Origin of the sequence: Thioalkalivibrio sp. ALE30 (assembly GCF_000377465.1) — a bacterium.
GTDB lineage: Bacteria > Pseudomonadota > Gammaproteobacteria > Ectothiorhodospirales > Ectothiorhodospiraceae > Thioalkalivibrio.
On the sequence record NZ_KB898169.1, the window covers coordinates 273976 to 329798 of the forward strand.

The 55823-nt window shown below is 67.8% G+C and carries 54 protein-coding genes, 1 tRNA gene and 1 riboswitch (2 of these 56 only partly in view); of the genes, 20 read left to right on the forward strand and 35 right to left on the reverse strand.

Annotation, left to right across the window (positions count from 1 at the left end):
* The 5 genes from D107_RS0104390 to D107_RS0104410 all read right to left on the reverse strand — a co-directional run.
* Positions 1 to 1883, reverse strand: partial view of a hypothetical protein gene (locus D107_RS0104390; RefSeq protein ID WP_018875990.1) — the 5' portion only. 367 nt of this gene lie to the left of the window's left edge; the window shows 1883 of its 2250 coding nt (coding positions 1-1883); it begins with the start codon at positions 1881 to 1883; its stop codon lies beyond the left edge, outside the window.
* A 211-nt stretch (positions 1884 to 2094) separates the two neighbouring features.
* Positions 2095 to 2304, reverse strand: a complete 210-nt coding sequence (locus D107_RS0104395) for a hypothetical protein (RefSeq protein ID WP_018865916.1) — start codon at positions 2302 to 2304, stop codon at positions 2095 to 2097.
* A gap of 167 nt (positions 2305 to 2471) precedes the next feature.
* A tRNA-Met gene (locus D107_RS0104400) sits at positions 2472 to 2548 on the reverse strand.
* Between the two features lie 65 nt (positions 2549 to 2613).
* Positions 2614 to 2919, reverse strand: a complete 306-nt coding sequence (locus D107_RS0104405; RefSeq protein WP_018865917.1) for a ferredoxin — start codon at positions 2917 to 2919, stop codon at positions 2614 to 2616.
* A gap of 97 nt (positions 2920 to 3016) precedes the next feature.
* Entirely contained in the window at positions 3017 to 3754 is a 738-nt protein-coding gene (locus D107_RS0104410; RefSeq protein WP_018875976.1) for a YdiY family protein, read from the reverse strand.
* On the opposite strand from D107_RS0104410, the gene D107_RS0104415 reads away from it, so the two are divergent.
* The gene (locus tag D107_RS0104415) at positions 3753 to 5051 is read left to right on the forward strand and encodes a (Fe-S)-binding protein (protein ID WP_081619356.1); all 1299 of its coding nucleotides are present in this window, start codon (positions 3753 to 3755) and stop codon (positions 5049 to 5051) included. The genes D107_RS0104410 and D107_RS0104415 overlap by 2 nt on opposite strands.
* Positions 5052 to 5114: 63 nt before the next feature.
* On the forward strand, positions 5115 to 5756 hold the full coding sequence (gene coq7, locus D107_RS0104420) for a 2-polyprenyl-3-methyl-6-methoxy-1,4-benzoquinone monooxygenase (RefSeq protein ID WP_018865920.1): 642 nt from the start codon (positions 5115 to 5117) through the stop codon (positions 5754 to 5756).
* 58 nt (positions 5757 to 5814) lie between these two features.
* On the opposite strand, the gene speD is transcribed toward coq7, so the two are convergent.
* The gene (gene speD, locus D107_RS0104425; protein WP_017942843.1) at positions 5815 to 6624 is read right to left on the reverse strand and encodes an adenosylmethionine decarboxylase; all 810 of its coding nucleotides are present in this window, start codon (positions 6622 to 6624) and stop codon (positions 5815 to 5817) included.
* A gap of 86 nt (positions 6625 to 6710) precedes the next feature.
* A complete protein-coding gene (locus D107_RS0104430; protein ID WP_018865921.1) occupies positions 6711 to 7139 on the reverse strand; it encodes an OsmC family protein in 429 nt (142 codons plus the stop codon).
* Between the two features lie 233 nt (positions 7140 to 7372).
* On the opposite strand from D107_RS0104430, the gene crp reads away from it, so the two are divergent.
* Positions 7373 to 8020 carry a cAMP-activated global transcriptional regulator CRP gene (gene crp / locus D107_RS0104435; RefSeq protein ID WP_018865922.1) on the forward strand — a complete coding sequence of 216 codons (648 nt, stop codon included), beginning with the start codon at positions 7373 to 7375 and terminating at the stop codon, positions 8018 to 8020.
* Positions 8021 to 8114: 94 nt separating this feature from the next.
* Here crp and trpC read toward each other — a convergent pair whose 3' ends face one another.
* The 13 genes from trpC to purE all read right to left on the reverse strand — a co-directional run bounded on the left by trpC (position 8115) and on the right by purE (position 19356).
* Complete coding sequence (gene trpC / locus D107_RS0104440; protein WP_018880868.1) at positions 8115 to 8930, reverse strand: indole-3-glycerol phosphate synthase TrpC; 816 nt, start codon at positions 8928 to 8930, stop codon at positions 8115 to 8117.
* A complete protein-coding gene (gene trpD, locus D107_RS0104445) occupies positions 8927 to 9961 on the reverse strand; it encodes an anthranilate phosphoribosyltransferase (RefSeq protein WP_018865924.1) in 1035 nt (344 codons plus the stop codon). Before trpD ends, trpC begins: the two co-directional genes overlap by 4 nt.
* Positions 9962 to 9989: 28 nt before the next feature.
* The gene (locus D107_RS0104450; RefSeq protein ID WP_018875973.1) at positions 9990 to 11168 is read right to left on the reverse strand and encodes a multidrug effflux MFS transporter; all 1179 of its coding nucleotides are present in this window, start codon (positions 11166 to 11168) and stop codon (positions 9990 to 9992) included.
* A gap of 32 nt (positions 11169 to 11200) precedes the next feature.
* Positions 11201 to 11794, reverse strand: a complete 594-nt coding sequence (locus tag D107_RS0104455; RefSeq protein ID WP_018875972.1) for an aminodeoxychorismate/anthranilate synthase component II — start codon at positions 11792 to 11794, stop codon at positions 11201 to 11203.
* Positions 11795 to 11936: 142 nt separating this feature from the next.
* Positions 11937 to 12737 carry a triacylglycerol lipase gene (locus tag D107_RS0104460; protein ID WP_018880869.1) on the reverse strand — a complete coding sequence of 267 codons (801 nt, stop codon included), beginning with the start codon at positions 12735 to 12737 and terminating at the stop codon, positions 11937 to 11939.
* 11 nt (positions 12738 to 12748) lie between these two features.
* Entirely contained in the window at positions 12749 to 14236 is a 1488-nt protein-coding gene (trpE, locus tag D107_RS0104465) for an anthranilate synthase component I (protein WP_018865928.1), read from the reverse strand.
* Positions 14237 to 14338: 102 nt separating this feature from the next.
* A complete protein-coding gene (locus D107_RS0104470) occupies positions 14339 to 15022 on the reverse strand; it encodes a phosphoglycolate phosphatase (RefSeq protein ID WP_018865929.1) in 684 nt (227 codons plus the stop codon).
* A 23-nt stretch (positions 15023 to 15045) separates the two neighbouring features.
* Entirely contained in the window at positions 15046 to 15735 is a 690-nt protein-coding gene (gene rpe / locus D107_RS0104475) for a ribulose-phosphate 3-epimerase (RefSeq protein WP_018865930.1), read from the reverse strand.
* A 190-nt stretch (positions 15736 to 15925) separates the two neighbouring features.
* Positions 15926 to 16249, reverse strand: coding sequence for a c-type cytochrome (locus D107_RS0104480; protein WP_026279172.1), 324 nt, complete (start codon positions 16247 to 16249; stop codon positions 15926 to 15928).
* Positions 16250 to 16392: 143 nt separating this feature from the next.
* Positions 16393 to 17058 carry an energy-coupling factor ABC transporter permease gene (locus D107_RS0104485; RefSeq protein ID WP_018865932.1) on the reverse strand — a complete coding sequence of 222 codons (666 nt, stop codon included), beginning with the start codon at positions 17056 to 17058 and terminating at the stop codon, positions 16393 to 16395.
* 2 nt (positions 17059 to 17060) lie between these two features.
* The gene (locus tag D107_RS0104490; RefSeq protein WP_018865933.1) at positions 17061 to 17678 is read right to left on the reverse strand and encodes a class I SAM-dependent methyltransferase; all 618 of its coding nucleotides are present in this window, start codon (positions 17676 to 17678) and stop codon (positions 17061 to 17063) included.
* Positions 17675 to 18844, reverse strand: a complete 1170-nt coding sequence (locus tag D107_RS0104495; protein WP_018880870.1) for a 5-(carboxyamino)imidazole ribonucleotide synthase — start codon at positions 18842 to 18844, stop codon at positions 17675 to 17677. Before D107_RS0104495 ends, D107_RS0104490 begins: the two co-directional genes overlap by 4 nt.
* On the reverse strand, positions 18841 to 19356 hold the full coding sequence (purE, locus tag D107_RS0104500; RefSeq protein WP_026280743.1) for a 5-(carboxyamino)imidazole ribonucleotide mutase: 516 nt from the start codon (positions 19354 to 19356) through the stop codon (positions 18841 to 18843). The genes D107_RS0104495 and purE overlap by 4 nt, the downstream gene beginning before the upstream one ends.
* Positions 19357 to 19607: 251 nt before the next feature.
* On the opposite strand from purE, the gene D107_RS0104505 reads away from it, so the two are divergent.
* Positions 19608 to 20504: a phosphoribosylaminoimidazolesuccinocarboxamide synthase gene (locus D107_RS0104505; RefSeq protein WP_018877228.1), complete on the forward strand. Its 897-nt coding sequence runs from the start codon at positions 19608 to 19610 to the stop codon at positions 20502 to 20504.
* Entirely contained in the window at positions 20501 to 21205 is a 705-nt protein-coding gene (gene bioD, locus D107_RS0104510) for a dethiobiotin synthase (protein ID WP_018865937.1), read from the forward strand. The genes D107_RS0104505 and bioD overlap by 4 nt, the downstream gene beginning before the upstream one ends.
* Here the strand turns inward: bioD and D107_RS0104515 are convergent.
* The 6 genes from D107_RS0104515 to tkt all read right to left on the reverse strand — a co-directional run bounded on the left by D107_RS0104515 (position 21145) and on the right by tkt (position 28995).
* Entirely contained in the window at positions 21145 to 21921 is a 777-nt protein-coding gene (locus D107_RS0104515) for a lipid-binding SYLF domain-containing protein (protein WP_018865938.1), read from the reverse strand. The two genes, bioD and D107_RS0104515, sit on opposite strands and share 61 nt — an antisense overlap.
* A gap of 104 nt (positions 21922 to 22025) precedes the next feature.
* Positions 22026 to 23090 (reverse strand): class II fructose-bisphosphate aldolase, encoded by a 1065-nt coding sequence (fba, locus tag D107_RS0104520; protein ID WP_018865939.1) that lies wholly within the window; start codon positions 23088 to 23090, stop codon positions 22026 to 22028.
* A 78-nt stretch (positions 23091 to 23168) separates the two neighbouring features.
* Entirely contained in the window at positions 23169 to 24599 is a 1431-nt protein-coding gene (gene pyk / locus D107_RS0104525; protein WP_018865940.1) for a pyruvate kinase, read from the reverse strand.
* Between the two features lie 38 nt (positions 24600 to 24637).
* Positions 24638 to 25816 carry a phosphoglycerate kinase gene (locus tag D107_RS0104530; RefSeq protein WP_018865941.1) on the reverse strand — a complete coding sequence of 393 codons (1179 nt, stop codon included), beginning with the start codon at positions 25814 to 25816 and terminating at the stop codon, positions 24638 to 24640.
* Positions 25817 to 25954: 138 nt separating this feature from the next.
* Positions 25955 to 26953, reverse strand: a complete 999-nt coding sequence (gene gap, locus D107_RS0104535; protein WP_018865942.1) for a type I glyceraldehyde-3-phosphate dehydrogenase — start codon at positions 26951 to 26953, stop codon at positions 25955 to 25957.
* A 41-nt stretch (positions 26954 to 26994) separates the two neighbouring features.
* Positions 26995 to 28995 carry a transketolase gene (gene tkt / locus D107_RS0104540; protein WP_018875963.1) on the reverse strand — a complete coding sequence of 667 codons (2001 nt, stop codon included), beginning with the start codon at positions 28993 to 28995 and terminating at the stop codon, positions 26995 to 26997.
* A gap of 405 nt (positions 28996 to 29400) precedes the next feature.
* On the opposite strand from tkt, the gene metK reads away from it, so the two are divergent.
* The 4 genes from metK to D107_RS0104560 all read left to right on the forward strand — a co-directional run bounded on the left by metK (position 29401) and on the right by D107_RS0104560 (position 33819).
* Positions 29401 to 30573, forward strand: a complete 1173-nt coding sequence (metK, locus tag D107_RS0104545) for a methionine adenosyltransferase (protein WP_018865944.1) — start codon at positions 29401 to 29403, stop codon at positions 30571 to 30573.
* A gap of 33 nt (positions 30574 to 30606) precedes the next feature.
* Positions 30607 to 30688: riboswitch (S-adenosyl-L-homocysteine riboswitch) on the forward strand.
* Between the two features lie 19 nt (positions 30689 to 30707).
* A complete protein-coding gene (gene ahcY / locus D107_RS0104550) occupies positions 30708 to 32120 on the forward strand; it encodes an adenosylhomocysteinase (protein WP_018875962.1) in 1413 nt (470 codons plus the stop codon).
* A gap of 95 nt (positions 32121 to 32215) precedes the next feature.
* Positions 32216 to 33070, forward strand: coding sequence for a methylenetetrahydrofolate reductase [NAD(P)H] (gene metF, locus D107_RS0104555; protein WP_018880872.1), 855 nt, complete (start codon positions 32216 to 32218; stop codon positions 33068 to 33070).
* Positions 33071 to 33075: 5 nt separating this feature from the next.
* A complete protein-coding gene (locus D107_RS0104560; RefSeq protein WP_018880873.1) occupies positions 33076 to 33819 on the forward strand; it encodes a 16S rRNA (uracil(1498)-N(3))-methyltransferase in 744 nt (247 codons plus the stop codon).
* Positions 33820 to 33849: 30 nt separating this feature from the next.
* On the opposite strand, the gene D107_RS0104565 is transcribed toward D107_RS0104560, so the two are convergent.
* The 6 genes from D107_RS0104565 to D107_RS0104590 are packed head-to-tail and all read right to left on the reverse strand — an operon-like array spanning position 33850 to position 43646.
* Positions 33850 to 34341, reverse strand: a complete 492-nt coding sequence (locus D107_RS0104565; RefSeq protein WP_018880874.1) for a hypothetical protein — start codon at positions 34339 to 34341, stop codon at positions 33850 to 33852.
* Positions 34338 to 40106: an Hpt domain-containing protein gene (locus D107_RS0104570; RefSeq protein WP_018880875.1), complete on the reverse strand. Its 5769-nt coding sequence runs from the start codon at positions 40104 to 40106 to the stop codon at positions 34338 to 34340. The genes D107_RS0104565 and D107_RS0104570 overlap by 4 nt, the downstream gene beginning before the upstream one ends.
* 15 nt (positions 40107 to 40121) lie before the next feature.
* Complete coding sequence (locus D107_RS0104575; RefSeq protein WP_018880876.1) at positions 40122 to 42212, reverse strand: methyl-accepting chemotaxis protein; 2091 nt, start codon at positions 42210 to 42212, stop codon at positions 40122 to 40124.
* 36 nt (positions 42213 to 42248) lie between these two features.
* Positions 42249 to 42830, reverse strand: coding sequence for a chemotaxis protein CheW (locus D107_RS0104580; RefSeq protein ID WP_018865951.1), 582 nt, complete (start codon positions 42828 to 42830; stop codon positions 42249 to 42251).
* Positions 42827 to 43192, reverse strand: a complete 366-nt coding sequence (locus D107_RS0104585) for a PleD family two-component system response regulator (RefSeq protein WP_018865952.1) — start codon at positions 43190 to 43192, stop codon at positions 42827 to 42829. Before D107_RS0104585 ends, D107_RS0104580 begins: the two co-directional genes overlap by 4 nt.
* Positions 43193 to 43229: 37 nt before the next feature.
* Positions 43230 to 43646: a PleD family two-component system response regulator gene (locus D107_RS0104590; RefSeq protein WP_026279175.1), complete on the reverse strand. Its 417-nt coding sequence runs from the start codon at positions 43644 to 43646 to the stop codon at positions 43230 to 43232.
* Positions 43647 to 43829: 183 nt separating this feature from the next.
* On the opposite strand from D107_RS0104590, the gene gshB reads away from it, so the two are divergent.
* The 11 genes from gshB (at position 43830) to D107_RS0104645 (ending at position 52540) form a co-directional block, all read left to right on the forward strand.
* Positions 43830 to 44777, forward strand: coding sequence for a glutathione synthase (gshB, locus tag D107_RS0104595; protein ID WP_018880877.1), 948 nt, complete (start codon positions 43830 to 43832; stop codon positions 44775 to 44777).
* Between the two features lie 5 nt (positions 44778 to 44782).
* On the forward strand, positions 44783 to 45820 hold the full coding sequence (locus tag D107_RS0104600) for an FAD:protein FMN transferase (RefSeq protein WP_018880878.1): 1038 nt from the start codon (positions 44783 to 44785) through the stop codon (positions 45818 to 45820).
* Positions 45817 to 46191: a NusG domain II-containing protein gene (locus D107_RS0104605; RefSeq protein ID WP_018865956.1), complete on the forward strand. Its 375-nt coding sequence runs from the start codon at positions 45817 to 45819 to the stop codon at positions 46189 to 46191. Before D107_RS0104600 ends, D107_RS0104605 begins: the two co-directional genes overlap by 4 nt.
* A 5-nt stretch (positions 46192 to 46196) precedes the next feature.
* Positions 46197 to 46748: a Gx transporter family protein gene (locus D107_RS0104610; protein ID WP_018877222.1), complete on the forward strand. Its 552-nt coding sequence runs from the start codon at positions 46197 to 46199 to the stop codon at positions 46746 to 46748.
* Between the two features lie 69 nt (positions 46749 to 46817).
* Positions 46818 to 47759 carry an energy transducer TonB gene (locus D107_RS0104615; protein WP_018877221.1) on the forward strand — a complete coding sequence of 314 codons (942 nt, stop codon included), beginning with the start codon at positions 46818 to 46820 and terminating at the stop codon, positions 47757 to 47759.
* Between the two features lie 62 nt (positions 47760 to 47821).
* Complete coding sequence (locus tag D107_RS0104620) at positions 47822 to 48400, forward strand: YqgE/AlgH family protein (protein ID WP_018865959.1); 579 nt, start codon at positions 47822 to 47824, stop codon at positions 48398 to 48400.
* Positions 48401 to 48402: 2 nt separating this feature from the next.
* Positions 48403 to 48798: a Holliday junction resolvase RuvX gene (gene ruvX / locus D107_RS0104625; RefSeq protein ID WP_018865960.1), complete on the forward strand. Its 396-nt coding sequence runs from the start codon at positions 48403 to 48405 to the stop codon at positions 48796 to 48798.
* Entirely contained in the window at positions 48795 to 49313 is a 519-nt protein-coding gene (pyrR, locus tag D107_RS0104630; RefSeq protein ID WP_018865961.1) for a bifunctional pyr operon transcriptional regulator/uracil phosphoribosyltransferase PyrR, read from the forward strand. Before ruvX ends, pyrR begins: the two co-directional genes overlap by 4 nt.
* A gap of 19 nt (positions 49314 to 49332) precedes the next feature.
* On the forward strand, positions 49333 to 50346 hold the full coding sequence (locus tag D107_RS0104635) for an aspartate carbamoyltransferase catalytic subunit (protein WP_018865962.1): 1014 nt from the start codon (positions 49333 to 49335) through the stop codon (positions 50344 to 50346).
* Positions 50343 to 51635, forward strand: a complete 1293-nt coding sequence (locus tag D107_RS0104640) for a dihydroorotase (RefSeq protein ID WP_018880879.1) — start codon at positions 50343 to 50345, stop codon at positions 51633 to 51635. Before D107_RS0104635 ends, D107_RS0104640 begins: the two co-directional genes overlap by 4 nt.
* The gene (locus D107_RS0104645; RefSeq protein WP_018875957.1) at positions 51632 to 52540 is read left to right on the forward strand and encodes a dihydroorotate dehydrogenase electron transfer subunit; all 909 of its coding nucleotides are present in this window, start codon (positions 51632 to 51634) and stop codon (positions 52538 to 52540) included. The genes D107_RS0104640 and D107_RS0104645 overlap by 4 nt, the downstream gene beginning before the upstream one ends.
* Before the next feature lie 51 nt (positions 52541 to 52591).
* Here D107_RS0104645 and D107_RS0104650 read toward each other — a convergent pair whose 3' ends face one another.
* The 3 genes in view from D107_RS0104650 to D107_RS0104660 are tightly spaced (at most 53 nt apart) and all read right to left on the reverse strand, a layout consistent with a single transcriptional unit that may run on beyond the window.
* Positions 52592 to 53710, reverse strand: coding sequence for a PilT/PilU family type 4a pilus ATPase (locus D107_RS0104650; RefSeq protein WP_018875956.1), 1119 nt, complete (start codon positions 53708 to 53710; stop codon positions 52592 to 52594).
* Between the two features lie 24 nt (positions 53711 to 53734).
* The gene (locus D107_RS0104655; RefSeq protein WP_018865966.1) at positions 53735 to 54907 is read right to left on the reverse strand and encodes a PilT/PilU family type 4a pilus ATPase; all 1173 of its coding nucleotides are present in this window, start codon (positions 54905 to 54907) and stop codon (positions 53735 to 53737) included.
* A 53-nt stretch (positions 54908 to 54960) separates the two neighbouring features.
* Positions 54961 to 55823: the 3' portion of a type IV pilus twitching motility protein PilT gene (locus tag D107_RS0104660; protein ID WP_018865967.1), read on the reverse strand. The gene runs 172 nt beyond the window's last position; only the last 863 of its 1035 coding nucleotides appear in the window; its start codon lies beyond the right edge, outside the window — the gene reads right to left on this strand; it ends in the stop codon at positions 54961 to 54963.

Sequence of the window (55823 nt, forward strand, 5' to 3'; positions counted from 1 at the left end):
TTGGCAAAGCAGCGCTTGATGTAGGCGACGAACAGGGTCAGGAAGTCGTCCGACAGGCACGGGCTCTTCACCACCAGGGTGGTCAGCGACAGATTGGCCGAGGCGCCAATAACCAGGGCGTAGCGCTTGAGTGTGGTATTCGGGAACAGGCCGTTCAGGTGGGACTTCAGGCGATTCAGGTCCATGTAGGACAGCTTGTAGTCCTTCGGCAGGGACAGAATCGTGACAATGGACGAGCAGTTCTTGAAGAAATGCAGATCGCGCAGGTGCGTCGCGTCCATGTCCGATTCCTTGTACCCCTTCAGTGCCTCGCGGTAGCGCGGGGCGTCGATCGGCAGCAGGCTGATCCCTTCGATGGCCTCGGTCTGCTTGTTGAAGTGGGGCAGGTCGATCGAGCGGAAGAACAAGTCGTCGATATCCAGCGCAGAGCTCTTGGAGGAAGCCTCCTCGCCAGTAGTCACCTCCGATTCCGCGTAGGCGACCGCAACCGGACCGGCCAGACTCATGAACAGGTCGTTGGCATCCAGGCGAATGGTTTCGCCGATATCCACCCCGGCACGCCGGAAGTAGTCCTCGTCGTAGTCGGTGGTCACCGCCTGCGCGGTCAGGATGTTGAAGATCTGCTGGGAGATGTACTGGTTGGCGTAACGCTCCATCGCGTTCACGTCGACGTGGCGGATGTTGCCGTCGTCGGTCTCCTCCGCGTAGCGCATGATGTCGTTGGATATCAGCATCATCGCGTTCCACGGCCGGATGCGATGCATCATGTCCTCGTCACGCGTCTCTTCGGCCTCGAAGTTGTAGGAGAAGTCCCATTCCTCCGCCAGGTACTTGCACAGCAGACGCCCCGCGTTGATGTGCAGCGCCTCGGACATCTCGACGCGGTTGTCCTGGATGTTCGGCAGGATGCAGATCCCCGCCGCGAAGATCGGCTCGAACACGAAGGAATGGTCGCGATTCGCGGCCTCGCGCTTCTCCAGCTTGGGATCGAAGGTCTTGCGCATATAGGAGTACTGCTGCGCGAGGCCGAATTCGGAGGCCATCCCGGAGCCGGTGCCGCCGCCGGCACTGAAGATATAGAAGTACAGTCGTGACTGATTCGCCTTGATACCGCAGGAATCGATCAGATAGGAATGGATGAACTTCCAGTCCTCGTTGGCGAACTGGTCGGTGTCCTTGTTCAGAATGATGCGCGCAAGGTACTGGCCCAGGATGGGGGCATTGCCCGCGCCACCCGCGTGCACCTCGGACAGGTCCATGATCTTCATCTTGTTGTAGTTGTCGATGAAGTTGTTCTGCCCCGCCCGGTTGGAGAAGCGGATGCGGCCCTCGATGTCCTTGTCGAGGTCGCCCAGCATCACCATCGGCTCGATCAGGAAGACGGGCTTCACCGCGTTGGCTGGCGGCAGATTCAGGCTCTTGCGAATCCAGCGCAGCGGACGGCCTTCCTTCTCGCGCCCACCGGCCTCCTCGTTATCCAGTTCGCGCAGATAGTTGGAGCGCGCACTGTGCACCAGCGCCGCCACGTCCAGCGCGATGTTCGAACCGCAGCGGCCAACGCCAATAAGACACACCGACGGGAAGAACTGCTGCTTTTGTTCCTCGGTCGGGCTGCCCTTGGTCAGGCGCGGGAAGACCGAATTGCGCAGGTGGTCCAGATTCTCGAGGATCCGGTCCAGATCGCGTTCGGTGAAGTAGTGGGGCTCGCCGCCGCGCTCGACCTGACCCTCCAGGACATTCGACCGCGCCGCGTTGCGCGGCTGGGTCGCCCGGGCCGCCCGCGATGGATTGCGGATCGAGGTCTCGGTATCGGCAGTCCGGGTCGCCTCCGGCTCGGTCTGCACTGCGTGGTCCATGTTCTCGCTGGTGTCTTCTGTCGGCATGGTCAACGACTCCTGCAGTCCGAGCGGCCGGAATAGGCCCCAAAAATGTGATGCAATTCCGTTTGTGCCCCGCACTAAAGCACGCAGGGGGGCATGTTTCAACCACGAGGAGGCACAAAGATGCGAAGGACGCCGTTCGCGGCATCCAGTCGGTCAGGATGACGTGATCATGCGAGCACCGGTCGGGCGACCGGCGGACAGACGGAGGCGGTCAGGCGTCGCGTTCGACGCGCTCGAGGACCTGGGCGACGTGATCACCCTTGCGGTAGTTGGGGAGGTCGCGCTGCATGTCGGCCAGCGCCTTCTCGCGCGCCTGTTCGCTGTCGTACCAGCGATAGGATTCCCAGTCCGGCCCCAGCAGGTGCGGCATGGCCATGGTGCTGCCTTCCGGCAGGCGGATGCGGATTCCGTAGCGTTTCATGGATTCGTCCGAGGTTGCTCCCTTGAGGGGCCGCCCGCGCGCAGGCACGCGACCCGGCGCGCAGTCTATCCGAGCCCCTGCATACCGGCAATACAACACCGCCCCACCCGGGGCCCCAAACAAAACAGGGGCTGCCATATCGCTGACAGCCCCTGTCCGGGATTCGATGGTGGCTACGCCCTGATTCGAACAGGGGACCCCATCATTATGAGTGATGTGCTCTAACCAGCTGAGCTACGTAGCCACGCGGGCTGCGAATTCTCCGGAGGCGGGCGCATAAAGTCAAGCCAGCGGGGCACGGGGCAGGGTTCAGATCTGCAGGCGCTCGACCACGCGTCCGTTCTTGAGGTGCTCTTCCAGGATCTCGTCGATGTCGCGCTCGTCCTGGTAGGTGTACCAGACGCCCTCCGGGTAGACCACCGCGACCGGACCCTCGTTGCAGCGATCCAGGCAACCGGCGGTGTTCACGCGTACCTGGCCCTTGCCGTGGATGCCCATGGCCTTGGCCTGGGTCTTGGCGTAGGCGCGCATCTCGGTCGCCCCGTGGTCCTCGCAGCAGTTGCCGTCCTCGCGGCAGTTGGTGCAGAAGAAGATATGGCGCTGGTAGTAGCCCATGGAAGTCTCCAGTGATCCCTGCGGCTCATGATAACCCTGCCGCCCGCAACACGACGGATGGCAACGTTCGCGTCGGTGCCTTCAGCGCGTCGGCGCTTCAGCGAAAGCGATAGACCAGACTGACGTCCGTGATGGTGTCGGTATTTTCCACGCCGGGCTCGACGTCGGTGTTGTGCTTGACGGTAAAGCTGGTGCGCAGGGACATCCGACTGGTGACGTCAGCGGTCAGGGCGAGGATGTTCTCGATCTCGGTGTTGTCGCTGCCGGTCAGGACCAGCAGCTCGTCGGTAAGACGGGCGTTCTCGCTGATCTCCCAGCGGAAATTGCCGGCCAGGCGACCGACCGGCTCGCTCTCGGTCTCGCCGGTGGTGCGGATGCGCACCTGGCGCATACCGGCACCGATCTCGCCGTCCAGCCGCACGCGTTCGCCGTCGATCAGGCGACGACCGTAACCGGCCGTGGCCGAGCCCTGGTAGTCGTAGTTGCTGAAGCGATCCCGCTCGTAGCGCAGCGCCCCGAACAGATAGTCGTGTTCGCCCAGCTTGCGGTCCGCCTGGTAGCCGGCGACGTAACGCTCGCCGGTAGTCTCGTCATCCTCCTCGTGGAAGTAGGCATCCAGCCGGATGCGATTCCGCCAGTCGATGGTGGTGTGCTCCGCGCGGAAGCGCCCCGAGGCCGTGGTGGATTCGGTATTCCCGGTGGTCATGGAAGCCCCCAGCTCGATCGTCGACTGCCAGCCTTCGGCCTCCCAGGCCAGGCCCTGCGAGACTGGTATGCTCAGCAGGATGAGCGAGGCAAACGCAGACCCGACGGGCCGAAACGAACGCACGAGCATGGGAAACCTCCCGGAATCAAATGAAGGCGAAACCCTAGCAAAGCCGCTGGGGGCATCGGACCAGCCCCTGAGATTCTCGGGGCTTTCCGCCGCCGACCAGTGCGTACACTGCGGGCTGTGCCTGCCGCACTGCCCGACCTATGGCTGGCACGGCGTCGAGGGCGACTCTCCGCGTGGACGACTGACCCTGATGCAGGGTCTGGCGCAGGGCCGGCTTGCGCCCGAATCCGAGCGCCTGCGCGGGCACCTCGAGGGGTGCCTGGGCTGTCGTTCCTGCGAGGCAGTGTGCCCGGCACGGGTGCCCTTCGGGGCGCTGATCGATCGCGCCCGCGAGATCCTCGACGAGCACCCGGCCGCCCCGTCGCGGGCGGACCGCTGGCGGCACAGCGTCCAGCATCGGGCGCTGCTGCATCCAACCCTGCGCAGCCTTGGGGGACTGGTCGCGCGGACCGGTGCACGCCTGGGGGCAGAGCGCCTGCTCCCGCGCGGCGGCTGGGAACGCAGCCTCGCCCATACCCGGGACTCCCTGGTCCCCGCCCCCCGGCTGCGCCCAACCGCGAGGCCGGACGAGGCCGACGTCCTGCTGTTCACCGGCTGTATGGACCGCTTCTTTACCGGGCCCGACCTGGACGCGGCGCTGCACGTCCTCGAGGCCCTCGGTCTGCGCGCGGCGATCCCGCAACGGCAGGTCTGCTGCGGCGCGCTGGACCAGCACACCGGCCATCGCGCGGCCGCGCAGGCCCTGCAGACACGAAACCTCGAGGCCTTCGGCGACGGGGATCAGCCAGTCATCGCCCTCGACAGTGGCTGCGAGGCCACGCTGCGCGAATACCCCGAGGGCACCCTGGGCCGGCGCAGCCTGAGCCTCACGCGCTTCCTGGCGCAGCACCTGGAAGCGGGCACCACCGCGGACCTCTGGGATGACACCCCCGTCCGGATCGCGCTGCATCTGCCCTGCACCCAGCGCAACGTCACCCGCGAGGCGCGCGAACTGCCCGCTTTGCTGGAGCGCCTGCCCGGGGTCGCGCTGACACCGGTCTCGGGCGCACCGAATTGCTGCGGCGCGGGTGGCACTGCGATGCTGACCCAGCCGGCCATGGCGGACGGCCTGGGCACCGAGACGCTGCAGGCGCTCTGCGATGGCACGCCGGACGTGATCATCAGTCCGAATGTCGGGTGCAGCGTGCACCTGCGCGCCCTGGCCGGCGACCAGGCGGATATGCCGGCCATCCTGTCGCCCGCGCGATTCCTGGCGCGGCGCCTGAAAAACCCTGCCCACGACCCCGCTGGGCGCTGATCCCGGGCCCCGCTTGCGGTACTCTTGAGGGGTACGCCTTGATGCCCCAACCGGACCGGAACCATGCGCCGACTCTCCCCGCTGGATCACCTGATCAACCAGGCCGATGCCTTCGTCAAGGTCATCTCCGGCCAGGCCCGTTCCACCGGCCGCCCGTCGCCGGGCGGGGACGATATCGGCCCGCATCTGGAGGATCATGAGCGCGACCTGTCCACCCGTCTGATGCGCGTGAACCACGCCGGGGAAGTCGCGGCGCAGGGGCTTTACCAGGGCCAGATGCTGACCGCCCGCACCCCCGCGATCCGCGACCACCTGGACCAGGCTTCGCGCGAGGAGGGCGACCACCTGCACTGGTGCGCGCGCCGGGTGCACGACCTGGGCGGGCGCACCAGCCTGCTGGGGCCGTTCTGGTATGTCGGCTCGTTCGGGATGGGTGCCCTGGCCGGCCTGACCGGCGACGCCTACAGCCTGGGCTTTATCGACGAGACCGAGCGCCAGGTGGAACGCCACCTGGACCGCCACCTGGAGCGGCTGCCGGCCCAGGACGAGGTCTCGGCGCGCATCCTGGCGCAGATGAAGCAGGACGAGGTGGAACACGGCGCGCATGCCATGGCGCTGGGCGGCAAGGCGCCACCGTGGCCGGTCCGGAACCTGCTGATGCCCCTGACCTCCAGCGTGATGACGCGCACCGCCTACTGGATCTGACCCGCCAGGCGAGAGGACGGGCGGCAGGTGCCGCGCGCAACGCGCGGCGCCTGCCGTCTCAGCTCGGGCGGCTCATGTTCTTGCCGTAGAAGATCTCCATCATCTCGTGCTTGAGCAGCTTGGAGATGCGCTTGGCCTCCTTGGCCGAGTAGTCGTCCTTGCCCAGCCCGAACAGGTAGCTGTCCAGGTCAAAGTCCTTCAGCACCATCTTGGTGTGGAACAGGTACTCCTGGTACACGTTCACGTCCACCATCTGGTACTTCTCCTTGGTATCGCGCGAGAGGAAGTCCTGGATGGAATTGATCTTGTGATCGATGAAGTGCTTCTTGCCGCGCACGTCGCGGGTAAAACCGCGCACGCGGTAGTCCATGATCACGATGTCCGACTCGAAGCTGTGGATCAGGTAGTTCAGGGCGCGCAGCGGCGAGATGCGCCCGCAGGTGGACACATCGATATCGGCACGGAAGGTTGCAATCCCGCCCTCCGGGTGCGCCTCCGGATAGGTATGCACGGTGATGTGGCTCTTGTCGAGGTGACCGACCACCGTCTCCGGCAGCGGGCCGGGGCCCTCGGTGTAGCCGATCTTCTCGGTGGCCACCGGCTCCTCCGAGATCAGCATGGTCACCGACGCGCCCTGCGGATCGTAGTCCTGGCGCGAGATATCGAGGATATTGGCCCCGATCAGATGGGCCACATCGGAGAGGATCTGCGTCAGCCGCTGGGCGTTGTACGCCTCGTCGATGTACGCGATGTATTCGTCGCGATGCCGGTCACCCGAGGCATAGCAGATATCGTAGATGTTGAAGCTCAGGCTCTTGGTCAGGTTGTTGAAACCGTGGAGCTTGATCTGCTTCTTGTGACGAGGCATGGCGTGTCCTCTTGCCCGGGCCGCAGCGAGCGGCGAATTGTAGACGCCTCGGCCTCCGAGTCCAAGGAAAGAACCCGGGTTCCCGTTCAGCGCGGGGCCGGCCCCTCGACGATCTCGAAGTCGTGGGTCACCTTCGCCGAGGCCCCCAGCATCAGCGAAGCCGAGCAGTACTTCTCGGCCGAGAGCCCGACCGCGCGCCCCACCTGCTTCTCCGACAGGTCATGGCCGTACACCCGGAAATGCACGTGGATATCGGTAAAGACCTTGGGCACGGTCTCCGCCCGGGTGCCTGCGACCGTCACCTCGCAGTCCAGCACCTGCTGGCGCGCCTTCTTCAGCATCGCAATCACGTCAAAGCTGGTACAACCGCCCATCCCCAGCAGCAGCATCTCCATCGGCCGCGCGCCCAGGTTGCGGCCGCCCGCGTCCGGCGCGCCGTCCATCACCACCGCATGACCGCTGTCGGTCTCGCCGACAAAGGCCACCTGGTCCAGCCATTTCACTTTCACCTGCATCGCGCTCGTCCTTTAAAGAGGTGCCAATCAATGAACCAGTGCTCCCTTCCTGCTGTTGGATGAAGGGATCCATGCCTATACTTCAGAGGGACTCTACTCAGGGCGGACCTGCTGCACAAAATCAGTGGCCTGTCGGCGGATTTTGTGAACGGTTCCAGCCACCCCGGCGTGCGGGGGCCAGATGCTGCATTACACTGGCGCACATCCACAGGAAGCTGCTATCGGACGTGACCATGGAAGCCTTGAACAACCCGTTCGTCTACCGCCCGGCCCAGCCGTCGCCCGCGCTGGAGCGTTTTCTCGGCTACTGCCACCGCCGCCAGTACCGCAAGCGCACCACCATCATCCATTCGGGCACGGTTCCCGACACGCTGTACTACGTCGTCAGCGGCTCGGTCTCGGTACTGGGCGAGAACAACGGGCACGAGCTGGTGCTGGCCTATCTGAACAAGGGCGAGTTCTTCGGTGAGCTGGGCATGTTCGAGGACGACCCGCGCAGCGCGACCGTCACCACCCGCGAGGACACCGAGACCGCGGAGATCCCCTACACCCAGTTCCGCGAGATCGTCCAGCGCGACCCCGAGATCCTGATGCTGCTGACCAGCCAGATCGCCACCCGCCTGCGCCAGACCTCGCGCAAGGTGATGGACCTCGCGTTCGTCGACGTCACCGGCCGTATCGCCCACACCCTGCTGGATCTCGCCCGCCAGCCCGACGCGATGACCCACCCGGACGGCATGCAGCTGCGCATCACCCGCCAGGAGATCGCGCGCATCGTCGGCTGCTCGCGCGAGATGGCCGGTCGCGTGCTGAAGGATCTGGAAGAGCGCGGCCTGATCACCGCGCACGGCAAGACCATCGTGGTGTTCGGCACGCGCTGACGCCCGTGCCGCCGCGCCGGGCCCTGCGGCCGGAAAGGGCGTAGTACCTGGCCACCGCCTCCAGCCTGAAGGCACGACGCCCCGCTGGAGGCGGTTACGATTCGCCGCGGAACAACTGCCCCAGGGCCTTGCCCGGATCCTCGGTCCGCATAAAGGCCTCGCCCACCAGGAAGGCATGGATCCCGGCAGCCTGCATGCGCGCGACGTCCTCGCGGGTGTGGATGCCGCTCTCGGTTACCAGCAGCGCGCCCTCCGGCGCCTGATCCTTCAGCTCCAGCGTGGTTTCCAGTCGGGTCTCGAAGCTGTGCAGGTCGCGGTTGTTGATGCCGATCAGGTCGGCGCCGATCTTCCTCGCCCGTTCCAGCTCCTCGGCATCATGCACCTCCACCAGGGCATCCATGCCCAGCTCGCGGGTCAGGAAGTACAGCTCGTGCAGGGCCGTATCGTCCAGCGCCGCGGCGATCAGCAGCACGCAGTCCGCCCCCAGCACCCGCGCCTCGTAGACCTGATAGAGGTCGATCACGAAGTCCTTGCGCAGGATCGGAAGCTTGCAGGCCACGCGCGCATCGCGCAGGTCGCCATCGCGCCCCTTGAAGAAGTCCACGTCGGTCAGCACCGACAGGCAGGTGGCCCCGTGTTCCTCGTAGCTGCGGGCGAAGGCCTCCGGGTTGAAGTTGGGGCTGATCTGGCCCTGACTCGGGCTGGCCTTCTTGATCTCCGCGATCACCGCGGCGCGGCCGGCGTCGATGTCGCGCTGCAACGCCGCGCGGAACCCCCGCGGCGCAGGCGCCGAGCCCATCCAGCCGCGCAGCTCGCGCAGCGGCCAGAACGCCTCGCGTTCCTTCAGCTCCTCGCGCTTGCGCTCCAGGATGCGCTGCAGGATATCGGGTACTGCGTTGGCTTCGGTCATTGTGCTTCCTTGTTTGCCAGTCGTGCGCTGGTCGCCTGCAGGCGCTCCAGCCGTTCGCGGGCCGCGCCGGAGTCGATGGCCCGGGCGGCGGCCTCGACGCCCGCGGCCAGCGTGTCCGCGCCACCGCCGGCGTAGATCGCCGCCCCGGCGTTCAGCAGCACGATGTCACGCGCCGCGCCCACCTGACCGTCCAGCACGCCGCGCAGCATGTCGGCCGAGGCCTCCACGCTGTCGACGCGCACGGCATCCAGTGCGGTGGTCGCCAGCCCGAAGTCCTCCGGACGGATGGTGTATTCCCGGATCTCGCCGTCCCTGAGCTCGGCCACCCGGGTGGGCGACGCGATGCTGATCTCGTCCAGGCCGTCCTCGGCATGCACCACCAGCACATGCTCGCTGCCCAGGCCCTTCAGGGCCTCGGCCAGCGGCCGCACCCAGGCATCCGAGAACACGCCGAGCACCTGGTTCGGCGCCCCGGCCGGGTTGGTCAGAGGCCCCAGCACATTGAACAGCGTGCGCACGCCGAGCTCCTTGCGCGGCCCGATCGCGTGTTTCATCGCGCCATGATGGGCCGGGGCAAACAGGAAGCCGACGCCGACCTCCTCGATGCAGGACCCGACCGCCTCCGGCGACAGCCCGAGATGGATCCCCAGGTGCTCCAGAACATCGGCGGAGCCGGATTTCGACGACACCGAACGGTTGCCGTGCTTGGCCACCCGCACGCCACCGGCCGCCGCGACCAGCGCCGAGGCGGTGGAGATATTGAAGGTACCGGAGGCGTCGCCGCCGGTGCCGCAGGTATCCACCAGCCCGGTTCGCGGCACGTCCACCCGAGTGGCCAGCGAGCGCATCACGCCGGCCGCCGCGCGGATCTCCTCGATCGTCTCGCCCTTCATGCGCAGGGCCACCAGGAACCCCCCGATCTGGGCATCGGTGGCCTCGCCGGTCATCACCGCCTGCATCACCGCGGTCATGGTTGCCGCGTCCAGGTCCTGGCGCTCGATGAGAGCCGCTATCGCTTGTTGCACCGTCACGGGTTGCTCCTGCGGAAAATCGAAGCCGCTAGTTTAACGTCCGCGCCGGGGCGCGACGACCGCGCGCCTCCGGCCCGCTCCACCACAGCAGCGCCGCGGCGGCCCAGATTACCAGCGACCCGCCGATCAGCCACGGCAGGTGGTCGTCCAGTCGGTCCACCAGGAACAGCGCCAGCAGGGCACTGAACCCCAGTTGCAGGAAGGCCTGCATGGCCGAGGCCATGCCACGGGCGCCCGGATAGCAGTCCAGCGCCAGCAGGTTCAGCGACGGAACGGCCGTGGCCAGGGAAAAGCTGTACAGCGCGAACGGGAGCGTCACCGCGACCACCGAACCCTCGGTGAGGATCCCCAGCGCCACCAGCGCCAGCGAGATCCCGGCCAGCCCCACGCCGATACTGATCGCCAGCGGCGGACTCAGCAGACTGGCGGTGCGCCCGGCCACAAAACCGCCCACCACCAGGCCGCCCACCAGCGGCAGAAACAGCCACCAGAAGTCCTGTTCCTGTCCGCCCAGGTGGACATAGATCACCGTTGGCGAGGCGGCGACGAACAGGAACATCGCCCCGAACAGCCCGGCATGTACCAGGGCCGGGCGCAGAAACGGCGGGTTGCGCAGGGTCCCGAGATACCCCCGCAGGATCAGGGCCGGCTTGCCCGAGGCGCGGCCGACCGGTGGCAGGGTCTCCGGCAGCCAGGCCCGGATCGCCAATAACAGGATCACGCCGTACAGGGTCAGGAACAGGAATACCGAGCGCCAGCCGAACCCCGCCTGCAGATAGCCGCCGACAATCGGGGCGGCCGCCGGGCCAATCGCGAACATCATGGTGATCAGCGCCAGGACACGGCGCGCATCGGTGGCCTCGAAGCGATCGCGCACCACTGCACGCCCGACCACAATCCCGGCCGCCGCGGACAGCCCCTGGGCCACCCGCAACCCGATCACCTGCCAGTACTCCACCGCCAGCACCAGCAGCAGCGAGCTGAGCACGTAGCCGGCGAGCGCCCACAGAACCACCGGGCGCCGGCCAAAGGTATCCGACAGCGGGCCAGCCACCAGGGTGGCCAGCGCAAAGGCGACCAGGTAGGCCGACAGGGTCGCCTGCATCGCGCCGGAGTCGACCCGCAGGGCCTCCGCCATCGCCGGGAACGAGGGCAGATAGGTGTCCAGCGAGAACGGCGCCAGCATCGACAGCGGCGCCACCAGCAACGCGAAGCGCCACCGGGTGCGTCGAGTCTGGGTCACGCCGGCTGGGGCAGGCGACGGAGGAAGTTGTCGAGCAGTTCGTGGCCCTGGCGGGTCAGGATGGATTCCGGGTGGAACTGCACGCCCTCGACGTCCAGTTCGCGGTGGCGCAGGCCCATGATCTCGTCGCGCGCACCGTCCTCGCGCTGGGTCCAGGCGGTGACCTCCAGGCACTCCGGCAGCGAGGACGACTCGACCACCAGCGAGTGGTAGCGCGTGGCCTCCAGTGGATTCTCGAGCCCGGCGAACACCCCCACCCCGGTGTGATACACCGGCGAGGTCTTGCCGTGCATGATCTCGCGGGCGCGCACCACGCGCCCGCCGAAGACCTGCCCGATCGCCTGGTGCCCGAGACAGACTCCGAGGATCGGGATCGCGCCGGCGAAGCGCCGGATCACCTCCAGCGATACCCCGGCCTCGTTCGGCGTGCAGGGTCCCGGCGAGATCACGATCCCCACGGGGGCGAGTTCCGCGATCCCGTCCGGGGTGATGCAGTCGTTGCGGTGGACCACCACCTCGGCCCCCAGCTCGCCCAGATACTGGACCAGGTTGAAGGTGAACGAATCGTAGTTGTCGAGCATCAGGATCATGTCGAACGTCCCTGCAGAACGGAGGAAACAGGACCGCCACGCGAATCGATGTTCACGCGCGTGGAGCGGACAGGACCCAGCATAACCCGGCCCCGGGTCCGCCGGCCCGCAACCGCATGGGCGCTGGCGAAACCGGGCACCCTCATCGCGGCAACAGCAGCGCCGCCAGCAGGGTGCCGTCGGCGGCCTCCAGCCGGTGCCCGCCGGGGCTCGGCAGGGTATGCGCCCGGCCGCGCAGGGCCGGGAGACGATTCATGTCCTGACTGGCCGCATCCACCCACGGGTCGGCCAGGCGCACCACCGACACGTAGCGGATGGGCGGGTGTTCCCGCGTATTCAGCCACTCGAGGTGGGCCGCATCCGGCGAGGTGCCCTCCGGCCCCCAGAGACCCTCGCGCCGGTGCATACCCTCGAGCCCGATAAACGGGGCATACAACCCCAGAGCCGAATCGGCCAGCGCATCCGTCACCGAACGCGCCAGGGCGGACCAGCCGCCCCCCGCATGCGGAGCGGAAAACGTCACCAGAGTGGAGATTGCCGGGTGCGGCTGGCGCACCAGCAGCTCGCGCGCCACAACACCGCCACTGGAATACCCGACCAGCACCAGTTCCTGCCCCGGATGGCGCCGCGCCAGGGCCTCGACGACCTGACCCAGCGCCCGCGCGCGCTCGGGCGGCACTCCGCCCGCCGGCAGGTCCACGGTGTAGAACTGGCGCGGGGCCGGGTCGGGAGCACGATCGAACCAGGGGGACTCCGGCCGAGCCCGGGCCCGGCCGCCATCGGCATACCCGGCGGCGTTCAGGGCCGCGGTGACGCCGGCATGGCGAAAGCCGTCGCCGCGATCCCAGCCACCGGGCACCAGCACCACGATCTGCGCCGCCGCCAGCCCCGGTAGCAGCCATACCAGCAGCGCCAGCAACAGGATGCGAAGGCGGCCGCGCATAGTTGGTCCTCTCAGTCGCGGTGGCGCCGGGGCCCCAGGCCACCCAGGGCGGTCTCGGCCGCGCGCACCACCGCACGTCCCTTGTTCAGGGTCTCCTGCCACTCGCTCTCGGGTACCGAGTCGTGCACCACGCCGGCCCCGGCCTGGATATGCAGCTCGCCGTCGTGCAGCACGGCCGTGCGGATGGCGATCGCGGTGTCCATGTTGCCGGACCAGGAGAGGTAGCCGACCGCGCCGGAGTACGGGCCGCGCTTGACCGGTTCCAGCTCGTCGATGATCTCCAGTGCCCGGATCTTCGGCGCACCGGAGACCGTCCCGGCGGGGAAGGTCGCGCGCAGCACATCCATCGGCGAGTGCCCCGGGGCCAGTCGGCCCTCCACGTTGGAGACGATGTGCATCACGTGCGAATAGCGCTCGATGCTCATGGTGTCGGTCACCTCCACCGAGCCGATCTCGCAGACCCGGCCGACGTCGTTGCGCCCGAGGTCGATCAGCATCAGGTGCTCGGCGCGCTCCTTCGGGTCCGCCAGCAGTTCGGCCTCCAGCGCGCGGTCTTCCTCCTCGGTGCGCCCGCGCGGGCGGGTCCCGGCGATCGGGCGCACGGTCACGCGGTCGTCCTCCAGGCGCACCAGGATCTCCGGCGAGGCCCCGACCACGTGGTGGTCGTCCAGGTCCAGGTAGTACATGTACGGCGAGGGGTTCAGCGCGCGCAGGGCGCGGTACAGGTCCAGCGGCGGCGCGGAGAATGGCACGCTCATGCGCTGCGCCAGCACCACCTGCATCACGTCGCCGTCCATGATGTATTCCTGCGCCCGCGCGACCGCGGTCTGGAAGCCCTCGGCCGACCAGCCCGGCACGTACTCCGGCACCGCATGCGGATGCGGCGGATCCTCCGGGGGCACCAGGGGCTCGCCCAGACGGGTCTCCAGCTCATCCAAACGCGTGGCCGCCACGGCCTGGCCATCGGCCTGGGTCGCATCGGCGTGCACCACCAGGTACAGCCGGCCGGAGAGGTTGTCGTAGACCACGACCTCCTCCGAGACCATCAGCAGGATGTCCGGCAGCCCCAGGGCATCGGGCTTTTCCGGGCCTTCCAGGCGCGGCTCGATCAGGCGCACGGTCTCGAACCCGAAATAGCCGACCAGACCACCGGTGAAGCGCGGCAGGCCCGGCAGTTCGGCCACCTTGAAGCGCGCCTGGTAGGCCTCGACCCAGGCCAGCGGGTCGGTCTCCGTGGTCTGTTCGACCACCTCGCCATCGGTCTCCACCGTGATGTCATGGCCGTGCACCCGCACGCGGGTGCGTGCCGGCAGCCCGATAAAGGAATACCGACCCCAGCGCTCCCCGCCCTGCACCGACTCGAACAGGTAGGAGTACGGCCGGTTGGCCAGCTTCAGGAAGATGGACAGCGGGGTTTCGAGATCCGCCAGGACCTCGCGCACCAGCGGGATGCGGTTATAGCCCTCGCGGGCCAGCTGATCGAACTGTTCGGGGGTCATCACAACGGTTCCTGACAAGGGGGACGGACGGCGCGGCGGATCATTCGCCGTCTCGCCATCGCTCCGTTGTCCGGTCCGTTGCAATCATGGGTCCGTGTTTCCCTAGGCCGCCCGAGCGGGCAGCAGTCCGGGCAGCTCGTCCAGCCGGTCGAGAACCGCGTCCGGGTTCTCGTCGCGGATGTCGTCGCCGTGATTGTAGCCGTAGGTCATGCAGACGATCTGGAAGCCGGCCGCGCGTGCCGCCTTCACGTCGCTCTTCGAGTCCCCGACCATCAGCGCCTCGGAGGGGTCTACACCCAACTCCTTCGCCGCATGCAGCAGCGGCGCCGGGTCCGGTTTCTTCTGCGGCAGGGCGTCGCCGGCGACCACGATCTCGAAGTCGTCGAGGATGCCCTTCTCGCGCAGCAGCGGCACCGTGAAGCGCTCGGCCTTGTTGGTCACGCAGCCCAGGCGGAAGCCCGCGGCCTTCAGCTGGTCCAGCCCCTCGCGCACGCCCGGGTACAGTGGCGAGCGCCCGGCGGTGTTCTCCTGGTAGATGCGCATGAAGACGGGCAATGCCCGCTCGAAGGCCTCCGGGTCCGGCTCGCCCTCGAGGTCGTTCACCAACGCCCGCTTGACCAACCGTTCCACCCCGTTGCCGACCCAGTTGCGCACGGCCGGCTCGCCGCGTTCGGGCAGCCCCAGCTCGCGCATCATCGCGTCCACGCTGTAGGCCAGGTCCGGCACGCTGTCGATCAGCGTGCCGTCCAGGTCGATCAGGATCATGCGGGGGCGTTTCAGGGACATCCCGGTCTCCAGTGGCCGTCGATTCAGGCCTTGGCCAGCTCGTCGCGCATCTGCTGGATGATGCTGTCGTAGCGGTTCGGATCGGAGTCGCTGCCGGCTCCGAAGATCGCGGACCCGGCGACGAAGGTGTCGGCCCCGGCGGCCTTGATCTCGCGGATGTTGTCGGCCTTCACGCCGCCGTCGATCTCGAGGCGGATGTCACGCCCGGAGTCGTCGATCATCTTGCGCGCGGCGCGCAGCTTGTCGAGGGTGTTCGGGATGAACTTCTGGCCACCAAAGCCCGGGTTCACCGACATCAGCAGGATCATGTCGACCTTGTCCATCACGTATTCGAGATAGGACAGCGGCGTGGCCGGGTTGAACACCAGTCCGGCCTTGCAGCCCTCGGAGTGGATCAGCTGCAGGGTGCGGTCGATGTGGTCGGACGCCTCCGGGTGGAAGGTGATGTAGCTGGCACCGGCCTGGGCGAAGTCCGGGATGATGCGATCCACCGGCTTGACCATCAGGTGCACGTCAATCGGCGCGGTCACGCCGTGCTTGCGCAGGGCATCGCAGACCAGCGGGCCAATGGTCAGGTTCGGCACGTAGTGGTTGTCCATCACGTCGAAGTGGACGGTATCGGCACCGGCGGCCAGGACGTTGTCGACTTCCTCGCCCAGACGGGCGAAATCGGCGGACAGGATGGACGGGGCGATGAAATCGGGTTGTGCCATGGAAAGCCTCGCAGGGATCTCTGGGATAGCGGGGCCGACCATCGGCCACGCTCTCGGAACCGCGAAACTTTACCGGATGCCGCCATGCCAGGCAAAAGGCGACGCATGTGACGCGCCCTCCAACGCAAACGGGCCGGGGGAAACCCCCCGGCCCGTCGCGGTCTCGCCTGCCAGCGGCAGTGCGCCCGGATCAGTTGAACTCGGCCGCCATGTAGCTGGACAGATTGGCGATGTCGTCATCGCTCAACCCCTGGGCCTGAGGACGCATCAGGGCCGTGTGGTCACCCACCTCCTCGCCGGCGCGATAGCGCTCCAGCTTGTCGGTCAGGTAGTCGGCGTCCTTGCCGGCCAGCGCCGGGAAGATCGCCTGGCCCTGACCCTGCGCGCCGTGGCAGCTGGCGCAGGTGTTCTGGTACTTGGACTGACCGGCCTGGATGTCGGCGGCCTGCGCCATGGTGGACAGCATCAGGACACTGCCGGCGATACCGGCCAGCACGAACAGCTTGGTTTTCATTGTTGTGGTCTCCTCGTTCACGATCCTGGACAGGGTCATCGCCCTGTCTTGAAGCGAACGGTAGCAGGGTGTTCCTGAATGCTGCATTAACACAGAATCAAACAGGGGCATCCCTGCAGCGCGGCACCAGGCCATTCTCGGCCTCAGCGGCCGTGGATGTAGCGCTCGTCCGACCAGGTCGCCAGCCACTCGGGGCGCACCATCACCAGCCCGGTAATCACGATCCCGTTGACCACCGCCTCGGGCAGCACCAGCAATGCCAGGTAGCGCAGGTAATCGCGATAGATGTCGGCCCAGGCCAGCTCGGTGAACAGGCCGTAGATCGCCGCTGAGGCCAGCACGGTCGCCACCACCGAAAGCGCGCCGCCGAGGAAGCCCACGGCATACAGGTAGATGAACATGTGCGCGGGCAGGTAGTTCTGGGACAGCCGCAGCAACCCCCAGGTGACCGCGACCGGCAGGATGCCGGCCAGCAGGACCGTCAGCGGGAAGGCCGCCAGCGGCAGGGCGCCGAACAGGCCCAGGGTCGCCACCACCAGAAACACCATCAGAATCGCCAGCTGCCAGCCGAACATCAGGGTCACGGTGGTCATGCCAAGGAAGTGCAGGGCGAGGCCATCGAGCGTCTGCGCCCGCAGGCTCCAGATCAGCAGCAGGCACAGCGTGGCGATCACGAACAGCTGCGCGCGACCGGGCACGAAGAAGGCCTCCCAGGGCATGCGCCGGAGCATCACCAGCATGCCGAGGCCCAGCAGCACGGCGGACAGCACGCGGAGCGCGACCGGGAGTTCGCCCGCCCCCTCGACCATGGTCAGTCGGGCTCGCGCACGGCGGCCGCGACAGTGTACTCGCGGCCCTGCTTGACCTTGTCGTAGTTGCCGAACACGTCCTTGAACCCCTTCTCGATGAACCGCCGCAGTCCGGTAATGGTTACGACATAGATGCGTCCGCCGGGGTTCATCTGCTCGTGGGCGTCCAGCAGATAGGTCTGCAGCATCTCGCGCCCGACCTTGGCCGGCAGATTGGAGGTCACCAGATCGAACCGCCGATCGCGGATGCGCGAGAAGCCGTTGCTGGTCAGACACTCCACATTGGCGATGCCGTTGAGCTCGGCGTTGCGCTGGCTGTACTCCACCGCCAGATAGTTGGTATCGACCAGGGTCGTCAGCCCCTGCGGGGCCTTGCGCGCGAGCGTCAGGCCGATCGGGCCGTAGCCGCAGCCAAGGTCCAGGCAGGCGTCCGCCGGATGCACCTCGATGCGTTCCAGCAGCATGCGGGTGCCGTCGTCGATTCGCCGCGGGGAGAACAGCCCCCAGGTGGTGCGAAACCGCAGATGCTCGCCCGCCAGGGTGTCCTCGAACTCAAGGTCGCGCTTGAGCTCCGCCTGTCGGGCGCGCCGCGCCTGGGTGTTGGGGAATGCCTCGGTCATGCGGCGCCCTCCCCGCCGGCACTGGCCAGGCCCTGCCACAGGGTCTCGGCAGTGGAGGCCACCGCGGTGGCATCATCCTCGCCCGGCAGGCCGAGTACGTTCACATGCCCCATCTTGCGCCCCGGGCGCGCCTCAGCCTTGCCGTACAGGTGGAGTCGCGCCCGGCCGGCCGCCAGCACGCCCCGCCAGTCGGGCGTGCCGCCCGCGGGCCACAGGTCACCCAGCAGATTCACCATCGCCACCGGCGCGGTCAGCAGGGCCGGCGCCAGCCCCAGGGCGCAGACCGCGCGCACCTGCTGCTCGAACTGGCTGACGGTGCAGGCATCCAGGCTGTAATGCCCGGAATTGTGGGGACGCGGCGCGATCTCGTTGACTAGCAGTTCGCCGTCCGCCGTGAGGAAGAACTCGACCGCCAGCACCCCCTGATAATCGAGCCGCTCGGCGACGTGCCGGGCGATAGCCGTGGCGCGCTCGCGCACCTCGTCCCCGGCCCGTGCCGGGACACGCGTCAGGTGCAGGATGCCGTCGCGATGGGTGTTCTCCGCGATCGGAAAGGCCTCGGTGGCGCCATCGGCGGTACGCGCAACCAGCACCGACAGCTCGCGCTCCAGCTCCACCCGGGACTCCAGCACGCAGTCCACCTGGCCCAGCTCGGCATGCGCTGCCGGCAGTTCGCCGGCCGCGGCCAGCCGCACCTGCCCCTTGCCGTCATAACCCAGGCGCGCGGTCTTCAGGATCGCCGGGAAACCCGGGGCCCCGGCATCGGTTTGCACCTCGGGCGTCAGGCCCGCCGGCACCGCCTGCCACGGTGCCACCGCCACGCCGATCTCGCCGAGAAAGGCCTTCTCCTCGAGGCGGTCCTGGGCAACCGTCAGGGCGCGTGGCCCGGGGCGCAGACAGGCGTGGGCATCCAGCCACTCCACCGCGGCGCGCGGGATGTTCTCGAACTCGGTGGTAATCACCTCGCAGGCCCCGGCCAGCGCCTGCAGGGCATCGGGGTCGTCAAAGGCCTGGCACAAGTGGCGCGCTGCCACCCGCCCGGCCGGGCTGGCCGGGTCCGGGTCGAGCACCCAGACGGCATAACCCATGCCCTGTGCGGCCTCCACGAAATAGCGGCCGAGCTGCCCCCCACCGAGCAGCCCGAGAGTCGCAGGTGGCTGGATCATGACGGGTCCGGCGGCAGGGTCTGCCCGAGCACGGCCTGGCTCTGGGACTGGCGGAAGGCATCCAGACGCTCGCGCAGTTCGGGATCGGTATTGGCCAGCATCGCGGCGGCAAAGAGCGCCGCGTTGGCGGCCCCCGCCTCGCCGATCGCGAAGGTCGCCACCGGGATCCCGCGCGGCATCTGGACGATGGAGAGCAGCGAGTCCTGGCCCTTCAGGTGACGCGAGGCCACCGGTACGCCCAGCACCGGTACCGGGGTCTTGGAGGCGAGCATCCCCGGCAGGTGCGCGGCCCCGCCCGCCCCGGCGATGATCGCCTGCAGCCCTCGCCCGCGCGCCTGTTCGGCGTACTCGAACAGCAGATCCGGCGTGCGATGGGCGGAGACCACCCGGGCCTCGAACGGAATACCGAGTAGATCTAGCACATCCACCGCCCGCTCCATCGTGCCCCAGTCGGAGGTGCTCCCCATTACCACGCCCACGCGCGGCGCCCTATTGCCAGCCGTCTCAGTCATGGCCCGAACGATAGCGACCCCGGCCCCACCCGACAAGCCACACCCCCTCCGAAGCCCCGACTCACGTTCGAAAAGCATTCAACAGGAAGATGGGAAGACTGGAAGAAATGATGGGTCGAGGACGCTACTTCGAACCCTGTTTTCGATCCGAAATAAAACCTTCCGTTCTTCCAGTCTTCCTGTCGATCGCCCTTGACCGGGCTCTTCCCGGCGCCGTGGTGTACAGGGGCCGCGCCCGGTAGAATCGCCGCATGACCGATACCCTGCTCGAAAGCCATATCCCCGACCTGGAACTCGTCCATCGCGGCAAGGTGCGCGACCTTTACGCGGTGGATGCCGACCACTGGCTGATGGTCACCACCGATCGCCTGTCCGCGTTCGACGTGATCCTGCCGACCGGCGTGCCCGGCAAGGGCCGGGTGCTGACCGAGATCACCCGGTTCTGGATGGACAAGATCCAGCGCGAGCTGGGCATCCCCAACCAGCTGACCGATATCCCGCTGGAGCAGGTCATCCCGGACCCGGCGATTCGTGCCCCACTGGAAGGACGCAGCCTGGTGATCCGCCGGCTGGAGGCCCTGCCGGTGGAGGCCGTGGTGCGCGGGTACCTGATCGGCTCCGGCTGGAAGGACTACCAGGCGAGCGGCGCGGTCTGCGGCATTCCGCTGCCGGACGGGCTGGAACTCGCCTCGCAGCTCCCGGAGGCGATCTTCACGCCCAGCACCAAGGCGGACGTCGGTGACCACGACGCCAATATCGACTTCGATGCGGTAGTCGCCACCATCGGCGCGGAGCGGGCCCGCCAGGTCCGCGATGCGGCGCTGGCGATCTACGCGATGGCACGCGACTACGCGGCCGGGCGCGGGATCATTATCGCCGACACCAAGTTCGAGTTCGGCGTCGACGCCAACGGCACGCTGCACCTGATCGACGAAGTGCTGACCCCGGACTCCTCGCGCTTCTGGCCGGCCGACCAGTACGCGCCGGGGCGCAGCCCCGAGTCCTTCGACAAGCAGTACGTGCGCGACTACCTCGAGACCCTGGACTGGGACAAGCAGCCGCCGGGCCCCGAACTGCCCGCGGCGGTGGTGGAACAGACCGCCGCGCGCTACCGCGAGGCCCTGGAGCGCCTGACCCGCGCCGCATGAGCGAGACCCTGCAGGGCCTGTTCGTCACCGGCACCGATACCGGCGTCGGCAAGACCTTCGTCGGCTGCGCGCTGCTGGAGTGCTGGCGGCAGCAGGGCCTGGCGCCGCAACCGCGCAAACCGGTGGAGTCGGGCTGCCCGCCGGGCCCCGACGGCCTGCTGCCCGAGGACGGGCTGAACCTGACCCGCGCGGCCGGCCTGCCGGACACCGCGATCGCGCAGGTCACCCCCTGGCGCTTCCCCGATGCCATCGCCCCCGACCAGGCGGCCGCGAACCAGGGCGTGCACCTGACGCTCGCGGAACTGGCGGCGGCCTGCGCCGGCGAAGGCACGGGGCCACGGCTGGTGGAGGGCGCGGGGGGCTTCTACTCGCCGCTTTGTGCCGACGGCCTGAACGCGGACCTCGCCGAGCACCTCGGGTTGCCGGTGCTGCTGGTCGCGGAGGACCGGCTGGGCACGCTGAATACCTGCCTGCTGACCCTGGAGGCGCTCGAACGGCGCGGCCTGAGTCTGGCCGGGATTGTGCTCAACCGCCGCCGAGCGGACTGCGACCCGCGGCTCGACAACGCCACGGCCCTGCGCGCCCGGACCCGCGCCCCGGTCATCACGTCACCGGAAGGCATCACCCGCGCGGCGCTGGTTCAGAAGCTCTCGACCTCGAAGTTGTCCGGGCGCACCCCGCCGGAGGACTCGCGCTCCTGACCACGGGCTTCGGAGTCGGCCGGGGCCGGCTCCTCGTCGGCGGCATCGGCACGGAAACCGGCCAGCGTCTCGCGCAGGGCGCGGGTCCCTTCGCGGTCGACCCGGCGGGTCTCGATGATATGCACCGGGCGCTGCGATTCGCCGTAGTAGGCCTCGTTGAAGTCGTCACGCACGGTCATACGCGAACCGGAGAGACTCATCCCCAGGTAGGCGCCGCGTGCGCGGGAATAGGAAAGGAAGTCGGCCGTGGGGGTGGCGCTGCGGCCGGCCCCTACCGGGCCCGCGGCGACCGACGCATCGGCCCCGAGCCGGATCGCGGAGCCGAACATGGAGTCGACCGCATCCTGGGTGCGCGCGACCATCACCACCTCGGCGGCATCGCCGCCGAACTGCATGCCGAAGCTGACCGAGCCGAGCGAGTAGAAGGCCACCGGGGAATAGTCGCCGCGCTCGTCGTCCCACGCGAGGAACACCCCGATTCCGCCAGACCCCCCGATCAGGAAGGCACCGCGTGCCACGCGCGGGAAAATAACCACGCCGCGCGCGTCGCGCAGGTCCTCCTTCAGGGACTCGTACTCGGGATGGGTGGCCATGTTCTCCACCGTCGCCTGGGCGCGGTCGATGATGTCCTGCGGATCGATCTCGCGGCTGAACGGGTTGGCCTGAGCCGCTCCGGCGAACGCCACGAACAGCAGAAGAGCAAGAATCTGGGGCATCCTTCGGTGCATCGAGGAATCCTCCATAACGGTGTTCCGATGGCGGCATCATGGCACAAAAAAAGGGGGCCGAAGCCCCCTTTTTCGTGCTGCAATCCGCAGGATCAGTTGACCTTGGGATCCAGCTCGCCGGACAGGTAGCGCTTGACCATGTCGTCCAGGGAGATCGGCTTGATCTTGGACGCCATGCCGGCGCAACCGAAGGCCTCGTAACGGGCCTGGCAGATGTCCTTCATGGCCGCGGTGGAGGCCTTCAGGAATTTGCGCGGGTCGAATTCCTTCGGATTCTCGGCCAGGAACTTGCGCACCGCACCGGTGGAGGCCATACGCAGGTCGGTGTCGATGTTGACCTTGCGCACGCCGTGCTTGATGCCTTCCTGGATCTCTTCAACCGGCACGCCATAGGTCTCGCCCATGTCGCCGCCGTACTTGTTGATGATGTCCAGCCACTCCTGCGGAACGGAGGAGGACCCGTGCATGACCAGATGGGTATCCGGGATGCGCTTGTGGATCTCCTTGATGCGCTCGATGGCGAGGATGTCACCGGTCGGCGGACGGGTGAACTTGTAGGCGCCATGGGAGGTACCGATGGCGATCGCCAGGGCGTCGCACTTGGTGTTCTTCACGAAGTCGGCCGCCTCGTCCGGGTCGGTCAGCAGCTGGTCGTGGGACAGGGTGCCCTCGGCCCCGGAGCCGTCTTCCTCGCCGGCCTGACCGGTTTCCAGAGAGCCCAGGCAACCCAGCTCGCCTTCCACGGAGACACCGCAGGAGTGCGCCATCTCGGAGACCTTGGCGGTTACGTCACGGTTGTACTCGTAGGTGGCCGGGGTCTTCATGTCGGGCATCAGGGAGCCGTCCATCATCACCGAGCTGAAACCGGACTGGATGGAACGCAGGCAGACCGCCGGCTCGGAGCCGTGGTCCTGGTGCAGCACGACCGGGATGTCCGGGTACTGCTCGATCGCGGCGATGATGTTGTGACGCAGGAAGGGCTCGCCGGCGTACTTGCGGGCTCCGGCGGAGGCCTGAATGATCACCGGGGAGTCGACCGCAGCGGCCGCTTCCATGATCGAGTGGACCTGTTCCATGTTGTTGGCGTTATACGCCGGCATGCCATAGCCATGCTCGGCGGCATGGTCCAGAAGCTGGCGAAGTGAGATCAGTGCCATGGATTCCTCCTTACGGGATTCGGACTGAGGTAGTAGATAAACCGATTCTTGACTGCTCGACCACGGGCGGTGCGCGGGTCAGGCCAGTTCGCCGACGCGCACGATCTTCATGGCGTTGGTACCGCCATGCTCGCCCTGCAGGTCGCCCTTCGTAATGATAACCAGCCCGCCATCCTGCACGACGCCCTCGGCCTTGAGCAAGTTCACCGCTTCACGGTTCACACTTTCGTGGCTCTCGGGGATCGGGTTCAGGGTCACCGGGTAGACGCCGCGATATAGCGTCATGCGGCGGCTGGTGGACTCGTGCTGGGTGAGCGCGTAGATCGGGATGCCCGAACTGATGCGCGACATCCACAGTGCGGTGGAGCCGGACTCGGTCAGCGCGGCGATCGCGGCGACATCCAGATGGTTCGCCGTGTACATGGTGGCCATCGCGATGGCCTCGTCGACCCGGCCGAAGGTCGAATCCATGCGGTGGTCGGACTGACGCGCGGCGCGCTGACGCTCCGCGGCCTCGCAGATCCGGTCCATGCTGGTGACCACGCGCGCCGGGTAGCGCCCGGTGGCGGTCTCGCCGGAGAGCATCACCGCGTCGGTGCCGTCGAGCACCGCATTCGCCACGTCGAACACCTCGGCGCGGGTCGGGATCGGGTTCTGGATCATGGTCTCCATCATCTGGGTCGCGGTGATGACCAGACGATTGAGGGTCCGTGCCCGGGTGATCAGGGTCTTCTGCACGCCCGGCAGCTCGGCGTCACCAATCTCCACACCCAGATCGCCGCGCGCGATCATGATCACCTCGGAGGCGGCGATGATCTCGTCGATCACCTCCAGGGCCTCGGAGCGCTCGATCTTGGCGCAGATCCCGGCCTCCCAGCCGGCATCCTTCAGCAGGCTGCGCGCCAGGTGCAGGTCCTGCGCGGAACGCGGGAAGGACACGGCGAGGTAGTCCACCTGCAGCTCGGCAGCCAGGCGGATGTCCTCGCGGTCCTTGTCCGTGATCGCCGGAGCGGAGAGTCCGCCGCCCTGGCGATTGATACCCTTGTTGTTGGACAGCTCCCCGCCGACCTGCACCGTGGTCTCGATCCGGCTGCCCTTCACTGCCTTGACCTTCAGCACGATGCGGCCGTCGTCCAGCAGCAGGATATCCTCCGGCACCACATCGGCCGGCAGGTCCTTGTAGGTCAGCCCCACCTGGGTGGCATCCCCGGCATCCCGATGCAGCTCGGCATCCAGCGCGAAGGGCGCGCCCTCTTCCAGATGCACCTTGCCCTGCTGGAACCGGTCGATCCGGATCTTCGGCCCCTGCAGGTCACCGAGGACCCCGACACAGCGTCCGGCGCGCTCGGAGGCCGCGCGCAACCGAGCCAGGCGCTGACGATGGTCGTCCGGGTCGCCATGCGAAAAGTTCAGCCGGACCACATCCACACCCGCCCGGATGATGGCCTCCATGGCATCGTCGCTGTCCGTGGCCGGCCCGAGGGTGGCCACGATCTTGGTACGTCTCATCCGCGTCGATCTCCGTCAGCGGTGGACGCGCCCGGGCGTCAGCCCTTGGCGCGTTCTTCCAGGATGGCGACGGCCGGCAGGGTCTTGCCTTCCAGGAACTCGAGGAAGGCGCCACCGCCAGTGGAGATATAGCTGATGCGATCGGCCAGGTTGTACTTGTCGATCGCGGCCAGGGTGTCGCCCCCACCGGCGATGGAGAACGCGTTGCTCTCGGCGATGGCCTCGCCCAGGGCCTTGGTGCCACCGGCGAACTGGTCGAACTCGAACACACCCACCGGGCCGTTCCAGACGATGGTGCCGGCGTTGCGCAGGGCCTCGGCGTAGGTCGCCGCGGTCTCGGGGCCGACGTCGAAGATCATGTCGTCATCGGCCACCGCGTCGACCGACTTGGTCTCGGCCGGGGTCGATTCGGAGAATTCCTTGCCCACGGTCACGTCGGTGGGGACCGGGATCTCGCCACCCTTCGCCCGGGCCGCCTCCATCAGGCGCTTGGACTCGTCCACCAGGTCGGCTTCAAACAGCGACTTGCCCACGCTGTGGCCCTGGGCGGCGATGAAGGTGTTGGCGATCCCGCCGCCGACGATCAGCTGATCCACCACGTTGGACAGCGACTCCAGCACGGTCAGCTTGGTCGAGACCTTGGAGCCGCCGACGATGGCCACCAGCGGGCGCTTCGGGGTCTCCAGGGCATGGCCGAGGGCCTCCAGCTCCTTGGCCAGCAGCGGGCCGGCACAGGCCTGCGGGGCGAACTTCGCCACGCCGTGGGTCGAGGCCTGGGCGCGGTGGGCGGTGCCGAAGGCGTCCATCACGAACACGTCGCACAGGGCCGCGTACTTCTTCGCCAGGGCCTCGTCGTCCTTTTTCTCGCCGGCGTTGAAACGCACGTTCTCAAGCAGGATCACCTCGCCCGGCTGGGCGTCCACACCGTCGAGGTAATCGCGCACCAGACGCACCTCTCGGCCCAGCAGACCGGCCATGTGCTCGGCGACCGGGGCCAGGGAATCCTCCTCGGAGAACTCACCCTCGGTGGGGCGGCCCAGGTGCGACATCAGCATCACGGCGGCGCCGCCGTCCAGCGCCTTCTGCACGGTCTCGAGGCTCGCACGGATGCGGGCGTCGGAGGTGACCTTGCCGTCCTTCACCGGGACGTTCAGATCCTGACGCACCAGTACGCGGCGACCCTGCAGGTCGAGATCGGTCATCTTGATGACAGACATGGGAGTACCTCTCGAAATACGGTTGAAAAGAAAGAAAAGGAAAAAGGCTTCGGGCTAGTCCCCGAAGGGACTGGCCCCAGGCCTCTGGACCCGGGAAGAGAAACGGCCGGACCCCGGAGAGGGCCCGGCCATCCGCCATTACTTGGCGACGTGCTCCACCATGCGCAGCATGTTGCAGGTGTAGCCGTACTCGTTGTCGTACCAGGCGACGACCTTCACGAAGGTCGGGTCCAGCTGGATGCCGGCGCCGGCATCGAATACGGACGGGGCGGTGTAGCCACGGAAGTCCGTGGAGACCACCAGCTCGTCGGTGTATCCCAGCACGCCCTTCAGCTCGCCTTCGGCCGCCTTCTTCATGGCCGCGCAGACGTCGTCGTACTTGGCGTCGCCGTTCAGTTCCACGGTCAGGTCGACCACGGAGACGTCGGAGGTCGGCACACGGAAGGCCATGCCGGTCAGCTTGCCGTTCAGTTCCGGCAGCACCTTGCCCACAGCCTTGGCCGCACCGGTGGAGGACGGAATGATGTTCTCCAGGATGCCGCGGCCGCCGCGCCAGTCCTTCATGGACGGGCCGTCGACGGTCTTCTGGGTCGCGGTGGCGGCGTGCACGGTGGTCATCAGGCCACGCTTGATGCCCCAGGTGTCGTTCAGCACCTTGGCCACCGGGGCCAGGGCGTTGGTGGTGCAGGAGGCGGCAGAGACCATGTTCTGGCCCGCGTAGTCACCGTGGTTCACGCCGTAGACGAACATCGGAGTGTCGTCCTTGGACGGCGCGGACATCACCACCTTCTTGGCGCCGGCGTCCAGGTGCTTCTGGGCGGTCTCGGCGGTCAGGAACAGGCCGGTGGACTCGATCACGATGTCGGCGTTGATGTCGCCCCACTTCAGCGCGGCCGGATCCTTCTCGGCGGTCAGGCGAATGCGGTTGCCGTTCACCACCAGGTGGTCGCCGTCGACGCTGATGTCGCCGTCGAAGCGGCCGTGCACGGAGTCGTAGCGCAGCATGTAGGCCAGGTATTCCGGGTCCAGCAGGTCGTTGATGCCGACCACCTGCAGGTTCGGGAAGTCCTTGGCGATGGCGCGGAAGGCCATGCGACCGATACGACCGAAGCCGTTGATACCAACCTTGATAGACATGGGAGTCTCCTCTCTATTGCTTATGCGAAATCGTTGCGGACTCAGCCGTTCAGCACGTCACGCGCGACCTGGGCGACGTTCGCCGGCTTGAAGCCGAAGTAGTCGAACAGGGCCCCCCCCGGAGCGGACTCGCCGAAGCGGTCCAGCCCGAACACCGCGCCGTCGAGGCCGGTGAACTTGTACCAGGTGGTCGTTGCGCCGGCCTCGATGGCGACCCGCGCGCGCACCGCGTTCGGCAGCACGGCCTCGCGGTAGGCCGGGTCCTGCTGTTCGAACAACTCGACGCAGGGCATGGAGACCACGCGCACCTTCTTGCCCTCGCCGGCCAGTTCGTCGGCGGCCTGGACGGCCAGCTCGACCTCGGAACCGGTGGCGATGAAGATCAGGTCGGGGGTGCCGTCGCAGTCCTTCAGCACGTAGCCGCCGCGGGCGATGTTGGCGAGCTGCTCGCCATCACGTTCCATGTGCGGCAGGCCCTGACGCGACAGGATGAACGCGGACGGGCCATCGGTGCGCTCGATCCCGGCCTTCCAGGCCACCGCGGTCTCGACCGCGTCGCAGGGACGCCACACATTGAGGTTCGGGATCAGGCGCAGGCTCGGGGTCTGCTCGACCGGCTGGTGGGTCGGGCCGTCTTCGCCGAGACCGATGGAGTCATGGGTCAGCACGTACATCACGCGCTGCTTCATCAGCGCGGACATGCGGATGCCGTTGCGGGCGTAGTCGGAGAAGATCAGGAAGGTGCCGCCGTACGGGATGAAGCCGCCGTGCAGGGCGATGCCGTTCATGATCGCGGCCATGCCGAACTCGCGCACGCCGTAGAACACGTAGTTGCCGGCGGCGTCGTCCTTGCTGACGCCCTTGGAGCCGCTGTACATGGTCAGGTTGGACCCGGCCAGGTCGGCGGAGCCGCCCAGCAGTTCCGGCAGCGCCGGGGCGTAACCGCCGATGGTGTTCTGCGAGGCCTTGCGCGAGGCAACCTTCTCGGCCTTCTCGACGGTCTCCTTGATGAAGGCACTGGCCTTCTCGCTCCAGTCGGCGGGCAGATCACCGGCGATGCGGCGTTCGAACTCGGCGGCCAGCTCCGGGTGCGCCTGCTTGTACGCAGCAAAGCGCTCCTTCCACTCGGACTCGGCCTTGGCACCCTTGTCCTTCGCGCTCCAGCCGGCGTAGATATCGTCCGGAATTTCGAACGGGCCGTGGTTCCAACCCAGCTCCTTGCGGGTCAGGGCCACTTCGTCGTCGCCGAGGGCGGCGCCGTGGCACTCTTCCTTGCCGGACTTGTTCGGCGAACCGAAGCCGATCACGGTGCGGCAGCAGATCAGGCTCGGCTTGTCGCTGTGCTTGCGGGCCTCTTCGATCGCGGCCTTGACCGCATCGGCGTCGTGGCCGTCCACGCCGCGCACCACGTGCCAGCCGTAGGCCTCGAAGCGGCCCGGGGTGTCGTCGGTGAACCAGCCCTCGACTTCGCCGTCGATGGAGATGCCGTTGTCATCCCAGAAGGCGATCAGCTTGCCCAGGCCCAGGGTGCCGGCCAGCGCGCAGGTCTCGTGGGAGATCCCTTCCATCATGCAGCCGTCGCCGAGGAAGGCGTAGGTGTTGTGGTCGACGATGTCGTGCCCGGGCTGATTGAAGTGGGCGGCCATCATCTTCTCGGCCAGCGCCATGCCCACCGCGTTGGAGATCCCCTGGCCCAGCGGCCCGGTGGTGGTCTCGACGCCGGCGGTGTAACCGTATTCGGGGTGACCCGGGGTCTTGGAGTGCAGCTGACGGAACTGCTTGATCTCGTCCATCGGCAGGTCGTAGCCGGTCAGGTGCAGCAGGGAGTAGACCAGCATGGAGCCGTGGCCGTTGGACATCACGAAGCGGTCGCGATCCGGCCAGCTCGGGTTCGCCGGGTTATGCTGCATGTAGTCGTTCCACAGCACCTCGGCGATGTCTGCCATCCCCATCGGCGCACCCGGGTGACCGGAATTGGCCTTCTGAACCGCGTCCATCGACAGGGCGCGGATGGCGTTGGCAAGCTCTCTACGGGTCGGCATGCTGATCTCCTGCTCTAAAGTAGTGTTGGGTTTGGCTGATGGCGGGCGGCGGCGCGAGGCGACAGCGGCGACCGACCCGGACGAGTCGGCCGAACGAGGGGCTCACGGTTATCGGCCGGCGCTCCGGCGCGCGGCGGCCCGAGCAGCCTGCGGGAGCAGGTACCACCCGACGGCGCAGCCAGCGCGGCGGGCAGCTCTCCCCATCAAACGCGGTGCATTTTGGCCACTTTCGCGCACCGGGGCAAGTCGCCCCCAGGGCGCGCCACGCTGCGCCCTCGCCACCGACCAGGGGGGCACATGCCCCTACCCTCGCCGGGGAGGGGCTTAGAAAAATCCCGCGAGTCGCGTTACACTAGCGGTCGTTTTGCGCAAAACTAAATGGAAACGACCATAAAGGAACGCCTAATGTCCAACGATTACATCTTCACTTCCGAGTCGGTCTCTGCGGGTCACCCCGACAAGATGGCCGACCTGGTCTCCGACACCATCGTCGACGCCATCATCGAGCAGGATCCGCACGCCCGTATCGCCTGCGAAACCGCCACCAAGACCGGCATGGTCATGCTGCTGGGCGAGATCACCACCGGCGCGCAGATCGACTACGAGAAGCTGGTGCGCGAGACGGTCTGCGAGATCGGCTACGACGACTCCGACAAGGGCTTCGACGGCAAGACCTGCGCCGTGCTGAACGTGCTGGGCGAACAGTCCCAGGACATCGCCATGGGTGTGGACCGCGACGTCTCCGACCGCGCCACCCAGGGCGCCGGCGACCAGGGCCTGATGTTCGGCTACGCCGCGCGCGAGACCGACACCCTGATGCCCGCCCCGATCTTCTACGCCCACAAGATGGTGCGTATCCAGTCCGAACTGATGAAGAGCGGCAAGCTGCCGTGGCTGCGCCCGGACGCCAAGAGCCAGGTCTCCCTGCGCTATGAAGACGGCAAGCCGGCCGGCCTGGACGCGGTGGTCCTGTCCACCCAGCACAGCCCGGACATCTCGCAGAAGGACCTGAAGGAAGCGGTCTACGAAGAGATCTTCAAGAAGGTCCTGCCGGCCGAGTGGCTGAGCCAGGTCTCCGACGACCAGATCCACATCAACCCGACCGGCAAGTTCGAGATCGGTGGTCCCGTGGGCGATGCCGGCCTGACCGGCCGCAAGATCATCGTCGACACCTACGGCGGCATGGCCCGTCACGGTGGTGGCGCGTTCTCCGGCAAGGACCCGTCCAAGGTGGACCGTTCCGCTGCCTACGCCGGCCGCTACGTGGCCAAGAACATCGTCGCCGCCGGCCTGGCCGACAAGTGCGAGATCCAGGTCTCCTACGCCATCGGCGTGGCCGAACCGACCTCGATCACCGTCGACACCTTCGGCACCGGCAAGCTGGATGACCGCAAGATCGAAGGCTTCGTCCGCGAAGCGTTTGACCTGCGTCCGTGGGGCCTGGTCCAGATGATGGATCTGCTGCGCCCGATCTACAAGCCGACTGCCGCCTACGGTCACTTCGGCCGCGAAGACGTCGACCTCCCCTGGGAGCGCACCGACAAGGCCGAGGAACTTAAGAAGATGGCGGGCCTCTAAGAGCACCCGACATTTTGTAAGCGAAATACCCATCCGGCTGAGGAGCGCTGCAGCGGTTTAACCGTCAGGCTCAGCCGGATGCTCCCCTGAAACGTGAACACGGCGCTCATCCAGATAGACGGAGAAGTTAATCCATGAATGCTGTGATGAACGACAAGAAAACGACCGATTACGTCGTCAAGGACATCAACCTTGCCGAATTCGGCCGCAAGGAAATCGCGATCGCCGAAACCGAGATGCCCGGTCTGATTCAGACGCGCGAAGAGTTCGCGGCCTCCAAGCCGCTGAAGGGCGCGAAGATCGCCGGCTCCCTGCACATGACCATCCAGACCGCGGTGCTGATCCAGACCCTGGAAGCCCTGGGTGCCGACGTGCGCTGGGCCTCCTGCAACATCTACTCCACCCAGGACCACGCCGCGGCCGCGATCGCCGACAACGGCACCCCGGTCTTCGCCGTGAAGGGCGAAACCCTGGAAGAGTACTGGGACTACTGCCACCGCATCTTCGAATTCGACGGCGGCGCCAACATGATCCTGGACGACGGTGGTGACGCCACGCTGCTGCTGCACCTGGGCGCCAAGGCCGAGAAGGACCAGTCGGTCATCGCCAAGCCGGAGAACGAGGAAGAAGAAGCCCTGTTCGCCAAGATCAAGGAACGCCTGGCCGAACAGCCGACCTGGTACTCCGACATGCTCGCCAAGATCCAGGGCGTGACCGAAGAGACCACCACCGGTGTCCATCGCCTGTACCAGATGGCGAAGGACGGCGAGCTGGCCTTCCCGGCGATCAACGTCAACGACTCGGTCACCAAGTCCAAGTTCGACAACCTGTACGGCTGCCGCGAGTCCACCGTGGACTCCATCAAGCGCGCCACCGACGTGATGATCGCGGGCAAGATCGCCGTGGTTGCCGGTTACGGTGACGTCGGCAAGGGTGCCGCCCAGTCGCTGGCCGGCCTCGGTGCCACCGTGTGGATCACCGAGATCGACCCGATCTGCGCCCTGCAGGCCTCGATGGAAGGCTTCCGCGTGGTCACGATGGAAGAAGCGGCCGACAAGGCCGAGATCTTCGTTACCGCCACCGGTAACAAGGACGTGATCACCGAAGATCACATGACCCGCATGAAGGATCAGGCCATCGTCTGCAACATCGGTCACTTCGACTCCGAGATCGCCGTGGCTGCGATGCGCAAGTACGAGTGGGAGAACATCAAGCCGCAGGTTGACCACATCATCCTGCCGAACGGCAACCGGATCATCATGCTGGCCGAAGGCCGCCTGGTGAACCTGGGCTGCGGCACCGGTCATCCGAGCTTCGTGATGTCCAACTCCTTCACCAACCAGACCCTGGCTCAGATCGAGCTGTGGACCAAGGGTGACCAGTACGACAAGAACGTCTACGTGCTGCCGAAGCACCTGGACGAGAAGGTCGCGCAGCTGCACCTGAAGAAGCTGGGTGCCAACCTGACCCGTCTGACCGACGAACAGGCCAAGTACCTGGGTCTGCCGGTGGATGGCCCGTTCAAGCCGGAACACTACCGCTACTGATCGGCCAGCCTCACATTTCAATTCGTTGTTAATGTGAACGCCGGGGCGGGCCGCATGTTCGTGCGGTCCGCCTTCTTTTTGTCTGGAGGACAAACATGTCTGCACAAGAACGCGTCTACAGCGTTGAGTTTTTCCCGCCCAAGGACGAGGCCGGAGCCGAGCGACTGGCCAAGGCCCGCAAGCGCCTGGGCGCCCTGAATCCCGAGTTCTATTCCGTCACCTTCGGCGCCGGGGGGTCCACCCGCGACCGCACTCTGGAGACGGTCAAGGACATCATCACCAACGACGGCATCCCCGCCGCCCCGCATGTCTCCTGTATCTCCTCGACCAGGGCCGAGCTGCACGAGCTGCTGTCGACCTACCGCGACATCGGGGTGAACCGCATCGTCGCGCTGCGCGGCGACCTGCCGTCCGGCACCAAGAACTCCGGCGGCGATTTCCGCTATGCCTCCGAGCTCGTGGAGTTCGTGCGCGCCGAGTTCGATGACCAGTTCAAGATCGAGGTCGCGGCCTATCCGGAGTTCCATCCGCAGGCGCCGAACGCCGAGAAGGACCTGGAGAACTTCAAGACCAAGGTGGACGCCGGCGCGGACGCCGCGATCACCCAGTACTTCTACAACGTGGATGCCTACGAGGCCTTCATGGAACGGGTCGAGAAGATGGGCATCACCATCCCGATCATTGTCGGGATCATGCCGATCACCAACTACACCCAGATCGTGCGCTTCTCCGAGATGTGCGGTGCCGAGATCCCGCGCTACATCCGCAAGCGGATGGAGGCCTTTGGTGACGACAAGGAGTCGATCCGCAAGTTTGGTATCGAGGTCGCCACGCGCCTGACCGATGACGTGCTGAACAAGGGTGCCCCCGGGATCCACTTCTATTCGATGAACCAGGCCGGGCCGACCGAACAGATCTGGAACGCCCTGGACCTCGACAACCGGAAGTAGCCCCCGTGCGCTGCCCCCGGCTGCTGCTCGAATCCGAGGCACTGGCCGCGGGGCGGTCGCTTCCCGCCCCGCAGGACCGCCTGCACTACGCCACCACGGTCCTGCGCCTGAAGAGCGGCGCCCCCTGCCGCGTCTTTGACGGCCTTGGCAACGAATTCGAGGCCACTCTCGAACTGAACGGTCGCCGCGACGGCACCTTCCACCTGGGCGAGCGTGCCGCGCCGCCGACCCACCCTGCCTTTCCGATCCACCTGCTCCAGGGCATTGCCCGCGGCGATCACATGGACCTGGCGATCCAGAAGGCCGTGGAGCTGGGCGTGCAGTCCATCCGTCCGGTACTCTGCGAACGCTCGCGTTCGGCCGCCGCCCACAAGGGCCTGGACAAGCGCCAGCGTCACTGGCAGGGAATCCTGCGCGCCGCAGCGGAACAGTGCGGGCGTAACGAGCTCCCCCAGCTGCAGGAGCCCGCTTCACCGGACACGGTCCTGTCGGGCTGGCATGACACCCTGGGCTTGCTTGCCGAGGAAGGGGCACCGGGACTGGATGCGTGCCTGGACGGTCGCAACCGTCCAGCGGCGGTCGCACTGTTCGTCGGGCCGGAAGGCGGCCTCACGCCCGCGGAGATCGAGCTGGCACGGGAGCGGGGATTCCTGGGGGTCGGGATGGGCCCGCGCACCCTGCGCACCGAAACCGCCGCGATGGCCCTGCTGACCCTGGTCCAGGCCCGCCTGGGCGACCTGCGGGGATAACGCCCGTCCCGCCCGGAGACCAATGCGGCTTCAGGCCGGCTGGGCCTCGGCAATCTCCAGCAGGCGCTGTTCGAGGGTGTCCAGGCGCAGCAGGTGCGTGGTCACACCGGAGGCCTTCACCCGCCAGGACCAGGGGGTGGCGTCGGAATCTTCCAGCGCGTAGATGTTCTGCGGGGTGATCTGCACAGGGTGCGGCGTCCCGCGCACCTCCAGCGCGTAGAACGGCAGGTGCTCCGGCTGCATGACCGCCTGCATCACCAGCAGGCGGGTAAAGCGGCGACGGTCGTCGCCGCTGTCGCGGCCAGGGTCCAGCAGCTGATTCACGTTGATCACCGGCACCTGCACGTCCTGCCAGACCAGGCTGGGCTCCAGCCAGGGGATCTCCGGGTGTTCGGCGTCCTGCTCCACGGCACCCGCGCGGGTGGTGACCTCGAGAAAGGCGCTGCGCGGCAGCAGGATGGAGCCTGTGTCCAGCTGCACGATCACGGCCTCGACCGCCTGGGTCTGTGCGTCGTCGCTCATGCCGGCACCTCCTGCAACTGCTCGCGGATGGCATTCAGCAGATCATTCTCCAGATACGGCTTGCCCAGATAACCATTCACCCCGAGGCGGTCGGCCCGCTCCCGGTGCTTGGTGCCGCTGCGCGAGGTGATCATGATGATCGGCACCTGCCCGAAGTCCGGGTGGTCCCGCACATGGGCGGCAAACTCGAAGCCATCCATGCGCGGCATCTCGACATCCAGCAGGATCAGTTGCGGCCGGCGCTCGTCGAGCAGACCCACGGCGTCCAGACCGTCGCGCGCGGTCACCACGTCGTAGCCGTGGCGGGTCAGCAGACGGGCCGTGACCTTGCGGATGGTGATCGAGTCGTCGACCACCATAATCCGCTTCGAGCTCGAGGCCTCGGATACTGCCTGCGGGGCTTCCGGCAGCGACGCGGTGGCCTCGGCAAAGCGCACCAGCATACTGAGGTCCAGAATCAGCATCACCGAGCCGTCGCCCTGCAGGGTGGCACCCGCCACCCCCGGGATGCGACTCAGCACCGGGCCCACCGACTTCACCACGACCTCCTGACTGCCCAGCAGGCCGTCGATGCGCAGGGCCACGCGCCGGTCATCCGCCCGCACCAGCAACAGCGGGAAGGGATGATCCGGGAAGTGCTCGACCCCGGCCTGGCTCTCCACGCCCATCAGGTCGCCCAGGCCACGCACCTCGTAGTCCTGCCCGATGTAGTTGTAGGTCGCCTTGGCATCCTGCGAGTCGATCTCTTCGGCGCGGGCGCGGACCACGCCCTCGACCGAGGCCATCGGGACCGCGAAGGTCTCCTCGCCCACCTGGACCAGCAGGGCCTGGGAGATGGCCAGCGTAAACGGCAGGCGCATGGTGAAGCGCGAGCCCTTGCCGGGCGTCGACTGGATCTCCAGCGTGCCGCCGAGCTGTTTCACGTCGCTGTTCACCACGTCCAGACCCACCCCGCGACCGGCCACCTGAGAGACCTCCGCAGCGGTGGAGAAGCCGGACTGCAGGATCAGCTGCAGGGCCTGGGCGTCCGAGACTTCGGCATCGGGGGCGATCAACCCGCGCTCGAGCGCGCGGGCACGGATGGCCTCGGCGTCGATGCCGCGACCATCGTCGGTCACCTGCAGACGGATCTCGCTGCCCGACTGCTCCAGGCTGACATCGATCTGACCCTGGACCGCCTTGCGCGCCTGCTCGCGCTCGGCCGGTGCCTCGATACCATGGGCGATGGCATTGCGCAGCAGGTGTTCCAGGGGCGACACCAGTCGTTCCAGCAGGGCGCGGTCGAGTTCGGCCCCCTGGCCGGTGAACTCCACCCGCACCGGCTTGCCGAGATCCTCGCCCGCCTGGCGCACCACGCGGCGCAGACGGGGCGCCATGCGGGCGAAACGCACCATACGCTGGCGCATCAGCTGATCCTGCAGGTCCGTGCCGACGCGGCGCTGCTGCAGCAGGATGCCGCCGGCATTCTGGAGTTCGTCGCCGACTTCCTGCTTGAGGGCCTCGAGGTCACTGACACTTTCGGCCAGGGCCCGCGACAGCTGCTGGATCCCGGAGTAGCGGTCCATCTCCAGCGGATCGAAGTCCAGGGCCTCCTCGCCACTCTCCTCCTCCACCCGGAACAGGATCTGCGCCTCGGTCTCGATCTCGAGCTTGCGCAGCTGGTCGCGCAGACGCGCGATGGTGCGCTCGAGTTCGTCGACCTGGCCCTCGACCCGCCCGACCGTCTGCTCGAATCGACGATGGAAGGTTGCCAGCTCGCCGGCGTTGTTCACCAGGCTGTCGAGGACCTCGGCGTCCATGCGGACCTGGTCCTGAATACGGCGCCCCTCGGATTCCGGCGGCTCGTGGCTGCGCTGGTCCCCCGCTGCGGCCGGCATTGCCGCCTCGGCAGCCGGTGCGTCGGTCTCCGCGTCGCCCGCATCGGCCTCGGTCTCCGCTGGTGCGCCCGCCTCAGGCTCGGGCGATTCGCCGGCCTCGCCGGCGGCCCAGCTCCGCAGCGCCGGCAGCGATTCGCTGGCCGACTCGTCCATCTGCCAGGCCCCGACCCCGCGCTCCACCAGATGCTGGACATCCGTCAGGGCGCGCTCGGTGAGCTGGAAGAAGCCATCGCGCGGCTCGAGACCGGTCTCGGTCTCCACGCTCAGCGCGCTCTCGAGCGCGTGCGCGATGGCGCCGACCACAGTGAAACCGGCCATGCGGGCACTGCCCTTCAGGGTATGCACCTCGCGCTGGAAGGCGTTCTGGTCCGGACCGGGCCGCCCCCCGGCCTCGCGCCAGCCATGGAGGGCGGCGAACGCGGCCTCCAGGATATCCCGGGCCTCCTCGATGAAGACCTCGGCAAACTCCCAGTCGATCTCCAGCTCGGGCTCGGGCTCGGGCTCGGCGCCCGCTTCCGGCTCCGGGGACACCTCGGGCGCCGCTTCGGCGGCTTCGGGTTCGTCGAATTCCGGCGATTCCTCCTCGCTGGACTGCTCCTCGGCACGCAGCAGTTGCTCGGCGGTCGCGTGATCCAGCAGGGCGTAGACCTCGGGGGCCCAGGACGGCGGATCCAGCACCTTGGCCGGATCGGGTTCCTCGTCGGCCACCGCCTCGGCGACGTAGGTCTCCAGCCGGCGCAGCAGCTCGACGGCCTCGCCCGACAGGGCCCATTCCATATCCCGGTGGATGCGAATCAGGCGCTCGAACGGGCCGCAGACCGAGTAGATACCGCGGATGTCCGCCGTGCGCGCGCTGCCGTTCAGGGTGTGCAGCGCGCGCTCCAGATCATGATTCGGGATCCGGTCCGGGCGCCATTGCGATTCATCCAGCCAGCCCCGCAGGGTGAGCAGGTGCACCTGGGCCTCGGCGGCAAAGACCTGCCATAGCTGTGGGTCGGTCTCCATGCGCGCGGCCGAGTCTCCCGCCGAGGCCTCCGCGAGGTCCCCCTCGTCCGGTGCCGGTTCGTCGATCCCCGGCTCTCCGGGCGCAACCCCCTCCAGTTCCGGGGTATCGGCCTCCGGCTCGAGCGCGCCCTCCACGGGCAGCGAGTCGCCCCCCTCCAGGATCTCTTCCGTCACCTCGAAGGCATCGGCCGGGAGCTCGAGATCGTCCAGATCCAGCGGTTCGACATCCGGCGCGGAAGCCCGCAAGTCGTCGCTGCCCGCCACCGGGGCTGACTCCCCTTCCGGCTCTGCGTCGGGAACAGACGCGTCCGACTCGGGGACGGATGGCTCCAGCGCATCCGGCGGGAGGTCCGGCACGAACGCACCGGATTCCTGGAGGAGTTCGTCGGCAGCCTCATCCTGGTCTGGCTCCACAGGCTCCAGGGTCTCGCTGGATGCCGCAGCGGCCGGGGCGTCCAGATCATCCAGGGTGCGCGCCAGTGCCTCGAATTCGGCTTCCGCACCGGACGGAGCGGCGGGGGCCATGGGCTCTTCGTCCGCCTCGGCCTCGGCTTCCGGCTCGCCACCGGCCAGGGCCCGCAGGCGCAGGGCGATATCGAGGACGGGGGTATCCGGTCCGGTGTCATCCCGGACCTCGCTCACCAGGCCCGGCAGGACCCCGATGGCGTCCTCGATAACCTGCAGGGTGGCGTGGTCCGCCTCATGCCCGGAATCCAGCAGGCGATTGAGGAAGGACTCCACCGCCCAGGCGAACTCGCCCAGACGCAGGGCCCCGGCCAGCCGCCCCGAACCCTTCAGGGTATGGAAGGAGCGGCGGATCACCGAGAGGGTGTCGAGGTCCGCCGGGTTGGACTGCCACAGCGGGAAATGCTGGGTCAGGCTGGCCACCTCCTCGTCCGCCTCCTCGAGGAAGATCTCGAGGATCTCCGGATCGACGTCGGGGCCACGCACCTGGTCCGCCAGCACCGCATCGTCAAAGGGCAGGGAATCACGTCCCCCGGCGGGCACCGAGCTCGTCGGGGGTGCAGCGGCCGCGACGTCGGTCGCGGGGATCCCGGCCTCGGCCCCCGGCTCCGGGGCGTTCTCCGCCGGCAGATCCTCGAGCGTGCCGGAGTCGAACGCCACCTCGTTGTCAGTCACCGGTTCGGCCGAGTCGTGCTCCGGCGCCGCCTCCGGGGCGTCCCCGGCCTCGGGAACCGCGGCCAGCGGCGCATCCGCGCCATCACCACCGGAGATCGCGCCGATGCGCTGCAAGGCCGCGATGCCGCGCTCGTGCACGCTGTCCAGTTCGCGCCAGGGCTGACCGGACGACTCGAGGGCCACCTCGATGCTGCTGAGAACCTCGGCCAGGGCCTCGACCTCGCCCTCCTCCAGCTCCGTGGCCGCCCTGCCGGCGCGGGCATCCAGATGCCGGATCAGCGGACCGAGGAGGGCATGCAGTGCCTCGAAGCCCGACATCGACATAGCCCCCTCGATGCGCCGCAGGCCCTCGCGGGCCTCGTCGAGGCCGCTTTCGCCAGCCTCCGCCCCGGCGTCGAGAAAACCGAGGAAGATGTCACGCACCCGGCGAACATCGACCAGGGCCTCCTTGTAGACCGCCGCCGCCAGCGCGCGATCGAACTCCGCCTGCGGCGTGGGGCTGTGGCTCTTCCGCCGCAGACCGGACTCGAGCAGGGATTCGAGAGCCAGCAGGTGTTCCGCCAGCACCATGTCGACCTGTTCGTCGGCCTCGCCCGCACGCTCGGGGGTCAGCGACGCCGCCAGGGCATCGGTATGCTCCTGCCCGGATTCCAGACCCAGCAGGCTGAGCGTGGAACCGATCCGCTCGACCTGTTCGCGCAGATGAGCGAGGTCCTCGGCGCCCCGCACCGCGGAGCGCATGAGTACGTCCAGCCGCTCGCGTACCTCGGCGAGGTCGTCTTCCAGCGCCTGGCGCAGGTTGTCGTAGACCGAACGACCGACGCTGCCGGCGTCGTCCTCGAGGCCGAGGCCGTCGAGGCCGAACACCTCGCGCACCGCAAGGGTCTGCTCCCCTTCCGAAGTGGCGCAGGCCACGTGGAACAGCAGGGTCTTGATCAGGTCCGAAGGCGCCGCGTATTCGGGCTCCGAGCCCGCATCGCCGCTCTCCAGGTGGGCCGAGAGCGCGTTCAGGTAGCGCCCGAGTTCACGGTCGACCCGCCCGACCAGGCGCCGCACGTCGGTATCGGCCTCGACACCCCCGGCGGCGACCGCCTCCAGCACCGCACCGGCGACCCAGAACAGGCGGCGGGCCTCGCCCGCCGGAACAACCTCCTCGACCGTGCGGGCAGTTGCCTGGAGGCGCGCGGCCGGCGCCGTGGCATCCTCGCCGCGCACCAGTTCCAGGAGGTCCCGCTGAAAGCGGCGGCGCGCCTGCTGCAGGACCGGGAGCCGCGCTGCCGGGTCCAGCACCTCGCCACCGGAACCCACGCGGTCATCGTCGACGGCCTGCGGGTCCGGCATCAGCGCCGCGACGTCCAGCAACAGCGATGCCCCCCGGCTGCTGCGCAGCTCGTTCAACAGCGGGACCAGGATCATCGGCGAGGGCAGTTCGCCATCGCCCTCGTTCTCGAGATAGTCCGGAAGCTGCAGGGACGCCCGCAGCAAGGGCTCGGTGGCCGCCACGTTGGGCTCGTCGGCCTGCTGCAGTTCGTCCAGGACCTGGAGCATCTCGTCGAGGATCAGGACCACACTCTCGACCTGGACCATGACCAGGGTATTGCGGATCTGCTCGACCCGACTGCGCGCCTCGGCCAGACAGTCACCGCAGGTCGGGTCGTCGGAATACCGCCGCAATGCGTCCTGGACCTCGACAAACAGCTTGTCGAGCTCGTCGCGGACCCAGTTCAGTGCGCTGGATGCCATCGGCCGGGTCCGCCGTCAGGCCCGTTGTTCGTCGGAGGACGTCGTATCGGCGTCGGGATCGGGATCCACCGCATCGGGGTCCTCGCCAACGGCCTCGGTAGCGCTGCCCGGCTCGGGCAGCTTGAAGTCCGATACCGAGGACTGCAGCTGGGCCGAGAGCTGGGCCAGATCCCCGATCGCCGCCGCGGTGGACTGCGTCCCCTGCGTGGTCTCGGAGGTAATTTCGCGGATCTGCGCCATGATGGAGGTCACGTCCTGCGCCATCTCGGACTGCTTGCGGGCCGAGGAGGAGATACCGTCGATCAGGTCCGCGAGATCGGCGGAGACCTGTTCGATCTCGGACAGCGCCTCGCCCGCGGCCTGGGCCAGTTCGGCCCCCTGGACCACGTTGGCGGTACTTTGCTCCATGGAGCTCACGGCCTCGCTGGTATCCGCCTGGATGGCCTTGACCAGGCCTTCGACCTGACGGGTCGCGGAGGACGAACGTTCCGCGAGGCGCTGGACTTCGTCGGCCACCACCGCGAAGCCGCGGCCGGCCTCGCCCGCCGCGGAGGCCTGGATCGCCGCGTTCAGTGCCAGCACGTTGGTCTGTTCGGCGATGTCGTTGATCAGCCCGATGATGTCGCCGATCTCCTGCGAGGATTCGCCCAGTCGCTTGATCCGCTTCGCGGTCTCCTGGATCTGCTCGCGGATACTGTCCATGCCCTCGATGGAGCGGCGCACGGTGCCGGCCCCGCGGGACGCGATCTCCACCGAGTTACGTGCCACGGAGGCCGACTGCTCGGCATCCTGGGCCACCTTGTCCACCGAACGCGAGACCTCGTCGATCGCGTCATCCGCGCGCTGGATCTCGCGGGCCTGTTCTTCCGACTTCTCGGCCAGCCCCAGCACCTGCGAACGGGTGGACGCCGAGGACTCACTGATGTCGGCCGCCACCGTGTTGATGGTCGCGACCAGGGTACGCAGGTTCTCGATCGCGTAGTTCATCGAGTCCGCGATGGCGCCGGTGAAGTCCTCGGTCACCGTCGCGTTCACGGTGAGGTCGCCATCGGCGAGGTTCATCATCTCGTCAAGCAGGCGCAGGATCGCCTGCTGGTTGCGCTCGTTCTGGGCCTCGGTCTCGGCCAGTTCGCGCTTGGTGTCGCGGTAGAGGAACAGCCCCATCGCGATCAGCAGCAGCAGCGCCAGGCCACCAAAGCCGAAGCCGATCAGGGCGATCACGCCCGCCCGTTCGGCCTCCCGCGTGATGGCGGTCTCGAACGCGCCGGTCGTCTCGAGCATCGCGCCACTGCTGGCCTCGACACTGGAGGCTGCGGCATTGACCTCGAACACCTGGGTAGAGGTATCCAGAACCCCTTCCACCGCCTCGCTGAAGGCCACGAACAGCGTGGCGATCTCCTGCAGCAGGGCCCGTGCCTGCGGGTCGTCAACCGGCTCCACACCCAGCGGGGCGAAGCCCTCGATCAGCCCGTCCAGCACCCGCCCGTACAGCGTCGCGTCACGCTCGAAGCGTTCGATGGCGGCGGCGGCCTCGGCGCCACCCTGCAGCACCCGGCCGAGGTTGTTGGCGATCCGCTGGATCAGCATGGTCTGGCGTGCTGCCACATAGACCTGCTCGGGCGGCTCGCCGATCTGGGTCATGCGCCGCACGACATCATCGGACAGCCGCGACAGTTCCGGAGAGAAGGCCGCCACCGCGTCGGAGAACTCGGTGATCAACTGGATATCCGAACGCCCGAGGATGACCGTGTTGATATGGTCCCGATAGGCGGACCACTCGCGGTCCACGGTGGCGATGTCCTCCTGCAGGGGTTCCGGCAGCGGCTGCAGCCCTTCGCCCCCGGTGCGGATCCGTTCCAGACGTGCCTCGAAGTCATCCCGCAGCGACTGCAGGTCGGAGAATGCCTGCTCGGAACCCGCGGCGGCCTCCAGCGAGCTGGTGGCCAGCCGCTGCGACAGCAGGCGCAGGTCGTTGGCCAGCGCGATCCGGTCACGATACTGGCTCTGCTCGTACTCGTGGTAGGTAAAGGCCCCGCCGGTCGCGATCAGGGCCAGCACCAGCAGCCCCCCGAGGACAAAATTACGTGCGCGACGACTCGATCCCATCAGTTCATACCCCCTGTCGCAGCCCCGCGCCCCGCGTCATCCGACTGCGGCTGCGGACTGTTCGCTACTGGATGTACCGGCCAAGCCCGTGCCGGTAAAGCGATTGTTGTCATTCAGCAGCAGATCCAGATCCAGCACCGGATGCAGCCGGTGCCCGAGATCGAATCCGCCGGTAATAAAGGGTCGGACAGCCTCGGGGACCGAGACTTCCAGACGGCGCTGGGACGGGATGCAGCGGCGCATCCCCTCGACCTGACTGACCAGCAGCCCGGCCATGCCCTGGCCCTGCGGCGCCACCACGATCCGCTGCCCGGTCGCGTCGTCCGGCAATGGCCGGTCCAGCAACAGCTTGCCCATATCGAACACCGGCAGCACCAGCCCGCGCAGGTTGCCCACCCCCAGCACGGCGGCATCCGCCAGCGGTACGCGGGTGAGCGTCATCGGATCGGCCACTTCGGCGATCGCGTCCATGTCGACCAGAAAGCGGAAATCGCCAACACGCAGCAAGACCCCGCGCCAGCCCGTACCAATGTCCCGCCGCAACTCGCGATTGACGCGGCGCCCTTCGCGATCAAGGCTCGCGATCAGCGCAAACGGCGAGGACAGGTCGGTCTTCATGCCGAAAGGTACTTCCCGATGGTTTCCAGCAGGTTCTTCTCGACCACCGGCTTGGTGATGTAGTCCCGGGCCCCCTGGCGCATCGCCCAGACCCGGTCGGTCGCCTGATCCTTGGTGCTGACCACGACGACCGGCACATGCGCCGTCTCCTCGGCCTGGGACAGCTGGCGGGTCGCCTGGAAGCCGTTCAGCCCGGGCATCACGACATCCATCAGCACCAGATCCGGGACCTGCGACTTCGCGGCCGCGACCCCGTCCTCGCCGCTCTCGGCGGTGGTCACCGAATGCCCGTGCTTCTCGAGCATGGTACGCAGCACGTGGATCTCGGTCGGGGAATCGTCAACGATCAGAATACGGGCCATGGGGTTCGTCTTTCCTTGGTTGGTGTGGCGGAACGCGTCATGCCGAGGGGCTGGCGTACTGACGCATGGCACCCAGGAGGTCGTCCCTGGTAAATGGCTTGGTGAGGTAATCCTCCGACCCCACGACGCGGCCTTTCGCCTTGTCGAACACACTGTCCTTGCTGGACAGCATGATGATCGGCGTGGCGCGGAACTGCTTGTTGTTCTTGATCAGCGCGCAGGTCTGGTAGCCATCCAGGCGCGGCATCATGACGTCGATGAAGATAATGTCCGGACGCGACTCGGCGACCTTGGACAGCGCCTCGAAGCCGTCCACGGCGGTAATGACCTCGGCCCCGTGCTTTTGCAGCAAGGATTCGGCGGTGCGCCGAATGGTCTTGCTGTCGTCGATCACCATGACCTTGAGTCCCTGAAACTCGGTGGCCGAGTCCGCTTCGGCAAGCGCGTTAGACACCTTCTCCCCCCCTGGCCATTTCGCCCCGAATCTAGCGGAAGCGGGGCCGTGTGACAAACAGCACACCATGATATTGCATCGCGCGCAGCGCAATGCATCGAACACCGCCACCACCCTCCGGGTGCCGCGCGAGCTTCGATCAGCGTGGCATACTGCCCGGACACCCCGCACGATCGAGGCAACGTGACCACGAACATTGCCATCCTGATGGACCCGGTGGCGGACATCAAACCCTGGAAGGACACCAGCTTCGCGATGATGCTGGCCGCGCAGGCCCGCGGGCACCGCCTGCACTATCTCGAGCCGGCCGATCTGTGGATCGAGGAGGGCCGCGCGAGCGCGCGCAGCCGCCCCATCGAGGTGCGTGACCAGCGCGACGACTTCTTCCGCCTGGGCGATCCGGAGACGGGCCCGGCGGCCCGTTTCGATGTGCTGCTAATGCGCAAGGATCCACCGTTCGATCTCGAATACATCTATGCGACCTACGCCCTCGACCTCGCCGAACGCGAGGGCGTGCGGGTGTCGAACCGGCCGCAGGCCCTGCGCGACGTCAACGAGAAGGCCTTTACCGCGCACTTCCCGCAGTGCTGCCCGCCCACGCTGATCACCCGCGACCGAAGCCGCATCCGCGCCTTCCTCGAGGTGCAGGGCGATATCGTGGTCAAGCCGCTGGACGGGATGGGCGGGGCGTCGGTGTTCCGCATCCGCCAGGGCGACCCGAACACCTCGGTCATCCTCGAGACCATCACCGAATTCGACCAGCGCAGCGTGGTCGCCCAGCGCTTCCTGCCGGAGTTCACCGAGGGTGACAAGCGCATCATCCTGGTCGGCGGCGAGCCCTGCCCCGATGCCCTGGCGCGCATCCCCGCCGCGGGCGAGAGCCGCGCCAACCTCGCCGCGGGCGGCCGCGGCGAGGCCCGCCCGCTGACCGAGCGCGACCGCTGGATCTGCCGCGAGATCGCCCCGGAACTCAAGGCCCGCGGCCTGGATTTTGTCGGCATCGACGTCATCGGCGACTACCTGACCGAGATCAACGTCACCAGCCCCACCGGCGTGCGCGAGCTGGACGCCACCGGTCACGACCTCGCCGGCCAGTACATCGACTATCTCACCCGCCCGATCGAAGGATGACCGGCATGCGCCGCGCGACGACCCTCACCCTGCTCCTGCTGCTCGCCACCCTCCTGCTGGCCGCCTGCGGCCGCGAGGAACCGGATACCGAACAGCTGGGCTTCTACGCCTTCGGGACTCTGGTGGACCTCAGCCTGTACCCCGCGGGCCAGTATGACGTGGAGGCCATCGGGACCGCGGTTCAGGAGGAACTGGAGATCCTGCATACCTCCTGGCATGCCTGGGAACCCGGATCCCTTGGCCGGACCAACGAACTGCTGGCCCTGCAGGGCGAATTCAGCGCCCCGCCCTCGGTCCTGCCGCTGATCGAGCGCGGCCGCGAGATAGAGGCCCTCAGCGAGGGGCTGTTCAACCCCGCCCTGGGCAAACTGGTGGCGGCCTGGGGCTTCCATCAGGACGACCCCCAGGGCCCGCCGCCGGACGACGCAACCCTGGCGGAACTGCTGGACGCCCCCCCGAGCATGCAGGATATCGAACGCAATGGCGTGCGCCTGCGGGGCACCCACCCGGACCTGCAGCTCGATTTCGGCGGGCTGGCCAAGGGGCTGGCGGTAGAGCGGGTGCTGGACCTGCTCGCGGAACTCGGGGTGGAGGCCGCGATCTTCAACGCCGGCGGCGACCTGATGACCCTGGGCCGCCCCGAGACACGCCCGTGGCGCGTGGGCATCCGCCACCCGCACGGCGGCGTGCTCGGCAGCATCGAACTGGACGGCGGCGAAGCCCTGTTCACCTCCGGCGACTACGAACGCGGCTATGACTGGGACGGCACGCGCATCCACCACGTGATTGACCCGCGCACCGGCCGTCCGAGCCAAGGCATCGACAGCGCCACCGTGCTCCACCACGACCCCGCCCTGGCCGACGCCGCCGCCACCACGCTGATGATCGCCGGCCCGGAGGCCTGGCCGGAATACGCCCGCAAGATGGGCATCGACCACGCACTGGTGGTACTGGAAGACCGCATCGAGGCCACGCCGGCACTGGCCGACCGGGTACAACCCGGCCGCGACCGCGAGCCATTCGTGGTGCGCGAACTGCCGTGAACGCCGGCCGGCTGCGCTGGGGTGACGCGCTGATCGGCAGCCTGGCCGCCGGGATCGTGGTGGCGGCCTTCGTGCTGGCCTACACCCCTGCGGGCGATGCCCGGGTGCTGGTCATCAGCCAGGCCGGGGTCGCGCCGCAGCACGAACCCCTGGATCGCGCCCGGGTCCTCGAGGTCCAGGGCCCGGCCGGCATCACCCGTATCGAGATCGAACCGGGCCGGGCACGCTGTGCCGACTCCCCCGGGCGCCAGGACATCTGCGAGTCCAGCGGCTGGCTGCAGGCCCACGGCGACGTTGCCGTGAGCCTGCCCAACCGGCTGACGCTGCAGGTGCTCGGCACCGACCCCGGCTTCGACAGCATGCATTATTGAATCCCGTGGCGCCCGGGCATCCGCAGGCTGGCAGCGACGCCCGTGACCGGGCCATCGCCGCGCTCGCCGCCATCGCGATCGGCATCCAGATCCTCGAGGCCGCGATCCCCAGCCCGATCCCGGGCATCAAGCCGGGGCTGGCGAATATCGTCACCCTGATCACGCTGCTGGCCCTGGGCTGGCGCGCGGCTGTGGCGGTGACGCTGCTCCGCGTGGTCGGCAGCAGCCTGCTGCTGGGGACGCTGCTGAGCCCCGCCTTCTGGCTGTCGCTGGCCGGGGCCGTCGCGAGCCTCGCCCTGCTGGCGGTCCTGCGCCCCTTCGCCCCCCGCCATGTCGGACCGGTCGGTCTGGGCATCGCGGCGGCGATGGCGCACGTCGCGGGCCAGTTCCTGCTCGCCTGGGCAGTGATCATCCCGCATCCCAATCTGCCCCTGGTGCTGCCCCCGCTGTTGCTCGCCGCCCTGATCACCGGCAGCCTGACCGGTATACTGACCGCCCAGGTCCTCGCCGATCCGCGAATCCAGCGTCATGTCCACACTCCCCAGCCCAGCCAGTAGCCCCCGTCGAACCCGCGCGCTTGTGGGCGTCGGGGCCGTGCGTGGCCGCCCCGCCGGGCCGGAGGCGGCATGACGCCCCACGCCAGTCCGGGCACGCCCCCGCCGGAGACGCCGCGCGTGCAGGACCACCTGGGGACCATGATCTTCCTCGCGGTGGTCGCCCACGCGCTGATCATCCTGGGGATCGGCTTCGCGGTCGACCCGATCGAAAGCCCGACCCGCGAACCGCTGGACATCACCTGGGTCACCGATCCCGACGCCCCGCCGCCGGAGCCGGACGAAGCGGTCGAGCACATCGCCACCCGGGACCAGGCCGCCAGCGGCGAGGGCGAGGAGATCCAGGAGGCACAGGCGCCGGAGGCAGAGGATGCCGGGATCGGCGAGCCCGAGCCGGAGGGCCTCGATGCACCATTGCCGGAGGCCGGCCCGCTGGTCATGGACCCGGCACAGCCGGAACCCGAACCGGAACCCGACGCGGTCGCCGCCGACACGCCGGACGCACACGCCGCGGCACCCGAGGTCGCCGACCCCGAGCCGCTGGAGTCCCCCGATGCCGAAGACCGGCCCTCGGCAGCAACCCTGATGAACCGTGGCCTGGAGAGCGCCCGCGCGGCGCCCGCGGAGGAGCGCCAGGCATTCTCGACCCGGGCCAGCCGCACCCGCTACCTCGACAGCCTCGCCGCGCGCAGCGCCCCCGAGGCCGCCTACCTGCAGGCCTGGATCAACAAGGTCGAACGCCTGGGCAACCTGAACTATCCGGACGAGGCGCGGCGGCGCGGCCTGTCCGGGACCCTGGTCCTGTCGGTGCGCATCAACCCGGCGGGCGAACTGCTCGATATCCAGGTCGCCCGCAGCTCCGGGGAACCGGTCCTGGACCAGGCGGCGATCCGCATCGTGGAGCTGGCGGCCCCCTATGCCCCGTTCACGGACGCCATGCGCGAGGAATACGACGAACTGGTGATCACCCGCACCTGGGCCTTCCGCCGCGACCAGATGCAGCAGATCCGCTGACGGATCGGCCCAGCCCCGCCGGCTGCCTTGCGACCGGCCGGGTCAGCATCGATACTGGAGCCATGAATCCGACGACCGCCCGCCACGAGCCCGACAGCCTGCGCGATCACTTCCTGATCGCGATGCCGAGCCTGAACGATGGCTACTTCAGCCATGCGGTCACCTATATCTGTGACCACGACGAAGAGGGCGCGCTGGGGCTGGTCATCAATCAGCCTACCGAGTTCTCGCTGCGCGAACTGCTGGAGCACGTGGAACTGGAGCCCGGCGAGGACCTGCCGGAGATGCCGGTCTACCGCGGCGGCCCGGTGCAGCCGGAACACGGCTTCGTGCTGCATTCCGCCGAGCAGACCTGGCGCGGCAGCCAGCCCATCACCGACTCCATCGTGTTGACCACCTCGCGCGATATCCTCGAGGCAATTAACGCCGGGCAGGGCCCGCGCCGGGTCCTGATCGCGCTGGGCCACGCCGGTTGGGGCCCTGGCCAGCTGGAGAGCGAGCTGGCCGAGAATGCCTGGCTCACCGCCCGCGCCGACGCCGACATCCTCTTTGACCGCCCCAGCGCCGAGCGCTGGCGCGCCGCCGCCGAACTGATCGGCATCGACGTCAATCTGATCAGCTCGGCCTCCGGCCACGCCTGATCGTGGGGCTGCTGGCGTTCGACTACGGGCGACGCCGAATCGGGGTCGCGGTCGGCGAAGAGCTGACCGGCTCGGCCCGCGGCCTGCGCACGTTCGCCAGCGACGCGCCCGACCTGTGGTCCGGCATCGACACGCTGGTGGCGGAATGGGCCCCGGAGGGTTTCGTGGTCGGCTGGCCGACCCAGGCGGACGGCAAGCCCACGCCACTGGCGCGGCGCATCCGGGGCTTCGCCCGCACCCTCGAAGAACGCTACGGGCAACCGGTATACTGGAGCGACGAGCACCTGACATCCCACCTGGCCCGCGAGCGCCGCCGGCCGGGACGCCACGACCCGGGGCTGGACGCCCATGCCGCCGCGGTCATCCTCGAAGGCTGGTTTCTGGAGAACGCATCATGACGCCGGACGTCCCGACCTTGCTCGACGACATGGCCGAACAGGCCCGCCACCATCTCAAGACCCACGGGATCGACCAGCCGATCGTCGTCGGCATCCATTCCGGTGGCGTCTGGATCGCGGAGCACCTGCGCGAACGCCTGGGGGTGGAGCGCCCCCTGGGCAAGCTCGACATCAGCTTCTACCGCGACGACTTCTCGCGCATCGGCATGCACCCGCAGGTACGTCCCTCCGAGTTGCCGGAGGATCTGGACGGAGAGCACGTGCTGCTGGTCGACGACGTCCTGTTCACCGGGCGCACCATCCGCGCGGCGCTGAACGAGCTGTTCGACTACGGCCGCCCCGCCTCGGTAACCCTGGCGGTGCTGGTCGAGCGCGACGGACGCGAACTGCCCATGGAGGCCGCGATCGTCGGGGCCCACATGGAGCTCGGCAAGACCGAACAGATCAAACTGCGCGGGCCCGAGCCGCTGCGCCTGGAGCGGGTCGCCATCGACCCCGAGGACCTGAAGGCCTGAGCCAGCGGAAGCACGACGGATGACCGAGACCCTGATCGCCCACCCCGGCGCGCGCCTGCCCGAACCGGGCCCGCTGCCCAACCGCCTGCAGCTGACCGACGACGGTCAGCTGCGCCACATGCTGACCATCGAAGGCCTGAACCGGGAACTCCTCACCGAGATCCTGGATACCGCCGAGTCGTTCGCCAACATGAACGAGAAGGCGGTGAAGAAGGTCCCGCTGCTGCGCGGCAAGACCATCGTCAACCTGTTCTTCGAGGCCAGCACGCGCACCCGCACCACCTTCGAGCTGGCCGCCAAGCGCCTGTCCGCGGATGTGCTGAACGTGAACATCAACACGTCCTCCGCGGTGAAGGGCGAGAGCCTGCTGGACACCCTGCGCAACATCGAGGCGATGAACGTCGACATGTTCGTCGTGCGCCACGAGGAGAGCGGCACCGCGCACTTCATCGCCCGCCACGTGGCCCCGGGCATCAGCGTGCTGAATGCCGGCGACGGCCGCCACGCGCATCCGACCCAGGCGCTGCTGGACATGTTCACCATCCGCCGCCACAAGGGCGACTTCACCAAGCTGAAGGTCGCGATCGTCGGCGACATCCTGCACTCGCGCGTGGCGCGCTCGCAGATCCACGCGCTGAACATCCTGCAGACCGGCGAGGTGCGCGTGGTCGCACCCTGCTCGCTGCTGCCGGCGGATGTCGACCAGCTCGGCGTGCACGTCTACAACGACCTCGACGCCGGGCTGCAGGATGTCGACGTGATCATCATGCTGCGCCTGCAGCGCGAGCGCATGGAACACGCCCACCTGCCCTCCGAACACGAGTACTACCAGCTGTTCGGCCTGACCTCTCGGCGCCTGCAGCTGGCCCATCCGACCTGCCTGGTCATGCACCCCGGGCCCGCCAACCGCGGGGTGGAGATCGAGTCCGCAGTGGCCGACGGCCCGCACTCGGTGATCCTGGAACAGGTCACCTACGGCATCTCCGTGCGCATGGCGGTGATGTCCATGGTGATGGGGGCCCACCAGGCATGAGCGTGCTGATCGAGAACGCCCGTATCCTCGACCCGGTGGACGGCTTCGACGCCGTCGGCTCGCTGTGCGTGCAGGGCAGCGAGATCCTCGCCCGCGGCCAGGCCCCGGACGGTTTCGAGCCGCGCCGGCGGATCGACGCCAGCGGGCTGTGGCTCATCCCCGGCCTGATCGACCTCGCGGCGCGCCTGCGCGAGCCGGGGCAGGAACACAAGGCCACCGTCGCCAGCGAGACCCTGGCGGCGGCCCGCGGCGGTATTACCAGCCTGGTGGTGCCGCCGGACACCGAACCCCCGATCGACTCGCCCGCCGAGGTGGAGCTGATCAACCGCCGCGCCCGCCAGGCCTGCGGCGTGCGGGTGTACGTGCTGGGCGCGCTGACCCATCAACTGGAGGGCCAGCAGCTCGCCGAGATGGCGGCCCTGATGCAGGCCGGCGCCCGCGGGGTCAGCAACGCCAGCAAACCGCTGGCCAGCCTGCTGGTCCTGCGCCGCGCACTGGAATACGCGACCACCTTCGGCCTGACCATCGTGCTGTCCGCCCAGGACCCGGCCCTGACCGGCTCCGGCTGCATGCACGAGGGCGCGGTCTCCACCCGCCTCGGTCTGGCCAGCATCCCCGAGGCGGCGGAAACCGCCGCGCTGGGCGCCATTTTGGCCCTGGTCGAACAGACCGGAGCGCGGGTCCATGTGGCCCGCCTGTCGACCCGGCGCGGCGCGGAGATGATCACCAAGGCGCGCGCCGAGGGCCTGCCGGTCAGCGCGGACGTGGCCGCCCACCAGCTGTTCCTGACCGAGGTGGACGTCGCGGAATACGACCCGAACTGCCATGTGATCCCGCCCCTGCGGGGCCAGCGCGACCGCGACGGGCTGCGCGCGGCGGTCTCGCGCGGCGACATCAGCGCGATCTGCTCCGACCACCAGCCGCACGAGCCCGACAGCAAACTGGGGCCCTTCGCCGGCACCGAGCCCGGAATCTCGGCGCTGGAGACCCTGCTGCCACTGACGCTGCGCCTGGTCGAGGACGGGCTGATGAGCCTGCACGAGGCGCTGGCCCGGGTGACCACCGGGCCGGCGGAGATCCTCGACTTTGCCCAGGGCCGCCTGACACCAGGGGCACGCGCCGACTTCGTGCTGTGGGACCCGACCGCGATGCAGGAGGTGCGGCGCGAGGACTGGCTGAGCGCCGGCCACAACACCCCCTTCTTCAACTGGACCTTCTCCGGTCAGGTCCGCGAGACCTGGGTCGCCGGACGCCCGGTCTGGACCCTGACTTCCGAGGACACCGTATGACTGCGCGCGAGACCGCCGCCCGCCCCCACCGGGGCACGATCTTCCAGGAAGAGGGGCGCATCCTGGACCACCACGATGCCGGGGCGGACCAATGGATCCTGCGGGTCTTCGCCCCCGAATGTGCCCGCGCGGCCCAGCCGGGGCAGTTCGCCCACCTGCAGTGCGCGCCGCGACTGCTGATGCGCCGGCCGCTGTCGATCCAACGCGTGGACCGCGAGGCCGGCTGGGTGGAGTTTCTCTACAAGGTCGTGGGAGACGGCACCCGCGCGCTGTCGCAACAGGTCAAGGGCGACACCCTGAGCGTGCTGGGCCCGATCGGCCAGCCCTTCCGCCTGCACCCGGAGCGGCCGAAGCGGCTGCTGCTGGGCGGCGGGGTCGGCATCCCGCCAATGATCTTCCTGGCCCATCGCCTGCACCTGCAGGGCGAGGCCGGGCAGACCCACGCGGTGCTGGGCTCCGAGGTCCCGTTCCCGTTTCACGCGCGCCCCTCCGAGATCCTGTGGCCGGGGCTCCCGGACGGCGCGATCGCGACCCTGCCGCTGCTGGAGGACTGGGGCGTGGCCTGTCGCCTGACCTCGAAGGCCGGGCTGCCGGGCGCCTTTGACGGCTTCGTGACCGATCTCGGGCGCGCCTGGCTGGCCGGGCTGTCGCCGGCGGAACGCGACCAGGTGGAGATCTTCGCCTGCGGCCCGCACCCCATGCTCGAGGCCTGCGCAGAACTGGCGGCGGAGTTCGACCTGCCCTGCCAGGTCTCGCTGGAGGAGTTCATGGCCTGCGCGGTGGGCGGCTGCGCCGGCTGCACGGTCCCGGTGCGCACCCCGGAGGGCGTGGCGATGAAGCGCGTCTGCGTGGACGGCCCGGTGTTCGCGGCGGCGGATGTCTTTCCGGAGCCGGAGCGGGCCTGAGGGAAAGACCCTGGCCTGACTTTGGCAGGGGCTTCGCCGGCGAGCCGGCTCCTACTTGTCAGGGAGCTTGAGCTCCTCCTCGGTTTCGTCGGCGGAGGATACACCGCCGCCGAAGTTCAGGCGCCATTCGAGATCGGCGCGCGAGTCGGCCTTGTTCAGGGCCTCGTCCAGCATCACATCCCCGCTCTTGAACAACTTCACGATGGCCTGATCGAAGGTCTGCATGCCCACGGACGCGCCCTTCGCCATTACCTCCTTGATCTCGCTGATCTTCTCGTCCCGGATCAGCTCCGCGATGTAGGACGTATTGATCAGGATTTCCAGCGCGGCGACACGCCGCCCATCCTTGGTCTGCAGCAGGCGCTGGGCCACGATCGCACGCAGGTTCAGTGACAGGTCCGACAGGATCTGCGGGCGGTTGTCCTCGGGGAACAGGTTGATCACCCGATCCAGCGCCTGGGTGGCGTTGGTTGCGTGCAGGGTCGTCAGCACCAGGTGGCCGGTATCGGCGTAGGTCAGAGCCGCGCGCATGGTCTCGCGCGAACGCACCTCGCCGACCATGATCACGTCCGGCGCCTCGCGCATGCCCTCCTGCAGGGCATGGTCGTAGCTGGGGGTATCAATCCCCACCTCGCGCTGGCCCACGATCGAACGCTTGTGGCTGAACAGGAACTCGATCGGGTCCTCGACCGTGAGGATATGCCCGCTCTTGTTCGTGCTGCGGTAGTCGATCATCGATGCCAGGGTGGTCGATTTCCCGGTGCCCGTTGCCCCCACGATCAGCACCAGCCCGTCGTTGTGCGAGACAAACTCCTTTAGCACGGGGGGCAGGCCCAGCTGCTCGATGGTCGGGATCGCCACACGGATGAAACGGATGACCATCGCGACCTCGCCGCGCTGGCGATAGACGTTCACGCGAAAGCGTCCCAGTCCCTCGCGCGACAGGCCAAAGTTGACCGCGGTCTCGCGCTCGAAGATCTCCGCCTGGTGCTCGTTCATCATCTCGCGGGCGATACTCTCGGCCTGGCCCGGGGCCAGCGCCTTGCGCGAGATGGGCTGGAGCTGGCCGTCGACCTTGATGCTGGCCGGCGCGCCCGTCAGGAAGAACAGGTCCGACGCGGCCTTCTGCGCCATCAGTTTCAGGTAGGGCTCGATCTGCAACTGGCTCATAGTCTGTTTCCCTGACCCGACGCGCTAGCGCAGGTTGAAGTCCTCGGCGCGCTCGTCGACCGCCAGACCCTCGCCTTCATCCTTCACCGCGGGCGCGCCGTCATCCTGGGCACGCTGGCTGTCGAGCTTGATGCGCAGGCGCAGATCGTTCACCGAGTCGGCGTTGCGCAGGGCCTCGTCGTAACTGATCTGGCGATTTTCGTAGAGATCGAACAGGGCCTGGTCGAAGGTCTGCATGCCCTGCTCGCGCGAACGCGACATCAGCTCCTTCATCTCGTGCACCTCGCCCTTCAGGATCAGGTCCGACATCAGCGGGGTGTTGATCATGATCTCCACCGCCGGCACCCGGCCCTCGCCACTCTCCTTGCGCACCAGGCGCTGCGAAATCACTGCCTTCAGGTTCAGCGACAGGTCCATCAGCAGCTGCTCGCGCCGGTCCTCGGGGAAGAAGTTGATGATCCGGTCCAGCGCCTGGTTGGTGCTGTTGGCATGCAGCGTCGACAGGCACAGGTGACCGGTCTCGGCGAAGGCGATGCCGTAGTCCATGGTCTCGCGGTCGCGGATCTCGCCGATCAGGATCACGTCCGGCGCCTGGCGCAGGGTGTTCTTCAGCGCGATCTCGTAGTTCTCGGTGTCCACCCCGACCTCGCGCTGGGTGATGATGCTCTTGTCGTGCTCGTGCACGAACTCGATCGGATCCTCGATGGTGACGATGTGGTCGGCCGTGGTGCGATTGCGGTAGCCGATCATCGCCGCCAGCGAGGTGGACTTGCCCGACCCGGTACCGCCCACGAAGATCACCAGCCCGCGCCGCTCCTGGGTGATCTTCTCCAGCTGCGGCGGCATCTGGATGTCCTCGAATTTCGGGATCACCGAGTTGATCGTGCGCAGCACCATGCCCGGGCTGCCGCGCTGGGTGAAGACATTCACGCGGAAACGCGACACGCCCTGAAGGCCGATCGCGAAGTTGCATTCCTGGTGGCGCTCGAACTCGGCCGACTGCTTGTCGTTCATCAGCGAACGCACCAGCGCCTGGGTGTGCGAGGGCGTCAGCTTCTGCTCGGTCATCGGCACCACGCGGCCGTCGATCTTGGCCGCCGGCGGCATCCCCACGGTAATGAACAGGTCCGACCCGCCCCGGTCCACCAGGGCCCGCAGCAGGTCATGCATGTACTTGATCGCCTTGTCACGATCCATGGCGTTCTCCCCTGATACCCGGTGCGGCGTTCACGCCAAGCGGGCCGTATCGATCAAATGGAATCCGGGTTGGCCGCCTTGCGGCGGGCATCCTCGCGACTGATCACGCCCTGCGCCAGCATGTCCTTCAGGCACTGGTCGAGCGTCTGCATGCCGGTGCCGGCACTGGTCTGGATGGTGGAGTACATCTGCGCGATCTTGTTCTCGCGGATCAGGTTCCGGATCGCCGGCGTGCCGAGCATGATCTCGTGCGCCGCGATCCGCCCGCCGCCGATCTTCTTCATCAGGGTCTGGGCGATGACCGCGCGCAGCGATTCGGACAACATCGCGCGGACCATGTCCTTCTCCGCCGCCGGGAACACGTCGACGATACGGTCGATGGTCTTGGCCGCGGAGCTGGTATGCAGGGTGCCGAACACCAGGTGCCCGGTCTCGGCCGCGGTCAGTGCCAACCGGATCGTCTCGAGGTCGCGCAGCTCGCCCACCAGGATGGTGTCCGGGTCCTCGCGCAGCGCCGAACGCAGGGCCTCGCTGAAACCGTGGGTATCGCGGTGCACCTCGCGCTGGTTGACCAGCGACTTCTTCGATTCGTGCACGAACTCGATCGGGTCCTCGATGGTGAGGATATGCCCGTAGTCGTTCTCGTTGCGGTGGTTGACCATGCCCGCCAGCGTGGTGGACTTGCCCGAGCCGGTGGGGCCGGTGACCAGCACGATGCCGCGCGGGTAGTTCGAGATCTCCTCGAAGATGCGCGGGGCGCCCAGCTCTTCGAGGGTCAGGACCTTGGAGGGGATGGTCCGGAACACCGCGGCCGCGCCGCGGTCCTGGTTGAAGGCATTGACACGGAAGCGCGCCAGCCCGGAGACCTCGAACGAGAAGTCCGTCTCCAGGAACTCCTCGTAGTCCTTGCGCTGAC

What these genes read in the sequence shown, in the direction of transcription:
- D107_RS0104395 (WP_018865916.1), bottom strand. Translation starts at nt 2,304, where the DNA reads ATGAAACGCTACGGAATCCGCATCCGCCTGCCGGAAGGCAGCACCATG.
- D107_RS0104405 (WP_018865917.1), bottom strand. Translation starts at nt 2,919, where the DNA reads ATGGGCTACTACCAGCGCCATATCTTCTTCTGCACCAACTGCCGCGAG.
- D107_RS0104415 (WP_081619356.1), top strand. Translation starts at nt 3,753, where the DNA reads ATGGGAAACCTCCCGGAATCAAATGAAGGCGAAACCCTAGCAAAGCCG.
- D107_RS0104410 (WP_018875976.1), bottom strand. Translation starts at nt 3,754, where the DNA reads ATGCTCGTGCGTTCGTTTCGGCCCGTCGGGTCTGCGTTTGCCTCGCTC.
- coq7 (WP_018865920.1), top strand. Translation starts at nt 5,115, where the DNA reads ATGCGCCGACTCTCCCCGCTGGATCACCTGATCAACCAGGCCGATGCC.
- speD (WP_017942843.1), bottom strand. Translation starts at nt 6,624, where the DNA reads ATGCCTCGTCACAAGAAGCAGATCAAGCTCCACGGTTTCAACAACCTG.
- D107_RS0104430 (WP_018865921.1), bottom strand. Translation starts at nt 7,139, where the DNA reads ATGCAGGTGAAAGTGAAATGGCTGGACCAGGTGGCCTTTGTCGGCGAG.
- crp (WP_018865922.1), top strand. Translation starts at nt 7,373, where the DNA reads ATGGAAGCCTTGAACAACCCGTTCGTCTACCGCCCGGCCCAGCCGTCG.
- trpC (WP_018880868.1), bottom strand. Translation starts at nt 8,930, where the DNA reads ATGACCGAAGCCAACGCAGTACCCGATATCCTGCAGCGCATCCTGGAG.
- D107_RS0104455 (WP_018875972.1), bottom strand. Translation starts at nt 11,794, where the DNA reads ATGATCCTGATGCTCGACAACTACGATTCGTTCACCTTCAACCTGGTC.
- D107_RS0104460 (WP_018880869.1), bottom strand. Translation starts at nt 12,737, where the DNA reads ATGCGCGGCCGCCTTCGCATCCTGTTGCTGGCGCTGCTGGTATGGCTG.
- trpE (WP_018865928.1), bottom strand. Translation starts at nt 14,236, where the DNA reads ATGACCCCCGAACAGTTCGATCAGCTGGCCCGCGAGGGCTATAACCGC.
- D107_RS0104470 (WP_018865929.1), bottom strand. Translation starts at nt 15,022, where the DNA reads ATGTCCCTGAAACGCCCCCGCATGATCCTGATCGACCTGGACGGCACG.
- rpe (WP_018865930.1), bottom strand. Translation starts at nt 15,735, where the DNA reads ATGGCACAACCCGATTTCATCGCCCCGTCCATCCTGTCCGCCGATTTC.
- D107_RS0104480 (WP_026279172.1), bottom strand. Translation starts at nt 16,249, where the DNA reads ATGAAAACCAAGCTGTTCGTGCTGGCCGGTATCGCCGGCAGTGTCCTG.
- D107_RS0104485 (WP_018865932.1), bottom strand. Translation starts at nt 17,058, where the DNA reads ATGGTCGAGGGGGCGGGCGAACTCCCGGTCGCGCTCCGCGTGCTGTCC.
- D107_RS0104490 (WP_018865933.1), bottom strand. Translation starts at nt 17,678, where the DNA reads ATGACCGAGGCATTCCCCAACACCCAGGCGCGGCGCGCCCGACAGGCG.
- D107_RS0104495 (WP_018880870.1), bottom strand. Translation starts at nt 18,844, where the DNA reads ATGATCCAGCCACCTGCGACTCTCGGGCTGCTCGGTGGGGGGCAGCTC.
- purE (WP_026280743.1), bottom strand. Translation starts at nt 19,356, where the DNA reads ATGACTGAGACGGCTGGCAATAGGGCGCCGCGCGTGGGCGTGGTAATG.
- D107_RS0104505 (WP_018877228.1), top strand. Translation starts at nt 19,608, where the DNA reads ATGACCGATACCCTGCTCGAAAGCCATATCCCCGACCTGGAACTCGTC.
- bioD (WP_018865937.1), top strand. Translation starts at nt 20,501, where the DNA reads ATGAGCGAGACCCTGCAGGGCCTGTTCGTCACCGGCACCGATACCGGC.
- D107_RS0104515 (WP_018865938.1), bottom strand. Translation starts at nt 21,921, where the DNA reads ATGCCCCAGATTCTTGCTCTTCTGCTGTTCGTGGCGTTCGCCGGAGCG.
- fba (WP_018865939.1), bottom strand. Translation starts at nt 23,090, where the DNA reads ATGGCACTGATCTCACTTCGCCAGCTTCTGGACCATGCCGCCGAGCAT.
- pyk (WP_018865940.1), bottom strand. Translation starts at nt 24,599, where the DNA reads ATGAGACGTACCAAGATCGTGGCCACCCTCGGGCCGGCCACGGACAGC.
- D107_RS0104530 (WP_018865941.1), bottom strand. Translation starts at nt 25,816, where the DNA reads ATGTCTGTCATCAAGATGACCGATCTCGACCTGCAGGGTCGCCGCGTA.
- gap (WP_018865942.1), bottom strand. Translation starts at nt 26,953, where the DNA reads ATGTCTATCAAGGTTGGTATCAACGGCTTCGGTCGTATCGGTCGCATG.
- tkt (WP_018875963.1), bottom strand. Translation starts at nt 28,995, where the DNA reads ATGCCGACCCGTAGAGAGCTTGCCAACGCCATCCGCGCCCTGTCGATG.
- metK (WP_018865944.1), top strand. Translation starts at nt 29,401, where the DNA reads ATGTCCAACGATTACATCTTCACTTCCGAGTCGGTCTCTGCGGGTCAC.
- ahcY (WP_018875962.1), top strand. Translation starts at nt 30,708, where the DNA reads ATGAATGCTGTGATGAACGACAAGAAAACGACCGATTACGTCGTCAAG.
- metF (WP_018880872.1), top strand. Translation starts at nt 32,216, where the DNA reads ATGTCTGCACAAGAACGCGTCTACAGCGTTGAGTTTTTCCCGCCCAAG.
- D107_RS0104565 (WP_018880874.1), bottom strand. Translation starts at nt 34,341, where the DNA reads ATGAGCGACGACGCACAGACCCAGGCGGTCGAGGCCGTGATCGTGCAG.
- D107_RS0104570 (WP_018880875.1), bottom strand. Translation starts at nt 40,106, where the DNA reads ATGGCATCCAGCGCACTGAACTGGGTCCGCGACGAGCTCGACAAGCTG.
- D107_RS0104575 (WP_018880876.1), bottom strand. Translation starts at nt 42,212, where the DNA reads ATGGGATCGAGTCGTCGCGCACGTAATTTTGTCCTCGGGGGGCTGCTG.
- D107_RS0104580 (WP_018865951.1), bottom strand. Translation starts at nt 42,830, where the DNA reads ATGAAGACCGACCTGTCCTCGCCGTTTGCGCTGATCGCGAGCCTTGAT.
- D107_RS0104585 (WP_018865952.1), bottom strand. Translation starts at nt 43,192, where the DNA reads ATGGCCCGTATTCTGATCGTTGACGATTCCCCGACCGAGATCCACGTG.
- D107_RS0104600 (WP_018880878.1), top strand. Translation starts at nt 44,783, where the DNA reads ATGCGCCGCGCGACGACCCTCACCCTGCTCCTGCTGCTCGCCACCCTC.
- D107_RS0104615 (WP_018877221.1), top strand. Translation starts at nt 46,818, where the DNA reads ATGACGCCCCACGCCAGTCCGGGCACGCCCCCGCCGGAGACGCCGCGC.
- D107_RS0104620 (WP_018865959.1), top strand. Translation starts at nt 47,822, where the DNA reads ATGAATCCGACGACCGCCCGCCACGAGCCCGACAGCCTGCGCGATCAC.
- pyrR (WP_018865961.1), top strand. Translation starts at nt 48,795, where the DNA reads ATGACGCCGGACGTCCCGACCTTGCTCGACGACATGGCCGAACAGGCC.
- D107_RS0104635 (WP_018865962.1), top strand. Translation starts at nt 49,333, where the DNA reads ATGACCGAGACCCTGATCGCCCACCCCGGCGCGCGCCTGCCCGAACCG.
- D107_RS0104640 (WP_018880879.1), top strand. Translation starts at nt 50,343, where the DNA reads ATGAGCGTGCTGATCGAGAACGCCCGTATCCTCGACCCGGTGGACGGC.
- D107_RS0104645 (WP_018875957.1), top strand. Translation starts at nt 51,632, where the DNA reads ATGACTGCGCGCGAGACCGCCGCCCGCCCCCACCGGGGCACGATCTTC.
- D107_RS0104650 (WP_018875956.1), bottom strand. Translation starts at nt 53,710, where the DNA reads ATGAGCCAGTTGCAGATCGAGCCCTACCTGAAACTGATGGCGCAGAAG.
- D107_RS0104655 (WP_018865966.1), bottom strand. Translation starts at nt 54,907, where the DNA reads ATGGATCGTGACAAGGCGATCAAGTACATGCATGACCTGCTGCGGGCC.